The organism is Bifidobacterium sp. B4079 (assembly GCF_026537385.1).
GTDB classification, from domain to species: domain Bacteria; phylum Actinomycetota; class Actinomycetes; order Actinomycetales; family Bifidobacteriaceae; genus Bombiscardovia; species Bombiscardovia asteroides_I.
This window is the reverse complement of record NZ_JAFNMH010000006.1, coordinates 1-57,671: the sequence shown is the minus strand read 5'-3', so window position 1 is coordinate 57,671 and position 57,671 is coordinate 1. Positions and strand designations below refer to the sequence as shown.

Annotated in this window: 39 protein-coding genes, 1 tRNA gene and 1 pseudogene (1 of these 41 running past the window's edge); 26 read left to right on the top strand and 15 right to left on the bottom strand. The window is 58.9% G+C overall.

Features of this window, described 5'->3' with window-relative positions; all coding sequences use genetic code 11:
* The 8 genes from J3T95_RS09015 to J3T95_RS08975 all read left to right on the top strand — a co-directional run.
* A protein-coding gene (locus tag J3T95_RS09015; protein WP_267451173.1) for a serine/threonine-protein kinase crosses the window boundary here: on the top strand, nt 1-714 show its 3' portion. The gene continues 1,284 nt to the left of window position 1, outside the view; the window shows 714 of its 1,998 coding nt (coding positions 1,285-1,998); its start codon lies off the left edge, out of view; it ends in the stop codon at nt 712-714.
* Between the two features lie 61 nt (nt 715-775).
* Nucleotides 776-1,699, top strand: coding sequence for a DsbA family protein (locus tag J3T95_RS09010; protein WP_267451172.1), 924 nt, complete (start codon nt 776-778; stop codon nt 1,697-1,699).
* Nucleotides 1,700-1,809: 110 nt separating this feature from the next.
* A tRNA-Thr gene (locus J3T95_RS09005) sits at nt 1,810-1,883 on the top strand.
* 398 nt (nt 1,884-2,281) lie between these two features.
* Nucleotides 2,282-3,685, top strand: a complete 1,404-nt coding sequence (locus J3T95_RS09000; protein ID WP_267451171.1) for a G5 domain-containing protein — start codon at nt 2,282-2,284, stop codon at nt 3,683-3,685.
* A 34-nt stretch (nt 3,686-3,719) separates the two neighbouring features.
* A complete protein-coding gene (gene rsmA / locus J3T95_RS08995) occupies nt 3,720-4,601 on the top strand; it encodes a 16S rRNA (adenine(1518)-N(6)/adenine(1519)-N(6))-dimethyltransferase RsmA (RefSeq protein ID WP_267451170.1) in 882 nt (293 codons plus the stop codon).
* Entirely contained in the window at nt 4,598-5,518 is a 921-nt protein-coding gene (locus J3T95_RS08990; RefSeq protein WP_267451169.1) for a 4-(cytidine 5'-diphospho)-2-C-methyl-D-erythritol kinase, read from the top strand. Before rsmA ends, J3T95_RS08990 begins: the two co-directional genes overlap by 4 nt.
* A gap of 10 nt (nt 5,519-5,528) precedes the next feature.
* Entirely contained in the window at nt 5,529-6,140 is a 612-nt protein-coding gene (locus J3T95_RS08985; protein WP_045935951.1) for a LytR C-terminal domain-containing protein, read from the top strand.
* A 469-nt stretch (nt 6,141-6,609) separates the two neighbouring features.
* Nucleotides 6,610-7,503 (top strand): InlB B-repeat-containing protein, encoded by an 894-nt coding sequence (locus J3T95_RS08975; RefSeq protein WP_416378760.1) that lies wholly within the window; start codon nt 6,610-6,612, stop codon nt 7,501-7,503.
* A gap of 273 nt (nt 7,504-7,776) precedes the next feature.
* On the opposite strand, the gene J3T95_RS08970 is transcribed toward J3T95_RS08975, so the two are convergent.
* Complete coding sequence (locus J3T95_RS08970) at nt 7,777-9,195, bottom strand: CCA tRNA nucleotidyltransferase (RefSeq protein WP_220236551.1); 1,419 nt, start codon at nt 9,193-9,195, stop codon at nt 7,777-7,779.
* A gap of 108 nt (nt 9,196-9,303) precedes the next feature.
* Here J3T95_RS08970 and J3T95_RS08965 point away from each other — a divergent pair, with 108 nt between their 5' ends.
* The 5 genes from J3T95_RS08965 (at nt 9,304) to J3T95_RS08945 (ending at nt 19,102) form a co-directional block, all read left to right on the top strand.
* On the top strand, nt 9,304-9,945 hold the full coding sequence (locus J3T95_RS08965; RefSeq protein ID WP_416378758.1) for an NUDIX hydrolase: 642 nt from the start codon (nt 9,304-9,306) through the stop codon (nt 9,943-9,945).
* Nucleotides 9,942-12,164 (top strand): DUF6049 family protein, encoded by a 2,223-nt coding sequence (locus tag J3T95_RS08960; protein WP_267451166.1) that lies wholly within the window; start codon nt 9,942-9,944, stop codon nt 12,162-12,164. The genes J3T95_RS08965 and J3T95_RS08960 overlap by 4 nt, the downstream gene beginning before the upstream one ends.
* Entirely contained in the window at nt 12,161-16,372 is a 4,212-nt protein-coding gene (locus J3T95_RS08955; RefSeq protein WP_267451165.1) for a murein biosynthesis integral membrane protein MurJ, read from the top strand. Before J3T95_RS08960 ends, J3T95_RS08955 begins: the two co-directional genes overlap by 4 nt.
* Nucleotides 16,373-16,612: 240 nt before the next feature.
* Entirely contained in the window at nt 16,613-17,896 is a 1,284-nt protein-coding gene (locus tag J3T95_RS08950; protein ID WP_267451164.1) for an aminotransferase-like domain-containing protein, read from the top strand.
* A gap of 3 nt (nt 17,897-17,899) precedes the next feature.
* Nucleotides 17,900-19,102 (top strand): D-alanine--D-alanine ligase family protein, encoded by a 1,203-nt coding sequence (locus J3T95_RS08945; RefSeq protein ID WP_267451163.1) that lies wholly within the window; start codon nt 17,900-17,902, stop codon nt 19,100-19,102.
* Nucleotides 19,103-20,328: 1,226 nt separating this feature from the next.
* Here the strand turns inward: J3T95_RS08945 and J3T95_RS08940 are convergent.
* Nucleotides 20,329-20,688, bottom strand: a complete 360-nt coding sequence (locus J3T95_RS08940) for a hypothetical protein (protein WP_220236557.1) — start codon at nt 20,686-20,688, stop codon at nt 20,329-20,331.
* 109 nt (nt 20,689-20,797) lie between these two features.
* Here J3T95_RS08940 and trxB point away from each other — a divergent pair, with 109 nt between their 5' ends.
* Nucleotides 20,798-21,742, top strand: coding sequence for a thioredoxin-disulfide reductase (trxB, locus tag J3T95_RS08935; protein ID WP_267451162.1), 945 nt, complete (start codon nt 20,798-20,800; stop codon nt 21,740-21,742).
* 805 nt (nt 21,743-22,547) lie between these two features.
* Here the strand turns inward: trxB and J3T95_RS08930 are convergent.
* The 8 genes and pseudogenes from J3T95_RS08930 to rpmH all read right to left on the bottom strand — a co-directional run bounded on the left by J3T95_RS08930 (nt 22,548) and on the right by rpmH (nt 31,270).
* Entirely contained in the window at nt 22,548-24,140 is a 1,593-nt protein-coding gene (locus tag J3T95_RS08930) for a ParB/RepB/Spo0J family partition protein (RefSeq protein ID WP_267451161.1), read from the bottom strand.
* 4 nt (nt 24,141-24,144) lie between these two features.
* Nucleotides 24,145-25,092, bottom strand: a complete 948-nt coding sequence (locus J3T95_RS08925; RefSeq protein WP_220237490.1) for a ParA family protein — start codon at nt 25,090-25,092, stop codon at nt 24,145-24,147.
* A 2,045-nt stretch (nt 25,093-27,137) separates the two neighbouring features.
* Nucleotides 27,138-28,025 carry a 16S rRNA (guanine(527)-N(7))-methyltransferase RsmG gene (locus J3T95_RS08920; protein WP_267451160.1) on the bottom strand — a complete coding sequence of 296 codons (888 nt, stop codon included), beginning with the start codon at nt 28,023-28,025 and terminating at the stop codon, nt 27,138-27,140.
* 429 nt (nt 28,026-28,454) lie between these two features.
* On the bottom strand, nt 28,455-29,096 hold the full coding sequence (locus J3T95_RS08915; RefSeq protein ID WP_267451159.1) for a Jag family protein: 642 nt from the start codon (nt 29,094-29,096) through the stop codon (nt 28,455-28,457).
* Nucleotides 29,097-29,273: 177 nt separating this feature from the next.
* Nucleotides 29,274-30,296 (bottom strand): membrane protein insertase YidC, encoded by a 1,023-nt coding sequence (gene yidC, locus J3T95_RS08910; protein WP_220236562.1) that lies wholly within the window; start codon nt 30,294-30,296, stop codon nt 29,274-29,276.
* A 2-nt stretch (nt 30,297-30,298) separates the two neighbouring features.
* Nucleotides 30,299-30,610: a membrane protein insertion efficiency factor YidD gene (gene yidD / locus J3T95_RS08905; protein WP_267400899.1), complete on the bottom strand. Its 312-nt coding sequence runs from the start codon at nt 30,608-30,610 to the stop codon at nt 30,299-30,301.
* Nucleotides 30,611-30,717: 107 nt separating this feature from the next.
* Nucleotides 30,718-31,110 (bottom strand): annotated as a pseudogene (gene rnpA / locus J3T95_RS08900) (ribonuclease P protein component); the annotation flags it as partial.
* A gap of 25 nt (nt 31,111-31,135) precedes the next feature.
* Entirely contained in the window at nt 31,136-31,270 is a 135-nt protein-coding gene (gene rpmH, locus J3T95_RS08895) for a 50S ribosomal protein L34 (protein ID WP_015022700.1), read from the bottom strand.
* Nucleotides 31,271-31,601: 331 nt separating this feature from the next.
* On the opposite strand from rpmH, the gene dnaA reads away from it, so the two are divergent.
* The 8 genes from dnaA to J3T95_RS08855 all read left to right on the top strand — a co-directional run bounded on the left by dnaA (nt 31,602) and on the right by J3T95_RS08855 (nt 43,662).
* Nucleotides 31,602-33,344: a chromosomal replication initiator protein DnaA gene (gene dnaA / locus J3T95_RS08890; protein WP_220236565.1), complete on the top strand. Its 1,743-nt coding sequence runs from the start codon at nt 31,602-31,604 to the stop codon at nt 33,342-33,344.
* Between the two features lie 413 nt (nt 33,345-33,757).
* Nucleotides 33,758-34,882 (top strand): DNA polymerase III subunit beta, encoded by a 1,125-nt coding sequence (dnaN, locus tag J3T95_RS08885; RefSeq protein WP_267451158.1) that lies wholly within the window; start codon nt 33,758-33,760, stop codon nt 34,880-34,882.
* Nucleotides 34,883-34,911: 29 nt separating this feature from the next.
* Nucleotides 34,912-36,174, top strand: coding sequence for a DNA replication/repair protein RecF (gene recF, locus J3T95_RS08880; RefSeq protein ID WP_267451157.1), 1,263 nt, complete (start codon nt 34,912-34,914; stop codon nt 36,172-36,174).
* Entirely contained in the window at nt 36,171-36,668 is a 498-nt protein-coding gene (locus tag J3T95_RS08875; protein ID WP_267451156.1) for a DUF721 domain-containing protein, read from the top strand. The genes recF and J3T95_RS08875 overlap by 4 nt, the downstream gene beginning before the upstream one ends.
* 292 nt (nt 36,669-36,960) lie before the next feature.
* Complete coding sequence (gene gyrB / locus J3T95_RS08870; RefSeq protein ID WP_220237319.1) at nt 36,961-39,000, top strand: DNA topoisomerase (ATP-hydrolyzing) subunit B; 2,040 nt, start codon at nt 36,961-36,963, stop codon at nt 38,998-39,000.
* Between the two features lie 134 nt (nt 39,001-39,134).
* Nucleotides 39,135-41,762, top strand: a complete 2,628-nt coding sequence (gyrA, locus tag J3T95_RS08865) for a DNA gyrase subunit A (RefSeq protein ID WP_267451178.1) — start codon at nt 39,135-39,137, stop codon at nt 41,760-41,762.
* 105 nt (nt 41,763-41,867) lie between these two features.
* Nucleotides 41,868-42,488 carry a DUF3566 domain-containing protein gene (locus tag J3T95_RS08860; protein WP_267451155.1) on the top strand — a complete coding sequence of 207 codons (621 nt, stop codon included), beginning with the start codon at nt 41,868-41,870 and terminating at the stop codon, nt 42,486-42,488.
* Between the two features lie 58 nt (nt 42,489-42,546).
* Nucleotides 42,547-43,662, top strand: a complete 1,116-nt coding sequence (locus J3T95_RS08855; RefSeq protein ID WP_220236571.1) for a VanZ family protein — start codon at nt 42,547-42,549, stop codon at nt 43,660-43,662.
* Here J3T95_RS08855 and J3T95_RS08850 read toward each other — a convergent pair.
* Nucleotides 43,608-44,561, bottom strand: a complete 954-nt coding sequence (locus J3T95_RS08850; protein ID WP_267451154.1) for a DMT family transporter — start codon at nt 44,559-44,561, stop codon at nt 43,608-43,610. The two genes, J3T95_RS08855 and J3T95_RS08850, sit on opposite strands and share 55 nt — an antisense overlap.
* Nucleotides 44,562-44,776: 215 nt before the next feature.
* Between J3T95_RS08850 and J3T95_RS08845 the strand changes: the two genes are divergently transcribed.
* The 3 genes from J3T95_RS08845 to J3T95_RS08835 all read left to right on the top strand — a co-directional run bounded on the left by J3T95_RS08845 (nt 44,777) and on the right by J3T95_RS08835 (nt 48,352).
* Nucleotides 44,777-46,135, top strand: coding sequence for an MFS transporter (locus J3T95_RS08845; RefSeq protein ID WP_267451153.1), 1,359 nt, complete (start codon nt 44,777-44,779; stop codon nt 46,133-46,135).
* 142 nt (nt 46,136-46,277) lie between these two features.
* Entirely contained in the window at nt 46,278-46,988 is a 711-nt protein-coding gene (locus J3T95_RS08840; RefSeq protein WP_267451152.1) for a LytR/AlgR family response regulator transcription factor, read from the top strand.
* Complete coding sequence (locus J3T95_RS08835) at nt 46,985-48,352, top strand: sensor histidine kinase (protein ID WP_267451151.1); 1,368 nt, start codon at nt 46,985-46,987, stop codon at nt 48,350-48,352. Before J3T95_RS08840 ends, J3T95_RS08835 begins: the two co-directional genes overlap by 4 nt.
* Here J3T95_RS08835 and J3T95_RS08830 read toward each other — a convergent pair.
* From J3T95_RS08830 to J3T95_RS08815, 4 genes are all read right to left on the bottom strand, one after another.
* Nucleotides 48,316-49,365, bottom strand: coding sequence for a glycosyltransferase family 2 protein (locus J3T95_RS08830; RefSeq protein ID WP_267451150.1), 1,050 nt, complete (start codon nt 49,363-49,365; stop codon nt 48,316-48,318). The two genes, J3T95_RS08835 and J3T95_RS08830, sit on opposite strands and share 37 nt — an antisense overlap.
* A gap of 175 nt (nt 49,366-49,540) precedes the next feature.
* Nucleotides 49,541-50,212 carry a hypothetical protein gene (locus J3T95_RS08825; RefSeq protein WP_220236577.1) on the bottom strand — a complete coding sequence of 224 codons (672 nt, stop codon included), beginning with the start codon at nt 50,210-50,212 and terminating at the stop codon, nt 49,541-49,543.
* On the bottom strand, nt 50,205-52,634 hold the full coding sequence (locus J3T95_RS08820; RefSeq protein WP_267451149.1) for a glycoside hydrolase family 3 C-terminal domain-containing protein: 2,430 nt from the start codon (nt 52,632-52,634) through the stop codon (nt 50,205-50,207). Before J3T95_RS08820 ends, J3T95_RS08825 begins: the two co-directional genes overlap by 8 nt.
* A 244-nt stretch (nt 52,635-52,878) precedes the next feature.
* Nucleotides 52,879-55,866, bottom strand: a complete 2,988-nt coding sequence (locus J3T95_RS08815) for a glycoside hydrolase family 3 C-terminal domain-containing protein (RefSeq protein WP_220236579.1) — start codon at nt 55,864-55,866, stop codon at nt 52,879-52,881.
* 563 nt (nt 55,867-56,429) lie between these two features.
* Between J3T95_RS08815 and J3T95_RS08810 the strand changes: the two genes are divergently transcribed.
* Nucleotides 56,430-57,266 (top strand): alpha/beta fold hydrolase, encoded by an 837-nt coding sequence (locus J3T95_RS08810; protein ID WP_267451148.1) that lies wholly within the window; start codon nt 56,430-56,432, stop codon nt 57,264-57,266.
* Nucleotides 57,267-57,671: the final 405 nt, after the last annotated feature.

Genomic DNA, 57,671 nt, shown 5'->3' with positions numbered 1-57,671 from the left:
TTGGGAGACCAGCCCCCCGCCCAGATGCGACGTCTGCGCTACTTGAAGGCCGGAACCCCCTGTCTGGTCATGCTGGGAATCCTCCCCGCACTGCTGACAGCTCTGGCCCCGGTCTCCGCACTGGTCGCCGCCGGAATCCTCCTCTGGGCCCTGAGCACCGCAGGATGGAGCATAAAAGCCCAAATCGAACGGGAACTGCGTCGCGACGGCCCAAGGCGGGGCACCGATCGTCTGCTGAACGCAGCCGCCCTCCCCTGGCACCTGCTCAAGGGCCTGGCGGCCGCCCTGCTCCGCCTGCCGGGCATGATCCTCGTCCAAGCCCTGGTCGCCCTGCCACTGACCTGGGCGGGCGCCCTCACCACCGTTCGCGCAGGCCTGACCCTGGGCGAGCACCTACTGACCTTCCCCCTGCCAGCGACCAAACCACTGTCCGTGGGCGGACTGGCCATGACCCTGGCGACGCTGGTCGGTTGGTTGTTGACAACCCTGCCTACGCAGGACCGTTCAGCCCCCAAGGCCAACAGCGGCAACGTGGTCCTGCGTCTGGCGGCGGGCCGAATCCCCATGGGCCGTCAAGATTCCGAGACGCCGGGCAGCCCCCGCCGCAGGTGGATTCTGCTCCTGATCTGGCTGCTGATTGTGGCCGTCCTCCTGGCCGGGTTGATTGCCCAGCCCTCCATGGATTGGGCCCCCATCCACCTCCTGCGTGCCTAAGGTCGTGCTCCACCCCTGGCGGCTACACTATGCTCAGTACGCCAAGGAAAGGATCCAGGTCATGTCCAAGGGCAAGCAGAACCGCAAGGCCGCGCTCAAGGCCCAGGAAGAGGCACGGCGGCTCCAGGAGGCCAAGGAGCGCCGCCAGCAGACCATGATCGGCGTCATCGTCACCGTGGTGCTCATCGCTCTGATCGCTCTGGGCGGATTCCTGTACTGGCGCAGCCATCGCCCGGTCAAGACCCAGGACCTGGAGCAGGCCCGTCAGGCCGTCGCCAAGGTCAAGGAAAAGCCTTCGGCGGCCAACGACCAGGGCGGCTTCCTGATCAGTTCCCAGGGACTGGGCAAGCCGGTAGCCAAGGCCCCGACCGTGGAGATCTACATGGACTTCATGTGCCCAGGCTGCGGCGCTTTGCATCGCGGGCTGGACTCCACCCTGACCGGTCTGGTGGATGCCGGGCAGATCAACCTGGTCATCTACCCCATGAGCTTCATGGACCGGCTCTCCACCGACAATTACTCGAGCAGGACGGGCACGGCCACCATCTATGTGGCCCAGCACGACCCCGACCACCTGCTGCCTTTCATCGCCAATCTCTACGCCAAGGACTTCCAACCGGATGAGTCCGACTATCACCCCATCAGCAACCACAAGATCCGCCAGCAGGCCATCAAGGCCGGGGTTGATCCCAAGATCGCCGACCAGGCGGTCAAGGGCCACTACCGGGCCTGGATCAAGGCCATGGACACCTACACCCCCCTGCGCAAGGAGCTTTGGAATCCCAGCGGGTCCAACAAGGGGCAGATGACCACGCCCACGGTTCGCATCAACGGCAATTACTGGGAACTGGGCAACCTGTCCCAGGCGGGCTTGGACTATCGTTCGGGCCTGCTCAAGACTCTGGGCCTGGACCAGTCCAAGGTGGGCGTCAAGGGTGCCATGCCGGCCATCGGCGCCTCCGGCCAACCGCGCTCGCTGAACTGAACCGGACAGGTCGAGAAGAATTTCGCGCCCAGCGTCCCCTTGGGGACACGGTGATGGTAGGATATCATTCCGTACCGCGGCCTGGAATGCTGTCATGGACCACCGGGACCGCCTCCTTAGCTCAGTTGGCCAGAGCAGCCGCCTTGTAAGCGGCAGGTCGTCAGTTCGACTCTGACAGGAGGCTCTACGCCAGGAACGAACCATTCAATCCGACTAATGAGCTTTGTCTCCGGGCAGGCTATAATAATGGACATTACCTGGATAATTGCAAATACTTCCCTCGAGTAAGTCATTTCGGAGGCTCGTCCTTCGAAATGCGGACGGAGTTTTTCCCCAACCATCTCCGTCCGTGTTTGAGGACGGGATTATTCCCCTTCATTCCCGTCCTCCTGCCGTCAACCCGTCGGCCTAAGGCCCGGGTTTGAAAAGCCGACCGACCGATCATGGTCTGGTCGGCTTTTTCATAGCCCTCCATAGGAAATGTGGATGTTTGCCCGACCTTGCCGGATGCGCAGCTCCGTTCTACGTTCACGCCGCTAGAATTGCCTGGTACAGACAGGGCAAGAACGGGGAGGCGAGCACATGGCCAGACGCTGGACACCGCGGCATTTCGTCGTGCTCAGAAGAATCCGCGTGGCCTCCTGCGCCCTTCTGGTCGTTCTGGCCACGGTCCTGACCTTCGGCGTTGCCGCGCGCAAGAGCGTGGCGTTGAGCGTCAACGGGCAGACCAAAATGGTGACCACCTACGCCTACAGCGTGGATGGTCTGCTGCGCGAGCAGGGGATCAAGGTCAAGACCCACGACCTGGTCGATTCCACATCCGGCGGCCAGCTGCGCAACCATGCGGCCGTCACTGTGCGCTCCGCCTATCAGACCACTATCGTCATCCAGGGCCAACGGGTGCCTTTCTGGACTACAGCCACCAGCATGGACCAGTTGCTGGGGTTCTTTGAGGAGAACCGCAAACAGGCCATGAAGGTCACCGTGGATGTGGGCAACGTCTATAACCAGCTGACCGGCGGCCTGGTCATCAACCAGGCGGGGCCTGTCACAGTCATGGCCGACGGGAAGACCTCGGTGGCCCCTGACGGCAAGCTCCCAGCCGCCTCCATCCTGGATTCCAAGGGCATCGTGCTGGGCAAGGAGGACCGGGTCAGCGTAGAGCATGACCAGGACGCCACCGTGCTACGGGTCCAACGGGTCACCCACGGAAACACTCAAAGAACAATCCCCATACCCTTCGCTACCAGGACCGTGGTCGATCCGAGCCTGGCGCCCGGTCAGACCCAGGTGCGGCAGGCGGGCGTAGCCGGCCAACGCCTGCAGACCATCCAGGTCACCTACGTGGACGGACAGGCCGAATCAGAGCAGGTGGTCAAGGAGGAGACCGTAGCCATTCCACTGGATCAGGTGGTGGCCGTCGGTCCCGACAAGCCGAAGGAGGGACAGAACAGCGGGCAGCAGTCCAAGGACGCAGGCAAGGATTCCCAACAGGTGCAGAAGACCCCCTCTCCGAGCCCCTCGGCCAGCCAGGATTCGCAGTCGGCAACGACACCAGCCCCTACACCAACACAGACCAAGCCGCCGCAGACCACTCAGCCGAAGCCGCCAAGCACACCTGAGAACCAACCAACCCCGGCACCAGCACCAAGTCCATCTCCTGGCGGTCTTTGGCACGCGAAACCCGATGTAGCCCAGGCCTATGCCGGGGGCGCCGCCGCCCAGCGCGGGTGGACAGGTTCGCAATTCAATGACCTGGTGACACTCTGGAACAAGGAGTCAGAATGGTGGTGGTATAAGAAGAATCCCAACTCCGACGCCTACGGCATCCCACAATCTCTGCCGGGCTCTAGGATGGCAAAGTTTGGAGACAACTGGCGTGACGATGCCGCTGTCCAGATTGATTGGGGCCTCTGGTATATCGGCCAACAGTACGGGAATCCCAGCACGGCCTGGCACCATTGGCAGCAATATAACTGGTACTGATCCTCCCACCACACCCGCCGAGCAGCAAACCGACATGAACACTAAAACTGAGAGCGACCGCCTCCTGGGAGCAGCCGACATCCGACGCATCGCCGACCAGATCGACATCCACCCCACCAAACGACTGGGGCAGAACTTCGTCATCGATCCGGGAACCGTCCGCAGGATCGTCCGTCTGGCCGGGGTGGAATCTGGACAGACCGTTCTGGAGGTGGGCCCTGGTCTGGGATCCCTGACTCTCGGCTTGTTGGAGGTGGGCTGTCTGGTAACCACCGACGAGATTGATCCCGTCCTGGCCCGGCAGCTGCCGCAGACCGTCCGCGAGCGCATGCCGGAGAGCCTGGACCGGCTGACCGTAATCAACCGGGATGCTTTGACACTGACCCCTCAACTGGCAGGTGACGCGGGCGTTGCCGCCAACCTGGCCATGGTGGCCAATCTGCCCTACAACGTAGCCACTCCGATCATTCTGACCCTCCTGGCTCGATTCGCCAATCTGAGCCGATTTCTGGTCATGGTCCAGAAGGAGGTGGCGGACCGACTGACGGCCGCCCCCGGATCCAAGGTCTACGGCGCTCCCAGTCTGAAGCTGGCCTGGTACGGGCATGCCGCCCAGGCTGGCAGAATCGGGCGCCATGTCTTCTGGCCAGCCCCCAACGTGGACTCGGCCCTGGTCTCCTTCACGCGGGACAAGGATGGACACGGGCGCGGGGACGAGGGCACGAGGACCGAGGTCTTCGCCCTGATCGATGCCGCCTTTGGACAGCGCCGCAAGACCCTGCACGCCGCCCTGAAGGGCCTGGTGAGCGCCGAAGCCTTCCAGGCTGCAGGCATTGACCCTGCACGCCGGGGGGAAACCATGACCATCGAGGAGTTCGTCACCCTGGAGCAGGCCCGCCGCGAGGTGACCGCGTGAGCCCGGCAACCGGGAGGGACGGCGTTGCCCTTTACTGTCCCGCCAAGATCAATCTGAGGCTCCGCGTCGGCCCGACACGAGCCGACCTTGGAGGGCGACACCGCCTGGACACCATTTACAGCGCCGTGGGAGTCTGGGACAAAGTCGAACTGCGCCAGAGAGAACCTGGCAGCGGATTCCGCCTGAGCCTGGAGGGCGAGCACCTGGGCGATCTGAACCGCCGGGATGCCGATCCGCGCGCCAACCTGGCCGTCAAAGCCCTCCTGGCCATGGCTCAGGCCGCCGGGCACCAGCCTGATGTGGCCATCCACATCGTCAAACGGATACCGGTGGGCGCCGGACTGGCCGGCGGATCCGCGGATGCCGCCGGAACAATGCTGGGCCTGAACCGGCTCTGGAATCTAGGGATGCCTGCCACCGAGCTGGATCGCATCGCCGCCCAGCTGGGCGCGGATCTACCCTTCTGCCTGCATGGAGGCCTAAGCAGGGGCACAGGTTTCGGCCAGATTCTGCAGCCCTTGGATCTGGACGGTCCACAGGCCCAGCGGCTGTCCCGGGCCGGGCTGACCGGACACCTCCTGATCGGGGCCTATGAAGACCAGCTGAGCACAGCCCAGGTCTACAAGGCCTTCGATCTGATCGGACCCGGCCCCAACGACCTGAACGACCTGCAGGAGACCGCCTGCACCCTGCACCCGCGTTCGCGCCAGGCCCTGGACCTCGCCCGGCGGGCAGGCATCGGACCGGCCTTCGTCTCTGGATCGGGCCCCTCGGTGGTGGTCATGGCCCCTCGACCCGAACAGGCAGTCACACTGATAAGGCTCTGGCGGGAGCAGAATGCCGTGGACAGAATCATCGAGGCTGACTCGCCAGTCCTGCCCAGGATGGTCCCACTGCGAGTCACCCATGGACAGTAGAGTAGGCAACATGACGAATCCCGAACCACTCGACGAACGCGAGGCCCGCAGGCAGTTCGTGCGACGGCGGCAGAAGATGGTCTTCACCATAGTCGTCAGCGCACTAGTGGCCATCCTGATCATCTGCGGACTGATCATCTTCGGGTCCATCGGGCATACCGCCGAACACGCCACCATCGCCAAGCCCAACTACGGGGTCGCTGTGCCCTGTCCGCCCGACAACGCCAAGCTGGTCAACCATCCGGACATCCGCGTACGGGTGCTCAACGGAACCAACAAGTCCGGTCTGGCCACTGCACTGGCCTCTGCCCTGCGCAATCGGGGATTCAACATGCAGGATGTGGCGGACTATCCGGGCAAGACCGAGACCGCCCGCACCCAGATACGCTTCGGAGCCTCAGCCATTGACCGCGGCTACACAGTGGGATCCCAATTCAACGATGCGGTTCTGATCATGGACGACCGCAACGATGATCTGGTCGACGTGGTCATCGGGGCCACCTTTACCGATTTGGACGACGAGGACAGCAACTCTGTCGTAGGCCGCAAGATCGAAGCCATCAAGGGTTGCCAGGCCGACCCCTCCTCCATGAAGAACCTGCCCAAGGCTCCCAAGGCCTGACGCCACAGCAATGTTGCTGGTCTGGCATCCCACCCAGGAGCGAGGGCCCGGCTGTTGCAGAACCCTCAACCGGAAACGTCTGCGCGCGTAGTACGACGACAGGCGCAACGGGCGGGCGGGGTGACACACGGCGGCGCGGAGGGACGTTCGCGCGAGTGATATGGTAGCGGGTGCAACACCTGAGGATCGTGGGTGTTCGCGCGCTTGGTACAGTTTTGAGTGAGGTGTCCGGGGGGATGCTGTAGCAGGCTCCGCGAGGAAGGGGGTCAACTCATCATGCGTCAGCGTTCGGGCATAGCAGCCGCCGCCCTGGCCATTCTCCTCGCCCTGTCCTGCACACCCGCTTTGGCCGGGAGCCCCGGCAACCCAGACGGCGCGGCCACGCCCACTACCCTGGACAAACAGCAGGTGGAGATGGGTCTGAAAACCCCTACAGGGATGATAGCCCGCAGCCCCGTCATCATCCCCGCTGGCCACGTCCTCGCCCCTGAGCCACACGACCCTGACGCCTGCATCACCCACGCGCGGCACTTCCGGCGATGCTGCCACAGCCCAGGCCCGGTCCCCCGCAGCCTGGACGGTCAGCTTCGACACGGCAGGCGGCGGCAGCGTCGACCAGCAGACCATCCCCGACGGGGGCCAGGCCAGCCGGCCCAGCCCCGACCCGTCCAGGGGCGGATACCTGTTCGACGGCTGGTTCCAAGGCGACATCGCCTACGACTTCACCCAGCCCGTCACCAGCAGCATCACCCTCACCGCCCGATGGACCAAGGCAGACACCCAGCACTGGGCCATCAGCCCCACCCAAGGGCCCGCAGCCGGAGGCGCCAAGTTCACCCTCACCCCGCCCGCACAGCGCGGCATCAAATTCAGCCAGGCCAGCCTAGGCTACATGCATTCCGCGGCCATCGGCTCCGACGGCAACCTCTACACCTGGGGATACAACGGCGAAGGCCAACTGGGGCGCGAACCCGCTGAAGCCTGGCCGGCCAGCCGGCCAGGACCGGTCGGCTTCCCCGGAAAACCACAAGCCACCAGCATCTGCTTTGACCAAACCCGGTGGCGAGGCGTCTGCTCCGCCGCCGGCAAAAACCTGGCGCCCAACCCTGACGGCACCTGGAACGCCACCACGCCCGCCTACACGCCAGGCCCCGTCCCCGCAGCCATCGACTGGACCCAGGACGGCAGACAGCAGCAAACCGACACAAGCAACACCTACCGGTACCTGTCCATCGCCAGCCTGCCCCTGACCGGAGGAAACGGCATGCTCCTCCTGCTCGCCACAGGACTGCTCGCCGCAGGAGCCGCCGCAGCCGCCAAAAACCGACGACAACAAACCCAAACAAACACTTCACACGAGTAAGCAGCCCGGGCCACACCCCCAACAGGACCCAGGCCAACAGGCGGCCCCGCCACCCCCAACACGACGGGACCGCCACCACACCCAACAACCCTACAAACCACAACCAAACCCCAGTCGGACCAACCACACGCCACCAACAAACAACCACACAACAAACACAGCCAATACCACCCTGGCACCTGACGACCATGCAAGCATCTTCCATATATAAGACGGCGGCATCGGAACCCGCGGAATGCAGACCAGGAATGCTCAGCCAGAGACAGGGCCAGGTCAGGCCTGGCCCTGTCTCTGCCACCAATCCCGCAGTTCCCGTTCAGCTGTCCCCCGGTCGACCGGACCCTGGTCCAGGCGGTAGTCCAGCATGTGCCGGTAGGCGCGCCCCACCTGTGGGCCGGGCTTCAGGCCCAGGATCTGCATGATCTGTCGTCCATCCAAGTCGGGCCGGATAGCATCCAGGTCCTCCTGCCGGCGCAGCTGAGCCACCCTGTCCTCCAGTTCGTCCATGGCGGAGGAGAAGACCTGGGCCTTGCGCTTGTTGCGGGTGGTGGCATCAGCCCGGGTCAGACGGTTGAGCCGCTCGTAAAGGGGCCCGGTCTCCCGGGCATAGCGGCGTACGGCCGCATCGGTCCACCGCTCGTCCACATAGCCGTGGAAACGCAGGTGCATGGAGATCAGGTCGCAGACGTCAGCAATCAGGTGGTGGTCGAAGCGCAAGGCCTTGAGCCGCTTGCGGGCCAGCCTGGCTCCGACTGCATCATGGTGATGGAAGCTGACCTTGCCGCCGGGCTCAAAGCGCCTGGTAGCGGGTTTGCCGATGTCGTGCAGCAGGGCAGCCAGGCGCAGGGTCAGATCCGGGGCGGGCACAGGTCCGTCAGGTCCGGTCTCCAGGGCGATGGCCCGGTCCAGCACCATCAGGGTGTGTTCGAAGACGTCCTTGTGCCGGTGATGCTCGTCTATCTCCAGCTGCAGGGCCGGGACTTCGGGCAGCACGATGTCGGCCAAGCCGGACTGCACCAGAGCCTCGATGCCCTGGACGGGATGATCGGCCAGCATGAGCTTGGTCAGCTCGTCACGAATCCGCTCGGCCGAGACGATGCTGATTCGATCGGTCATGCGGGTGATGGCCTCTGCGGTCTCCGGAGCGATGGTGAAACCCAGCTGGGCCACGAACCGCACGGCCCGCATCATCCGCAGGGGGTCGTCGTCGAAGGATTGGCGGGGATCCACCGGGGTCCGCAGCACCTGCTTGGCCAGGTCGTTGGCCCCCCTGTAGGGGTCCACGAAGACCAGATCGGGCACCCGCAGGGCCATGGCGTTGACGGTGAAGTCACGCCGGGAGAGGTCGCCCTCAAGACTGTCCCCGTAGTCCACCTCGGGCTTGCGGGAGTTGGGATCATAGGTGTCTCGCCGGTAGGTGGTCACCTCCACCTTGACCTCAGTGCCGTCGGAACGCCGCCGAAGCGCGCCCAAGGTGCCGAATTTGCGCCCCATGTCCCAGAATCCCGACCCCCAGTGACGCAGGATGGGCTCGAACTGCTCGGGCCTGGCCGAAGTGCAGAAATCCAGGTCGTGGGAGGGCCGGCGCAGGAGCAGATCGCGTACAGGACCCCCTACCAACGCCAGTTCAAATCCCTGCTCGGCGAAAAGGCGCCCGAGCTCAATGGCCTCCGGCCAAACTTGGAAATCCACGCTCACCCTTTCCTACGGAGTTGATGCGCCTACTAGCATACCGTTACCCCACCTGCACATTACCTTACGTAGAGTTGGAGTATGATTACGCCCGCGGACATGGCGCGCATGCTTGCACATAGCGCCGACTCTGCGGACATCCATGCCCGCGGCCAGCAGAGTCGGGACCATCTTGTGGAAACCGTAAGCGAACGTCTGGATCCGCAGGTCCGCGAGCGCATACAGGTCGAGGATGACGCTCCCACGCCTGCCCTCATGCCCCGGCACAAACACGATTCCGGCCCTTCCACTTTTGCCTCCCTTGATGCCCAGGAGCTGCCGGTGGTGCGCGAATATTCGGCGGGTGGGCTGATTTTCGATCGGCATGACCGAGTGGCCATCATCGCCCGGCACTCCCGCTCGGGCCACCTGGAATGGTGCCTGCCCAAGGGGCATATCGAGAGGGGGGAAACACCCGAGCAGACAGCGGTGCGCGAGGTCCATGAGGAGACGGGAATACTGGGTAAGGTGACCGATTCCATCGCCACCATTGATTACTGGTTCACCGGAACTGACCAGCGGATCCATAAGCTGGTTCATCATTTCGTCCTGCGGATGATCGGCGGATCCCTGAGCGTGGAGGGCGACCCCGATCATGAGGCCGAAGATGCCATCTGGGTGGACTTCTCCGACCTGACCTCGGTGCTCAGTTACCCCAATGAGCGTAAAATAGCCTGGCTCTACGCGAGGAAGTACAAAAAACAGCTATGATCCAGACCCCCTTGCGCCCGAGCGGGCGCACCAGCCAGCGCACTCATGCCTTCAATCGATGGACCCGATGGGGCCAGTGGGCTCGAATCCTGCTGGCGACCGTCCTTCTGCTGGCACTGGTGATGACTCCCTGGCATCCGACACCAGCCCTGGCTGCCAGCAATCGTCAGAGCTCAGCCGAGGTGTCCCTGCGCTGGTCGACGCCAGTGGTGACTGACCAGTCAGGCTACGCCCTGCGCGCTGCAGTGACCAACACCGCGAACCAGCCCATGGAAAATGCCCATCTGAGCGTGTCCACCAGCGCCCTTTACTCTTTCAGCTCCCGGGCCGACATGCAAACCTGGTCCGAAGGCCACGCCCGCATTCCCACCCCGGACGTGCTGGGCACGCAGACCGTACCGACAATCCCGGCCGGACAGAGCATCGAGGTTGCAGTCAACGTGCCGGCTGATCAAGACGCGATCAAGAAGATGACCAGCTGGGGGCCCAAACCCGTCCGGCTCTCCCTGAGCGACGATCAGGGCCGGATACTGGGCGACGTGTTCACTTTTCTGACGCGGACCTGGGATGGCCTGCCCACCGCAGGCACCCCCGCCTTGTCCCTGACCATGGTCCTGCCACTGACCTCCTCGGACTGGAATATTGACGACAAAGCCATGACAGCGTTGATGACCCGGTCCAGTGCCGAATCCGAGCCAGGCTCGGGCAACGATAAAAACCGAAGCGTGACACTGACCCGTCAGGGGACCCGCCGCCAGGAGGACCAGAGTCAGCTGCTGTCCAAACACGGGTCCCTGCAGGCACTGGGCGACCCGGTCTACCTGTCTGCCTTTGCCAACCGTCCCCAGATTCAAGGGCTGATTCAGCCAGCCGACTTCGATATCACCGGGTATGCGCCTCAGAATCAGGACCGCTATGGCCGGGCTGGAGTCACTCCCGAGTCCTGGAATGCCCAGACTGCGGCAAAGCTTTATGCTGACGCAGCGCCTGGCATATACGCCTGGCAGGGCCGACAGGAGTGGACCATAGAGTCCATCACTGCCGCCCGCCGTGCCGGCTATCAGACGGTCATCGCCCCCCAGGGCTTTGAAGTCGGCGCCGGCACCTCTGCCCACACCGGCAAGTACACCATCGAGACCAAGGCCGGAAAGGTAACCGTCCTGTCGGCCCAGCGCGAGCTCAGCAACCTGGCCAGGGGCCATCCCAGCTCCACACGTGCCACCGGTGAGCAGACTCAGGCAGGGCAGACGGCCCGCTTCATAGCCCAGAGCGCCTTCTATCAGATGGAACAGCCCTACGCCGAACGCTCCCTCCTGGTCTGCTTCGACGCCGATCAGGACACCCAGCTGGCAGACCGGATCATGACCGAGCTAGAGCATGCCCCATGGATCAACCTGGTCTCCATGGACAACCTGATGCAGGCGCCCGACTTCACCGGTGGGTCTTCTGGTCTGCTCAAGGCCTTGGAGCTCAGCAGCGCCAAGAGTGGCGGCAAACACGGCGATGGCTCCACAGGCACCCTAGATTCCCTGATCGCCAGCCGGGCTGACATCGACCGATTCGCCACCTCCATCCTGGCTGACGACAAGCAGGATTCCCAACCCACCGCCAGCGCTACGGCAGGCAAGACCGACAGCCAGGCCCTGGCCCGCCAGGATGCGGACACCACCGCCCGCCAGCCCAAGGATCCGCATCAGTGGCTGAACCAGCTGACCGCAGCCCACGACGACTTGGCTCTGAAGTCCTTGGGCGGAACCGCAGCCGCCTTTGGACTGGCCGATCAGGCCGAGGCCATATCCCACCGGCTCCTGGATGGCATCAGCATCACGCCCAGCGAGTCCCTTAACGTCGTCAGCGAGACGGCCTCCATGCCAGTGACCGTCAGCAACAGCCACCCCTACCCCGTCCACGCCCGCATCAGCGCCCGAACCGACTCCATGGAGATCGTCACCTCGCGTATGGCGGAGGCGGTCATTCCCGCCCGCTCCGAAGCGCAGGTTACCTTCAAGGTCAGGGTGGCGGCAGCCGGCAGAGCCAATGTGGATATCGGCCTGCTGGACAGCCAGGGCCGTCCCTTCGGCCAGGTGCGTCGAGCTCAGATCACCAGCAATCTGCGACTGAGCGACATGAGCGGCCTGATCATCATTGTCATCGCCGTGCTCCTGGGACTCCTGGGGCTCTGGCGACAGTTCCACCGTACGAAGGACCCGGACGAATGAGTTCCGTAGGGCGCAATTCCGCCATCATGGCCACGGGCACCGCGGCCTCCCGCGTGACCGGACAGATCCGCACCATCCTGCTCGCAGCAGCCATAGGCACCACCGGAATCGCGGCCGATGCCTACCAGACCGGCGCCATGATTCCTCAGGTCATGTTCACCCTGATCTCAGGCGGCATTTTCAACGCCGTCCTGGTTCCGCAGATTGTGCGCACCCTCAAGGAACGGGACGCAGCAGACCGGCTGAACAAGCTGATCACGGTCGCCATGGTCCTTCTGACCCTGCTGACCCTGCTGCTGATGCTGGGCACTCCGGTGCTGACCACCATCTATCTGAACTCCAAGTGGAACCCGGCACAGCGGGCCCTAGCCAATTCCTTCACGCTCTGGTGCATGCCCCAGGTCTTCTTCTACGGGCTCTACACGGTCCTGGGTCAGATCCTGGCGGCCAAGGGCAGGTTCACCGCATACGCCTGGAGCTCGGTGGGCGCCAACGTTATCAGCTGCCTGGGCTTCCTGGGCTTCATCTTCCTATTCGGCAACGCCCGCAATCAGCCGGTCGGCTTCTGGGACAACGGCAAGGTGGCTCTGACCGCCGGGGCCTGGACCCTGGGAGTAGCCTTCCAGGCGCTGGTCCTCTTCATTCCCCTGATCATGAGCGGCTTCCGCTATCGTCCTCGCTGGGGCCTGCGCGGAATCGGCCTGCGATCCATGGGCTCGGTGGCGGCATGGAGCATGTGCGTAGTCATCATCAACCAGCTGGCCAACGTGGTCAATGCCCGCATCAACAACGGCGCCCCCCTGGAGGGCAACCCGTTCGACATCGCCGGCAACGGCTCCTATCAGAACGCCTACACCATCTTCATCCTGCCCTACTCGCTGGTAGCCGTCTCGGTCAGCACGGCCCTCTTCCCCAAGCTATCCAAGGCGGTTTCTGACGGCCGTATCGGGGATGCCCGCAATGACCTGAGCCAGGCCCTGCGCAATGTGGGACTGGTCATGTTCTTCTTCGCCGCAGTCCTGCTGGCCATCCCAGTGCCCATCACCCGAGCCCTGCTGCCCTCAGTAAGCGTCCACGAGTCTGTCCTTATCTCAGGACCGCTGATAACCCTGTCCCTCGGGCTGGTTCCCACGAGCGCCTTCCTGCTCATTCAGCGCACCTTCTACGCCTTCGAGGACGGCCGGCATCCTTTCATCTTCGCGGCCGTCTCCAACGCCATCCAGGTAGCACTGGTTTTGGTATCCATACGCTTGTTGCCACCCCGTTACTGGGCGGCGATGGTAGGGCTGAGCCTGTCCCTGAGCAGCCTCCTCAGCTTCCCTGTCCTGGCTCACATGCTGCGCAGCCCCTTCCAGGGGAATCTGGACGAGCGGAGGATTCTTATCACCTACGCCAAGGCTTTTCTGGCTGCTGGATTGGCTCTGGCAGCCGCCCTGACGGTCAAGACCCCGGTCACTCATCTGGTCGGCGCCTGGATTCAGGGCCGGCAGGGTCACATGAGCTGGGTGCAGGCGCTCTTCATCTGTGTGGTCATCACCCTGCTGACGGCGGTCATCTATGTCGTGACCCTGGTAGCCCTGCGCACTGAGGAATTCATCCAGCTCTTGGTCGATCTGGCCCGTCGGCTGGGCAGGACAGCCCGGCACCCAGTCCGCAGCCTGGACGCGCTGCAGGAGCGGCCCTCCCGGCTGGCCGACCGCTCGGTCAGGGTGGTGCACTCCTCCTCTCCTGATTCCGCTCTGCCCGGCATGGATGCAGCACTGGAGAACTTCGAGGAGGCCCGTGAGCCCGACGCTGATGGAGAATCCGCGATGGCTGGACCTCCACCGGCTCCCCCGACTCCGCAACCCGTTAGGATTGTACCTAGGAACAGCAAGGTCCACCACGGTGTCGCCGACTACAGGCGGCGCCCCACTTCTGATGAGAGCTCGGCAGCCATGAACGCGCATATCGGAGACACCATCCTCGGCAGATATACCCTGGTCACCCTGCTCCGCCGCGCGAACGGTCTGAGCGCCTGGCGGGCCAAGGACAGGGTCCTGGACAGGGACTGCCAGCTCTTCATCGCCGGGGATTCCACCTGCATGGACCGAATCAACGTCAACGCCTCCAGCCTGGCGCTGAGCAAGGATCGCCGCTTCACCCCGGTCTACCAGCTGCACACTCGTGACAAGGTCTCCCTGATCGTCACCGCCCCCGATGCCGGCATGTCCCTGAGGGATTACATGCATGGACCCGCCGGGGGAACGCTCAGCGACCGGGCCATCGGCACCATCATGGGAGAGGCCACCGAGGCCATGCGTACTCTGCATGCCGCCGGCATGGTCGACTATGCGGTCTCCACGAGCACCATCAGGCTGGCACCCGCCTCGATCACCCTGGCAGATGCACCTATATCGCCCATGCTCGAGCACCGGTCAGTCTCGACTGAGACGGGATTGACAGACGAGGAGTATGCCATACGAGAGCTGGCAGGCGTGCTCTATGCCATACTGACGCGCCGACCCGACCAGGACGGACGGCAGCCCAGTCTGCAGGAGCTGCCCAAACAGACCCCGGAAGAGTTCAAAATCATCTGTATGCGTGGACTGGGCCTGGCGAACGAGCAGGGAGCCGTGCCGGTTCCACTGGTCACCCTGGCGGAGCTCTCGGCCCTGCTCAGCCCCTGGGTTCCGCCTGAGGAGCTGACCGACAGCGATCTGATCTGGCCCGAGCTGGACGGCCGTGCCTCCATCGAGTCCGTCGCCCTGCGCCCCGTGGACCCCAAGAACGTACTCCCGCTTCCCGAGGGGCTGACCTCTTCGGCCCTGCCTGCCGTGCAGACCGTATCCCACCATGAGCCGCACTGGAAGACCAACCAACTGCTCTTCCCCGGCCGCAGCGAGATCGAAATGCTCAATCCGGAAGATACGGATACCGACCTTTTCTCGCTCTTTGACGAGCGCCAGCGACTGCGTTCGCTGAACAGCTCCTCCCGCAAGACCGCGGCCATGGATGTGAGCGCACTCAGGGCGACAGCGGCCAAGCCCGCAACCATGATCGAGGAAGAGTCCAAAGCTGTGACCGGACGGATGCCGACCGTCAAAGACAGTCAGCGTAAACCGTCCGAGGCTCTCAGCGGCAACGGCGTGACTGCCAACAATCCCGTGGAGCGAGGCTTCTCCCAGTGGGACTTCCACAAGTCCGGCGGTGGGGAGGAGGATGCGGCGGACAGCAGCAGTCAGGCCACCAAGGCAACCTCCAACCCGACCACTCCACATGGTGACGTCGATCCGCATGCGCGCCGTACAGGAGCTGCGGCCGCTGAACCTCTTGTCACAGGAGAATCTGCAGCCCGGAATGAACACCCCTCTTCCCCAGCTGCTTCTCACAAGACCAAGGCACCTGGCCAAGCGAACCGGTCCCTAAAGAACCATGATTCCCATCAGGAGGAGCAGGAAACTACAGTCATGGAGCCGCTGCCCCCCAGCTTCACACCTGAAATCCACTCCATGCCCGTGCCGGTGGCTTACTCGGTACTTCCCGACGATGAACAGGATAAGGATCTGGGCGATGAGGCCGATATGGCTGACACCCATCTGTTCGGCCGCTTCACAACTCGCTCAGTGGTCATCGCCATAGCGGTTGTAATCGTTGTGGTGGCCCTGGTCTGGGCCCTCTCGACCATTACCGGATCCCGATCCAGGGTCGGCAAAAGTGAGGGCGGCTGGCCGGTCATGTCCAACGTGCCCTTCCCAGGCAAGACCAATGAGGACGAGGAAGCAACTCCCTCAAACAATGGCAACGGTCAGGCTCAGGCCGATGCCGATGCCGGCAAGGTCAGCCACGCTGACAAGGAGGCCGGTAAGGTCCCCGATCCGCCCAAGCCCAAGAACACCACGGCCTATCAGACCAGTCGCCAGCTCTTCCTTAACAAGCCTGCCGGCCTGCAGGGCTATGGATGGTATATGCACCTGACCCAGCCGGAAGAGGTCTCTCGCCTGACTATCGTCGCGCCTCAGAGCGGTGGCCATGCCCAGGTCTATGCGAATTCCACGGCGGCTCAGCCCAACCAGGGACAGCCGCTAGCCGACTTCAGCTTCGATGCCTCGGGAACCACCCAGGTCTCCTTGCGCGAGCCGGTGACGACTCAGGACCTGGTTGTCTGGGTACCCATGGACGGTATGCCGGGAGGCAGGCTGCGCTTCACTTCTGTTCAGGCCTTCTGAGCATGACTGTGGGTCGACAGCAACAAAACCGAACCATCCCGACGTCGCCCACACCAGCTGTCGAACGCAATTGCCCGCAAGCCCCATGGCCCCCATCAGCCATGTACGACTGCCCACCCATTTGCATGCCGATACTATGGGTGTACCGAAATGGTAATGTGTTGATTTTTTCGTCCAGCATAGCGCCCGCAGGTAATACAGTTTCCTTAGACAACGGCGGCAGGAAGGCGGAAGTCAGTTATGGCGGATGATCCCAATATCGCATCCAAGGTCATCAAGAACGATCCTTGGTACAGCTCCTATGCAACACGAGCCGAGCAGATGCGCGCATCCGAGATTCGTGCCCTCTTCGCCGTGGCCAATCGGCCCGAGGTGGTCTCCCTGGCCGGAGGCATGCCCTACCTGGGCCGGATGCCCTTCGATAAGTTGGCTGACCAGCTTAGCGATATGCTGCGGAGCAAGGGCCAGGTGGCCTGGCAGTACGGGTCGGCACAGGGCGATCCCCACCTGCGTGAAGACGTGCTGCCCATCATGGAGCTGGAAGGCATCAAGGACGTCCAGCCGGATGATGTGGTCATCGTCAACGGTTCCCAGTCGGGACTGGACCTGATTACCAGGATCATGTGCGACCCCGGCGATGTGGTGCTTGCCGAAGCCCCCAACTATGTGGGTGCTCTGGGCGTCTTCCAATCCTTCCAGGTCGATGTGGTCAACGTAGCCATGGACGGAGACGGACTGATCCCCGAAGCTCTGGAGGAGACCATCCTGGAGCAGCGCCGCCAGGGCAAATCGGTCAAGTTCCTCTACACTGTGCCCAACTTCCACAATCCTGCCGGCGCCACCATGAGCGTGGAGCGGCGGCCACGTGTCATTGAGATCGCCAGAAAATACCATGTGCTTATCGTCGAGGACAATCCTTATGGATTGCTGGCCTTCGACGGACAGACCTATCCGGCCCTGCGTTCTTACGACTCCAGCGGCATTGTCTACCTGAGCAGCTTCTCCAAAATCATCGCCCCGGGCATGCGCGTGGCCTGGATGGTTGCGCCTCCCGGCATCCGGCAGAAGCTGGTTCTGGCCAACGAGTCAGCCATTCTTTGTCCTTCCAACATGAGCCAGATGACCATCACCACCTACCTGGATAACTTCGACTGGAAATCGCAGATCAACGATTACCGGGGAATGTACAAGGAACGCTGCGATGCCATGGACGAGGCCTTGAAGGAATATCTGCCCTACTGTTCGTGGCTGAAGCCCAAGGGCGGCTTCTACATCTGGCTGCAGATACCTCAGGGGCTCAACGCCAAGGAAATGCTGCCCAGGGCGATCACCGCCAAGGTGGCTTACGTGTCAGGCACAGCCTTCTACAATAACGGGGAGGGTGCGAATCATATGCGCCTGTCCTTCTGCTACCCCACTCCCGATCGGATTCGAGAGGGAATACGAAGATTGTCCACGGTCATCGAGAACGAACTCGCCACCGTCCGGCTGTTCGAGCCTGACAGCAGCAAGGAAAGGGGCTGAATCATGGCAGCCAAGCACAGCAAGAAGCCTCGGCAGCAGGCCAGCAGCAAAACACTGGCAACCGGCAAGGCCAAGCAAACCGCGAGCACGACGAGGACCACGGTCGTCAGCCCGGACATCACCGCGGCCACGGCTGCCGACGAAGTGGCCAAAGGAGCCAGGCGGACCTCGCATCGCTCCACCCATGAGGCCACGCCGTTCACCATGGACGATGTCCTCTCCCTAGCGAGCAAGGCCACCAAGCGTGCCGATAAGTCCCTTTTGATTATCTGCGGCGGCCTCAGCCATGAGCGCGATGTCTCCATCAGCTCGGGGCATCGAGTCCAAGGATTCCTGGAGGAGGCCGGATGGACGGTCCATGTCCACGACATGGATGGCTCGCTTCTGCCCTACCTGACTGACGAGAAGACTCGCCCTGATCTGGTCTGGCCCCTGCTGCACGGCGCCAACGGCGAAGATGGTTCGATTCGTGATGTCTTGGAGATGGCTGGATTGCCTTACATTGGATCCCGGGCCAAGGCCTCCCGGACCGCCTGGAGCAAGCCCATCGCCAAGAACGTTGCCCGCATGGCCGGATTGTGCACTCCGCATTCCGTGACCTTGCCCGAGTCCATGTTCCGCGAGCTGGGAGTCGAACCCGTTATCGACATGCTTCTAGGTTCGCTGGGACTCCCACTCTTCATCAAACCCACCATGGGCGGCTCAGCCATGGGTTGCACCATGGTGACCGAACAGAACCAGCTCACTCAGGCGTTGATCAACTGCTTCGCCTACGGTGATGTGGCCCTGATCGAACAGGCCGTCACAGGCACCGAAGTCTCCGTGTCCATCCTCGAATTTGACGGACACCCCCTGATTCTGCCACCGCTCGAAATCTGGACTCCCTCAGGCACTTACGACTTCGAGGCTCGTTCCACACCTGGCCCGACGGAGTTCTATGCTCCAGCCCGACTGGATGCTAAGACCACACAGGCTGTAAGCGATGCCGCGCTGACCGCCCACCGGGCTTTGGGGCTCCGTGATATCTCACGCACCGACTTCATTGTTGATGCCCAAGGACAGCCGCAATTCCTGGAGTCCAACGTGGCGCCCGGCATGACGGACACCTCGCTTCTGCCGCAATCAGCCTTGGCTGCCGGCTACAACCTGCCAGAGCTATACACAGCATTGGTTCAATCAGTTTTGAATCAAAAGCGGACCGACTGAAACAACAAAACTATCCCGTTCTGCCCAGTGTTCAGTTATCCTAAGCAAGGTCTGCGTGATGTATATGTGCTATTCGCACAATATGCGTCATGCGGACTTGAAATGTACGTAGATTGCAAATACGAACAGAACAGATGGTACGCAAGACAGGTGCTTTACACACATACGCACTAGCAGCTTGGCACAGTATGGACCAACAGTTTGTAACCGTTTGACACAATGCCCTGTTCTGTGCTCATTATTCTCATCATCATTCTTCTCTGGCATAAAATGTCAGTTGTTCATCATCCACTACACATCGTCGGTTATTTCCCTCCCTCCATGCGTAAGCTCGACTCCCCGCTTCCTCTTTACGCTCCACTCCACCTTTACTTCCCACTTCGCCTACGCTGCTCAGCCAAAGCCAGGATTGATTCAATGATATGTTCAATCAAGCCCCGGTTTTATATTGTCGACAAGGCTAACTTGCAGAGGCATTGCAATCTGATAAATTGCCAATGCCGGAGGCTGGTCACTCTCCAGGACTCAACTCACAATAGGCTGCCGTATCGCTCCATACCCAGGCACGCAATCGTGGTCGATATCAAATGTTTCACGTGAAGCATTCTGGGGTGATCAACTTACTTCATCGACTCCAACGAGGGTCCCACACGGTACAGCGCCTATGATTGACAGCGATTCCTGCTCATGAAAATGAATACAACCTTCAAAAATGAATACAACCTTCATAGAATCGTAAGCACCATGAGTTCTGCATCAATCAGCGCAGGATGCTTTACCTAGGTATTTGTCAAGCGGACGTGACTACATATATAGGTATATGGGAATCGCCGCTTTTGTGCCTTCAAAAATTGGACCCTCTCTACTTAGCCATCGGGAACTTCGAGCGAGAGCTGAGTCCACACTAGTAGATTGCCTTTCTGTCACCGACATTGCTGCATCAGTTCATTCGTCCCAATTCGTTCATCCTCATCCTTGAGAGCACGATCTTCCTATCAGGATTAAACCATCTGGTCGTATTGCTCAGGCGGTTTTGATCCCAAGCGCCCGCTGCAAAGCCCAAAAATAAAAGCCCTTAGATAAGGACACTAAATCCCCGCAAATCAGAAGACACACACATACACATATCTGAGCGCATCTGTCCTTATTGAAAGGCCATACTTTCGTAAGACCGAACCAGCAATTGAAACCGCGCCCCATCATGACTGAACTGTCTGAGTCTTGGCTCAATATGCTTTACTTGTCTCTGATGCTTCCTCGCCCTTGTCTGACGCATGCGAAGAACTTTCATCAGCCCCCTCCTGAGTTGGGGGCGCATGCCGGTCGATAGTCTTAGCAGCCATATCTTCATTAGCCTCAAGGCTTTTGTCTGTTATCGGAGAATCGGCGTCCAACTCACCTTTATTGTCATTAGAGCTGGGAGGATTCCAAAAACGCCAGCTATGCCAGCTATCATCCTCACTCTTATCATCTGTTTGCTGGCTGGGATGCCTCCGCAACAACCGATCGACACGGAGCATAAACCAGATGAGCACCAGAATCGTCCCAAGATTGGTTACGATGGCTACTATCACGGTTTTCTCCATGGTTTAAGAATAGCCTGCCTCTGCCAGAACTGAGCTGACTGTGAGATAAGAAGCTCCCTTTTCGCCCAACGCGTGCGATCCGGTCATCCTGAATAGATACAGTAGCGTTATGAAGCAAACTGTTCATGATGCCGTTGTTATAGGGTCCGGACCCGCAGGTTACACCGCCGCCATTTATCTTGGCAGAGCTGGATACGCTCCACTCGTTATTGCAGGAGCCCTGACGCCCGGCGGTCAGCTTATGAACACGACGGAAGTAGAGAACTTCCCAGGATTCCCTAAAGCAGTACTCGGTCCCGATCTTATGGATCAGATGCGCGATCAGGCCGAACATTTCGGTGCTCAGATCGAATACGATGATGTCGTCTCAGTTGACTTAAACGGAGACGTCAAGCGGATCACCACCGATAGCGGCCAGGAATACCAAGCTCGAGCCGTCGTCATCACTACTGGTTCGCAATATCGTAAATTGGATGTTCCTGGAGAGCGCGAGTTCTCAGGACGAGGGGTATCCTACTGCGCCACATGCGACGGGTTCTTCTTCAAAGACAAGCCGATTGTAGTCGTTGGAGGAGGCGACTCCGCCATGGGCGACGCGGACTTCCTGACCCGTTTCGGCTCTTCTGTCACACTGATCCATCGCCGCCAAGGCTTCCGCGCTTCAAAAATCATGGTGGACCGTGCCAAGGCCAATGACAAAATCAGCTTCCTTCTCGATTCGGTCGTCACGCGGATCAACGGCAACGATAGCGGCGTAACCTCTTTGGACGTCCGCAATACAGCCACAGGCAGGCAGTCCACTATTCCGGCTAATGGAGTCTTCGTCGCCATAGGATTCACTCCTCAGACCGCTTTTCTTAATGGCCAAGTTGACCTGGATCAGGACGGCTATATCCTGGTCGAGGGTGGATCAACGAAGACTTCTGTACCTGGAGTCTTTGCCGCTGGTGATGTCACCGACAAGATTTATCGTCAGGCCATCTCCGCTGCTGGCATGGGCTGCCGTGCTGCTTTAGATGCTCAGGAGTATCTTACGAGTTTGGATAACCAATAAGGCTTGATGCCCCCCTTCATCCCCCCCGCAAACAAGAATTTACGTGCCTGGCAGTTTACGATTGCTAGGCACTTCGTTTATCGATTATGCGCAGCTGTTCACTTAGTCTCCTTTAGCTCTCCATCGACCGCGACCGGACACTATTTTCAACAGGAAAACGACAAATTCTAATGCTGCTCTAATCGGTCCTCGCCAACATAAAAGACGCTCTCCGTTGAGGCGATATCCCACAACCGCCCCCCCCTTCCTCATTGCCACATTGGGAACCCTACAAACCTCGCCTGCTGAGGGTTGTCCGCTCCTTGTTGGACAAGAACCATCCTCCCTCACAAGCCGCATATAAGCTAGAAGGACTCAACTAACCAACTCACACATACCTAAGCAACGATCCGATAATGCCCAACCAGCTAATCAGTCAACGATTCACTGCATATCTCACCATTGAACATATTCATCCGTTTATTGACAGCTAGGCATTTGAGATACCAAGCATTTGAGATACCGATCCACCCAGAAGTAGTTACCTGGCACAATAATCAGGCCAATCCTTCAGCAGGTTGTCGCACTCCATAGCCTGCCAGCAATATGTAGATTTCACACAATCTTTCAGCACAGGCATCTGAGTTCTTTGGACGGTAAATGCTCATAACTGCCGAATCGTTCCAAGACCAAGGCAAAAACAGCGATTGCTTATCAGCCCAGACAAAACAAGACTGAGCTTGAAGCAATCGCTTACTTTAACGAAGGTGTTTAGTTGAGCAACGCTTACAATCGCATTTTCAAGAATGGGGTCCAATGTATGGGATCAAACCCAGCCTTCGTCGCCCGAATGACTGTCATTACTTGCAGATTGATTCTTCTCCAAGAGAATAGCCACGATGCGGTCCATGTCTTCAGGCGAAGAAAATACGATTTCTATTTTTCCATGCTTTTTAGTGCCCTTAATAGCCACCTTGGTGTCAAAGTGACTTTCCAGATCCTGGCGGACAGGACTATCCGCCCAAGCATTTACCCTAGGCCTTTTTGCTTTCTTCTTCCCTTGCCCAGTTTGCAACGCGACGAGTTCCTCGGTAGATCTTACCGACAAACCTTCAGCAATAATCTTGTCTGCCAAGGCAGCCATGGACTTTTCATCCGGCAAAGTGAGCAAGGCGCGGGCATGCCCAGCTGACAATACACCTGAGCTAACCTTTTTCTGTACACTTGGGGGCAACTTCAACAATCGAAGCGTGTTGGTTATTTGAGGTCTCGACTTAGAGATTGACTTAGACAAACCATCCTGAGTCAAACCAAACTCATCTATCATTTGCTGGTAAGCGGCTGCTTCCTCCAAAGGATTAAGAGCCACTCTATGCAGATTCTCGAGCAAGGCATCTCGCAACATGGTGTCATCGCTCGTTGTCTTCACAATTGCTGGTATGGTGTCAAGGCCAGCCAACCGAGAAGCTCGCCAACGGCGCTCACCCATTATGATTTCATAATGGGTTGTTTGCCTCAGGTTAGCCACTCTCTGGTTTAAAAGCTGGCTCGATTGTTCTTCACCGGTCCTAGCGCCAAATACCTTGAATTTGTTTTCCGCGCTGTCAACTGAGGATGTTTTATCCTCGATTGTTCTTGGACTGTCTGCAAGTGTTGATCTTCGCACCACTATGGGCTGCAATACACCAACTTCCTTGATGGAACGGGACAGTTCCAACAATTCGTCTTCATCGAAGATTTGCCTTGGTTGCTGAGCGTTGGGCCTAATATCGTCCACACGCACCTCGGCCAAGTACCCACCTTGGACGGGTTTTAACTGTTCTTGGCTATTGCCCTCCGTCTTACTAAGCCCGCTACCACTGCCAACAGCACCTGCGCGGCTAGTGCTTTGCCGAGTCTTATTTGTCCGATTGTCGACAGCCTCACTCGATTTTGTTATGGGCGATGTTTCACGTGAAACATTTGTCGTCGTAGGTCCAAAGAATAGATCACTTGGGTGTTCCAGGCTGCTGATGGGCGGAACAGAACGACGCTTAGCAGTCCTCTTCGAAGTGAATGTTTCACGTGAAACATTCTCGTTGGGAGATTCAGAAATGCTGACACGCTTTTGTCCCGCCTTGGAGCGTTTACGACCGCTCTTATAAGAATTTGTCGAAGCCGCTTGTTGAGAACTCACACGACCCGAATCCGTAGTATTGCGTTCTTTCTTGGCTCTGTCTTTTTCCGAGGCGTTGGTCTCTAAGTGTTGTTGTTCGTCCGATCCAGTAAGCGAGCCTTGAAGAGTAGACTGCTTGTTGCCTGAATCCAGTACTCTGTTATCTTGTTGCCCATTTTTGTCAACGCTGGTTTCGTCATCTTCGCCTGGCAGGGCGGGGAATAGAGCCCCCAAGCCCTTGCCCAACCGTGAATGGCTTGTCATGTCCTCACTCCCCCTGTCTTCTATTGGCAATATGTCCCAGAACCTGCTCGGACCTCTGGGCGATTTCTAACGCTGCCTCTTCATAAGCGATAGCGCCTGCTCCTTTAGGGTCGTAGGTGACAACGCTTTGCCGGAAGCTGGGGGCTTCAGAGATTTTGACTGAACGCGGGATAGTCGTATTTAACACTATTTCTGGATAGTGCTCCTTGACCTGATCGAATACTTCTTTGCTGAGAAGTGTCCGCCTGTCGTACATAGTCAACAACATGGTCGAGATTACGAGATAAGGATTATAGCTTTGCTGAACGAGTCCTATGGTATGCAGCAATTGTTGCAGTCCTTCAAGAGCATAGTATTCAGCTTGCACTGGAATCAATACCTCATTGACAGAACACATGGCATTCAGGACCAGCAGCCCCAGACTAGGTGGGCAATCAACGAGAACATAGTCATAATGCTGACGGCAGACTTTAAGATAGTCGGCAACTGCCTTTTTCATTAGCTGATTGCGGTTGGGCATATCCGCGACTTCCAGCTCAGCGCCGCTTAGATCAATAGAGGAAGGCACAACCTCTAAATTGGGGAATTCCGGCGAAACCACCTTAACGTCGTCGATTCCAAGACGCCCCTCAAGCACATCATATGTTGACGGCGTCCCTGACTCATGAGTCACACCCAAGGCAGTAGATGCGTTGCCTTGTGGATCCATATCGATAACCAGCACACGTTGGTCAAATTCAGCAAATGCACATGACAAATTGACAGTGGTAGTGGTTTTCCCTACCCCGCCTTTTTGATTCGCTACAGCAATGAAGCGAGTTTTTGACGGGTGAGGGAATTGAGCCTGGCGTAAGGCCTGATAGCGTGCGGATAAATCTGCCATCTCCGCTCCGGACACCGAACCGGTCCCGTCGGCGAATATTCGATTCAGAATATCCGTCGCCGTCTCCATACCTGAAGTGTTCGGCGTGGGTTGCTCACCGACTTCCAGGGTATTTCTCGAAACGGGTTTCACCTTCTTCGATGTGGTCACGAACCTTCCTCCTTTTGATAACCATTCAATTTTCCCGTCCTCGTTGGACATGTCAGAACGGCCGCCAGTTATACACAGCTACTGTTCATAACTGTGGATAAGTGTGGATAGCTTTATCTCCATTTATGTGTTTGACCACCGCCTTATTTTATTTGTTTGGCCTTGTAATCATTGACAATTCTGTCGCTTTTCATTTCATGCCATCGTCTACAAATGATAATGTGGATAAGTCAATCATTAGACTCAAATTGTGCATAACCCACAAGGAGCAAATCCGTAAATCAACTACGCAACTCAATTAAGCGGTACTATTCATGGCAATAATCAATGATCTCTCACTTATTGGATGGCCATCATAAATACCACTGAAGCCCTTCAATTAAGCCTACGAATGACAAGCCATATACAACAAACAGCAGAAGAATGTTTCACGTGAAACATCTATATTGCTCGGAAACAATAGAAGCCCTGCCGATTGTGGCTTACACAGTAATGTAAGATAGCTTTCCTGTTATTTTTTTCAAAGCCACGCCTGCGAGCATTAACCACTGCCGGATCCAGTAGTAAGTAGCAAATGTGTAATTTTATGTATACTTTTTTGTTTTCGTCAGGCAATATGTACCTGCTTATCGATCAATATTATATTTTGCTTCGGATGATTATGTTTGAAGGATCTATATTTAATAAAGAGGGCATGTTTTTTATAAAGATATAAAATGTATTGCGATACTCTTTCACTATATTCTAAACTCTAATAACCTAGATCTATATTGTCGCAATGTGAGTTGATTGTTTCACGTGAAACATCACAACAAATCTCCCCCTAACAATCACCCATTTGCAGTGGCACTACTGTATACATTGATGCGCTGAGACGCTACAAAATCTAGTAGGCGCGAATGAGCATTCTCGGAAAACACAATCACTCTCGTATAGTTACCTTCAATTGTCCTCCAAGTCATTTGGATCAACCACGCTAGTAGTTGATAGAGGATTGTTTATCGGAAGTATTGCAGAACAGATGTTAATTGTATATTGTTTCACGTGAAACATACCTTAGAGGGCACATCTGTCACCGGTGATAGGTCTCGTGTTGCTCAATTTGATCGTCCTCAAACCATGACATCATAGGAATATTCGACGTCGATGACCAATTCGGAGACCTCTTCTGAACCGACGAATCGGGGGCCTTGCAATCCTCGTACGTATGCATGTGCAGACATAACACTCTATGAAGATTAGGGAGGGACCGCAAAGATCACCACAGGTATGGAGACACAATAGACTCCCCTAATGTAAAAGAAACAAGGATATGGGTTGGTTACAAAAAGATGAGCATGACCACAGCTGTTTAGTCCACTGAACAGGTAAATTTATAAAATCACTGAACAATGAAAGAATGATATTCCGAGAGAGTCTTGATAAGGCATCAAAAAGACAACGGTATGTCGATTTCCGGGATTGACCTTCATACAATCTAATCAACAATGATTAGAGTATAAGACCAGGATGGAATAATACCTGCTGCCGAACTAAAAGGGACACTATGATATGCAGGATATTCAAGAAATAGAACATCTATATTTCAAATATATATATATAACTAAATAGATGTTGTACTACCTATTGTGCGTAACATCGTTTCAAACCAGGAGGTCAAAACTTCGAATAATTCGGTCTGAAAACACATTCAAAGCAGGCAATATATTTCCACCAGCGTGCTGACTTCACTCTTAAACAAGCTCTCTCGTTCATTGTGATTAAACATCAGCCAAGCTGCTGTCTGGAGACCAGACTAAATCTACTATGACTATGACATAGTCGGTCAATTTCCAATCCGTCATTCCACAAGGCTCTATGTTAGAGAAGAATAATCTATTATTCGATCGAGTTCATTCTTACCTCACTTCTAAACCAGTCCTCGGACACAAAATCATTCATAAATTTCATTCTGATATCGTACTTCAGTGTTTGTCCACAAGAATCACATGGGTATCTTCAAGGCCGGGCGCAACCAAAGCTTGACAAACCCGTGGATTCTGTCCATAATATTTTTTTATCGCTTTAGCAGCCTTATCAAGCTCGCCCTGTGCCGAACGACCCTTAAGTGCAATAAGCTGACCTCCCGATTTCAAAAGAGGCAGGGTCCAACCAGCGAGCTTAGTCATGGGGGCTACAGCTCGGCATGTCACAACATCGAAGGCCTGTGGAACTGAAGGATTAGAGTCGATGTATGCTAGACCTGCTCCACCCGTCACAAGCGGGGAGTCATGGCTATTTACATCTAGATCTTGTTGATTGTCATCATTTCTGGCAGCAGCAAAAGTTGAAGAACCGTGGCCGGAAGCAGAAACAGACTGTTCTGCATTTCGGCGACCAACGCGACGCCGGCCCTGTGAACTTTTTTTGTTATGCCGCGTTGACGCATGGAGTGATTTCGGGACCAGGTTCTCTGCACGCTTGCGAAGCACAACCGCATTAGCCAGGTGCAGCTCATCAACAACTTCCTGCAGCCAGATTACACGCCGCTCCATTGGCTCGACTAGAACAACCTTGCACTGCGGAAGGCAAGCTGCCAGTACAATACCAGGAAAGCCTCCGCCGGAGCCTATATCCGCCACCGTTGCCGTGGGACTGTCAGTGGTCAATCGGTCTCGAACAAAAGGCACAATAGCAGCTGAATTGAGAATGTGCCGCTCCCAAATAATGTCTTCATCGCGAGGGCCAATGATCCCCCTCTCCACGCCCTCGCGTAAGAGCTTGTCATGAAAACGCTGCATGGGTACCAGAGCATCACCAAGCACCTGGCTCAATATGGGACTATCGTTCAGCTCATCATCCACAACAGCCATTTCGACTCCTCACATTCATATTCGATGCCCAGTCAATTACAGCCACAGACCGCGACAGCGTCATACTGTCTCGTACAGCTAGATTTCACTCTGCCAGAACCGAAAAACCATTAGATTCCTAGGACTGCTATCAAAGTATTGTTCTCAACCGCAAAAGGACATTGAGAGTCATATATATCAGTATCCTATCGAAACAGCATAGGTGCAGTCTCTAATAGAGGGTCACCAACAAGGGCATTCCGATTAAGCATCGAGGCAGACTAGCCGCCATCATGAGCCAGACAGCACTACGTACCTGCCAAATAGCACAACCCTGGCAGATAGCGCACAAGAGACTTAGGCAGTACGACCGCGCCAAGCAGTGAACCAATCTAAAAGGACGACGTCATACAATGCTTCATTGGCCCGTGGCCCCACATGGCTCTGCGATCACTCCCTGTGGGCACCATCAGGATCGTCATCAGCCGCGTAGTCAGCCGAATCAACGACCTGATCAGTTTCATCTGCATCCAGCGGGGCATCATACCCGACTGGCTCACCCTCAATATCGTCAGACAGGTCCTCGTCTTCGCTCTTGACCCTCAGGTAGACGGTGACATAACGATGGGGTTCCTCGCCGTGGGAACGTGACTTCAGCCCCTCCTCACGAACCATGTCATGGACGATCTTGCGCTCGAAAGAGTTCATAGGCTTCATATTCACGGGATCGCCAGTCTCACGGACCTCGTCAATCACATCCAGAGCCTGCTCGCGAAGATGTTCGCGCTTGCGCCTTAGGAAGCCGTCCACATCCACAATCAGATGGGAGCGCTCCCCTATCTTCTGCTGCACGGCCAGCCGTGTCAGCTGTTGAAGAGCATCAACCACCTCGCCATCCTTGCCGATCAGATGTTTGATGTCCGTATCGTCGTCAGCCACAATCTGCACGGTCGGACGGTGGTTGCGCACCCCCATCTCAATATCGCCCTCATAATCGACGATGTCCAGCAACCCCTCCAGATAGTCGGCGGCGACATCCGCTTCCTCATTGAGTTGCTCAATGGTCTTTCCCTGGTCCAGAGACTGAGACATCTATGCTCTCCTTACACGCGTTTACATCCGATTCATAACCTCAGACCCACTGGATTCCTGGTCACCAATCGAGTGTCCAGTATTGAGGATACACGGACGTGATGATTGCAGACTACTCCAGTATCCGCCCGACCGAAAGCTGGGTCACCGCGCCGGCCATTACTGCCAATAGCCGGATCAACGACCGCGACGCTTGCGGTGGGGCTGAGAACGCTGGTGGGAGACGTTCTTGTTGTTGCGGGCTTCCTCCTCCAGCCGCTTGGCCTCCATCAGTTGCTCCTCCTCCAAAGAGGGCAGCCCCTGGCGCTTGCGACGAGCGTTCTCATGGCGGTGATCCCGCTCCTCCTTGCTCTCTGCAGCCGGCGAGCCGGGAGTGGGCATATGGTGGACCTGGAAGAGGGTTCGGCCCAGATTCCAAAGGTTGTTGGTCAACCAGTAAATCAGCACGGCGAAGGGGAAGTAAATACCCGAGAAAATATACATGACCGGGAAAATGAAGGCCATCATCTGCTGCATCTTGTACTGCTGTCCCTGCATGGCCGACCTGGGCATGTTCCGTCGGACGTTGTGGAACTGCGAGTAGAACATGGCCAGGCACATAAGCACGATGAAAACCACAATGACTATGCGGCCCGCGCCATGGGCGGACATGAAGTTGTCCGAAATCCGCAGCCCGAAGAAGGTGGTCTCCTCGAATTCTCGCGCCACCTGTCGATTGAAGGCCCCCAGGGGTGCCCGCTTGCCCCGGGCGATGAAGGGCACGGCCGAAAGCACATAGAACATTGTCATGAAGACCGGGCCTTGGACCAGTGCGGGCAGACAGGACCCCATGGGATTAGCATGGTTATCCTGATAGACCTTCATGGTCTCCCGGCTCATGGCCTCTCGGCTCGCCGGATCCTTCTTGTTGCGGTACTTGTTCTGGATCTTCATCAGCTTGGGCTGCAGGGCCTGCATCTTTTGCATGGATCGCAACTGCTTGATGAAGAGCGGCAGCACGCACAGGTTGACGACCAGCACCAGCATCACTACCGAAAGCGCCCAAGCCACGCCGGGACCCTTGTGGAACCCGATCAGGGTCAGGAACTTGTGACAGTAGGTCATGATGTAGGTCATGAGCCACTCGATGGGATACAGGATCTTGTAGAAGAAGCCGTATATGCCCGTATCGAAAGTGAAGGTGTCGTTGTTCTGGAACATTATCAGGCCGTCTCCTTGTCTGGGGCCATGGGGGTCAGCCGGGCCTCCTCATGGGCCGTGGACCACGAGAACCGATAGAAGATGGAAAATCTTTGGGGCACGTCATCGATTCCGCCGTTGTTGAATGGCGTGCAACGCAATAGCCGCAGAACGGCCAGGATAGTTCCACGCAAGGCCCCGAACCGCTTCAGAGCGGTCAAAGCATACTGGGAGCAGGTCGGGTAGTAACGACAGCTCGGCGGCGAAAGGGGTGAGATGTGGCGCTGATACCAGCGGACTGCACCCTGCAGAGCCCGGGAGGCCAGGCCACTCATGCCCTGCACCCTTCACTGGCTTCCACATGTTGAACGGGTTGACGCTTGGACCCGGCAAGCTGCAGCTCTGACTGTCCCTGTGCATCGAGGCCGCCGGCAGTCTTCCCGGTCTTGCGCATGAGGTCACGGAAAAGCCTGTCGACTTGTTCCTCCAGCTGCTTGTATGTGGCTGTGGCAGCGCTGGGTTTGGCGCGCATGACCAGATCACAGGAGGATGGCAGCAGGTCCTCCTTAGATCCGGCAAGTTGCCTGAATCTGCGTTTGACCTTATTCCTAGTCACGGCCTTGCCCACATTTTTGGATACAGCGAGCCCCATGCGGCGTCTGCCTGCAGGCAGGATGTCATGCCGCCCTTCGCGCTCAGCCGATGTCACCGGCAGCAAGGTCGCTGTTCGGTCAGATCCAGGTATCGAATAATGTATGACCAGATCCCTGCTGCTGACCCGATGGCGTCGCCTGAGCACCGCCGTGAACTCCCGGTGGCTTCTCAGCCGTTCCACCTTCTGAAAAGGGATTGGATCCGACTCAGGCAGAGAGGGTCCGACGGCCCTTGGCCCGGCGCCGGTTGATCAGGGCACGACCGGAGCGGGTGCGCATACGAGCGCGGAATCCGTGCTTCATGTGACGACGGCGATTGTTGGGCTGGAATGTCCTCTTCATAATTCGTTGCTCCCGTGTGTAGACATACTCGAGTACGGCTCGTTATGAGTCAAGCTATATCACGGTACACATGAGCCGAGACGGAGTCAAACAGGCTTCCGGCATCCAGCTGGTGAGGACCGCTCCATACCCTGTGCAAACCCTGTCATAGCAGGAGAATAGGCCTCCTTACTTATCCACAAATTACATCACTGTTATTCACATTCATCGTAGATACAACACGCTATCCTGTGGATAACCGCGCAAAGTCGGTGTAACAATGAGCTACTGTCTACTCTGAGAGAAGCAGGAAGACCGGGAAATTCGTCGTCGAGAAGAGAGGAGCACACTGATGGCGCAGGATCCGCTGGATGCCGCTGCCCAGGCCAAGAGAATCTGGGATTCGGTCCTGCAGGTGCTCCGCTACAGCAGCTCATTGACCTCCAGAGACAAGGGCTGGCTGGAGGACATCACCCCCGAGGCGGTTTTCGGCACCACCATCGTTCTCAGGGTCTCCTCCAAGGCCACTCAGGAGGCTGTGCAGGGACCGCTCAGCCAGCCGCTCCTCAATGCATTGCAGCTGGTCACCAACCAGGAAATGTTCCCGGCCATCAAAATCGTCTACCCAGAGCAAATGGCCAAGCAGAAAGCTGCCGATCAACAGAATGACCAACGCGCGTCCGCCATGGCTGGCTCTGTCCCGGGCAGCGGCGAGTTCCGTCAGGTTCCCGGTCCTGCTCAGGATCCCTATAGCGACTACCAGCGTCAGGCCGGCATCGACCGATCGCCCGGCTCAGAGACCCACTCGGACTGGCGGACCGAGAACGCTGGAACCTCCAAGTCCCCGATTGTTTCCGTCAATGACTTCCACGAGGGCACCTATGTGCCTATGACCCTGGATATGCAGGCCGAACTGTCCGAGCCCTCCCCCGCTGTGAGGTCAACGGCAGGCGCTGATGCCGACCAGCAGAGCGAGGCAGAGAGGACCGCATCCCGACCCGCCTTCACCGTGCCCCGCTTCCCCATGAGCCAGAACCGAGTGGAGCGCGACCCGCAGACCCACCTGAACAAGAATGCCACCTTTGATACCTTCGTCCCAGGCGACTCCAACCGCTTTGCGCGAACCGTAGCCTTGGCCGTGGCCGAAGGGTCAGGCCAGGATTTCAATCCTTTATGTATCTACGGCAGCTCAGGCCTGGGCAAGACCCACCTGCTCAACGCCATTGGCAACTATGCCCTGGTCAAGGATCCTTCGCTCAAGGTCCGATACGTCAACTCGGAGGAATTCACCAATGAATTCATCGACGCCTTGCAAAACTCCACCCAAGGGTCGGGCCAGATCGCGGAATTCAACCGCCGCTATCGGCAGGTGGATGTGCTTCTTATCGATGATATCCAGTTTCTGGGGGGCAAGGAAGCCACCCTGGACCAGTTCTTCCACACCTTTAATGCCTTACATGACGCCAACAAGCGCATCGTCATCGCCTCGGACGTGGCCCCCAAGAATCTGAAAGGCTTCGAATCACGACTGATCTCGCGTTTCGATTCGGGTCTGACTGTGGATGTCAAACCTCCGGACCGGGAGACCCGGGTGGCCATCCTCAGAATGATGGCCTCCATGAACGGGGTCAGCATTCCCAACGAGGTTCTGGATCTGATCGCGGAACGCTTCACCGAGAACATCCGAGAGCTTGAGGGGGCCCTGACCCGTGTCACCGCCGTGGCCAGCCTTAACAATCAGCCGGTCACCACAGCCCTGGCCGAACAGACTCTGCAAGACTTCTTCTCTACGGATGTGGAGATCAAGCCCACTGACATCATCTCCCAGGTGGCCAAATACTTCCATCTGACCTTTGACGATATTGTCGGCCGCACGCGCACCAAGAACATCGCCCTAGCCCGACAGATAGCCATGTATCTGGCGCGGGAGATGACCAGCATGTCCTTGGTAGATATCGGCGAGGTCTTCGGCGGCCGCGACCACACCACAGTCATGCACGCCTATACACGTATCTCCAATGAGATGCAGGAAAAACGAGAGATTTACAACTACGTCATGGAGCTGACCGTCCGGCTCAAACAGCCTCAGGAATGATACGACACGCAGACACCACTGTGGATCGACAGAAAAAGATATCCACCTACTTATCCCCGGATGTGGGCAAACCTTGGGAACAACCCACTGATTTTCCGGGGATAAATGGTGCATCTTCCGCGAACAAATCACATGTTTTTGTGGACAACTAAGCAGAACTCCAGACTTGTGGATAACTTGGCTTTTTAATCACACCAATTACACTACTTATCCACATCACTTAAGTGATGGCTATCCACTGCATTGCAAGGATCTGAGAACTTATCCACACCATCCACCAAGCTTATTACGATGACTCAATGTATATTTATGCAATAGTCACCTTCATACTCAAGCACACCTCTCACTCCAACCACATCACCCGACCTATTCGATAGAATGAATCCAGTTCATTCATCGACAAGAAGGCTCCCATGAAAGTAGAAGTGAATTCATCCGCACTCTCGGATGCAGTGGCATGGACCACCCGCATCATCCCCTCCCGGCCGGCTTCGCCGATCCTGGCAGGCATCAGGATGGAAGCCTCTGACGGAACATTGAAGCTCTCTGTTTTCGATTACGAGGTTTCAGCGAGGAACCACATCGAGGCAGGCATCGACGAATCCGGAACAGCCTTGGTACTGGGTAAACTGCTGGCTGACATCACAAAATCCCTGCCATCAGAGAAGACCTACCTGTCAACCGAGGGATCCAAGATGACCATTACCTCGGGCAAATCCACTTTTTCTCTGCAACTGATGCCTGACAGCGAATACCCCGACCTCCCTGCCGTTCCTGAGCCCATGGGCCAGGTGGATGCTGAGACCTTCATTCAGTCCATCTCCCAGTCCATCGTCGCTGTTTCCCGGGAAGAGAGCCGTCCGGTGCTGACCAGCGTCAAAACCGAGATCACTGGGGACAAGGTGGTCATGACCGCCACCGACCGTTTCAGGCTCTCCCGTTCGAGCTTCACTTGGACTCCTCGCGATGCCAACTTCTCCACCTCCATGCTTATCCGCGGCTCTTTGCTGCGGGACATCGCCCGTTCCCTGGACGAGCACCAGAACGTGACCATGGATTATGAAGCCGACAACCCCACCATCATGGGCGTGGAAAACGCTGGCAAAATATCCACTACCCAGCTGATCGACGGGGAATTCCCTGCAGTAGATCGTCTCTTTTCAGACGAGTACCCCATCCAAGCTGTCATCGCCCGGCAGGATCTGATCGACGCCATCAAGCGTGTGGCCCTAGTAGCCGAGCGCAATGCCCCAATCCGTATGGTTTTCTCCGGCAACGAGGTGACCCTGAGCGCAGGCACGGCTGACGAAGCGCAGGCCCATGAAGTTCTGCAGGCGGATCTGGACGGTGAGGACATCACAGTGGCTTTCAATCCCAACTACCTGATCGACGGGTTGGGCGCCATTGCTGAGCCTTTTGTCCGCATCAAGATGACCTCGGCAGTCAAGGCTGTAGAGTTCAACGGCCAGCAGGAGCAGGATTCCGAAGAGTCCATGGACTACCGTTACCTGCTTGTGCCCATGCGCTTCAACAACTGACACCTGGGCAGGTTCGAGGAACAATCGCCATGCACATCTCCCGTCTGGTTCTGGATCACTTCCGTTCCTGGGAGCATTGCGTCCTCGATTTGGAGCCCGGGGTGACCATTCTCGAAGGACGGAACGGCCTGGGCAAGACCAACCTGGTCGAGGCCATCGAGGTCCTGTCCGCCGGCGGCAGCCATAGGACTTCATCTTCCCTGCCCCTGGTAGAGCGTGGACAGTCCAAGGCCACCATCAGGGCCAGGGTGAAGCAGGACGGTACCGCCACCGACTATGAGCTGACCATTGCCGCCAAGGGATCCAACCGTGGAAGAATCAACGGTGGGCCGTCCCTCTATCAGCGTGACCTGGTAGGCCGGGTGCCCTGCGTGACTTTCAACCCCGAGGACCAGCTGATGGTCTCAGGAGAGCCGGCAGCCAGGCGGGCCGTGCTGGACCAGGCCGGCAGCCAGCTTGATACCGACTACTTCCAAGTTCGGCAGGATTTTCGCCATGTGGCCAGGCAGCGCGCTGCACTGCTCAAGCAGCTCTCCCAGGCGGGCCATGACGCCTCAGGTGATGGGCGCGATGCCGCTCTGTCCGGCCTTGAGATCTGGACTGGGCAGTTTATTCGCATCGGGCTGGATCTGAGCCGGCGACGAGCGGCTCTGGTAGAGGCCCTGGACCAGCCCTTCACCGATTTGTATGGTCGGCTGGCAGGACCTGGTCAGGACGCTCGATTGACCTACCGCCCTTCTCTGGAGGAGATCGGACCCGACAGGCAGACCGGTCCCGAGGCCGCCGAGGCCGTTAGTCGTCACTTTCAGCGGATATACCCGGGAGAAGTGGCCCGGGGCACCAATCTGATCGGTCCCCAGCGCGACGATCTGGCTTTTACCCTCAACGGCATGCCTGCCAGGGAGTTCGCCTCCAACGGTGAGATGTGGACCCTGGCCCTGGCTCTGAGGCTGGCTCTGCTGCAGGTGGTCAAGGACCGTCGCTCTCTGGAGCCCATCGTCATTCTGGATGATGTCTTCGCCCAGTTGGATCGAGGACGCAGGGATCAGATTCTGGACTTTGCCCGTCAGCAGGACCAGGTGCTGATCACTGTGGCCGCCGACAGTGACATCCCATCCTTGCAGGGCGCCAGGCTGGTGGATGTGTCCCGGCTGAGGCCCGTGCAGCCATCCGATCCGGCTGCCCAGGATCCGGCCATCGCCAGTGCCATGCAGGATCTGCGTCGAACCAGGGGGACAGCTCAAGACGACTCGGATATATCGGATGGGCCGGAGGGGAACGACCTGTCATGAAGGCGCCCATAATTGAAACCCTGCACTTGGACCAGCGTCGACTGCCGGCCCTGGTCTTCGAGGGCTGCACCCGACGGGCGGCCACTCGTCAGCAGCGGGAGAACAGTTCCCGTAAGGCGTGGTATGCATTCGGCAAGCCCGGCCGCGACCCAGCCAAACTGGGAGGCGTGGTTACCAGTCTGGCTGCCGGAAGCGGGTGGACCAGCCATCTGAAGGTGGCCCGGCTGCGCAACCAGTGGGACAGTGTGGTGGGACCCGGTATCGCCGCCCATTCGAGAGTGGTCTCCTACCGGGATGGCGTGCTGATCATTCAGGCGCAGACAACGGTCTGGGCCACCCAGCTGACCTACCTGGTCCCCCAGCTCCAAGCGACTATTGTCAAGCGGCTGGGCATGCCGGTAAAGCAGATCCGGGTGACCGGCCCCCACAACTACAGTTTCCGCCGTTCGCGGTTCGATCCACCTGGCCGAGGCGTGCGCGACACCTATGGATGAACCCATAAACTGCGAATACCGTCTTCCCAGCTTTCTGTAAGCCTAAAGTCCCCTAGAGCTGGTAATCTATAGGTTATAGGGTCAAACGCTTCCAAGGCCCCTTTATGGACGATTTGGAACCTGGTGACCATGACTCGATCCCCTGCTCGACCACGAACGGAAGCTGCTTTGTTGTCAGTGGCCGACGATGGGGGTGCAGAAAGGACTATCCGTGGCAGATCTCAACACTGACCCGTCCCGGACCCCGCAAGAGGGCCGGGAGCATGAGGAGGACAAGCCTCGGGATGATGGCATGACGGGCCAGGATCAGCTGGACGACGCGCAGCTGGATGACTCGCTCTCCCCCGAGCATTATGATGCCAGCGATCTGAAGGTGCTGGAGGGGCTAGAGGCGGTCCGCGTCCGTCCCGGCATGTACATCGGCTCGACGGGCTCCAGGGGCCTGCATCACCTGGTCTACGAGATCGTCGACAACTCGGTCGATGAGGCTCTGGCTGGGTACGCTGACCATATTGAAGTCACCATCCTGCCCGACAACGGCATCCGTGTGGATGACAATGGCCGTGGCATTCCTGTGGACGAGGTGCCAGGCGAGGGCAAGAGCGGCGTCGAGGTGGTCATGACCAAGCTGCATGCCGGCGGCAAGTTCGGTGGTGGCGGTTACGCGGTCTCGGGCGGTCTGCACGGCGTGGGCATCTCCGTGGTCAACGCCCTGTCCACCCGGATCGACGTCCAGGTGCGCCGGCAGGGCTACCACTGGCATCAGAACTTCCGCAACCAAAAGCCCACCGCTCCCCTATCCAAGGACCAGGCCATGGGGCCGGACGAGAGCACCGGCACCTCGGTGACTTTCTGGGCCGACCCCAAAATCTTCGAGACCACGGTCTACGACTTCGAGACCTTGCGCAGCCGCTTCCAGCAGATGGCCTTCCTCAACAAGGGCCTGAGGATCACCTTGACCGACCTGCGCCCCAATGACCAGGCCGGCGACGAGGTGGCGGGCGAGGAGCAGACCCCGGAGCAGAAGGGCCAGTCCGTCAGCTACCAGTACGCCAACGGCATCAAGGACTATGTGGACTACCTGGTCAAGGTCAGGAAGGCCACGCCTGTGGAGGCCGAGGTCATCGACTTCGAAGCCGAGGATCTGAAGCTGGGCATCTCCGCCGAGGTGGCCATGCAGTGGACTACCGCCTACTCGGAGTCCGTCCACACCTTCGCCAACACCATCGCGACCACCGAGGGCGGCACCCACGAAGAGGGGTTCCGTGCTGCCCTGACCAGCATGATCAACCGCTATGCCAGGGATAAGAACATTCTCAAGGACAAGGATGACAACCTCTCGGGCGACGACGTACGCGAGGGGCTGACCGCCGTGGTCTCCGTCAAGCTGACCAATCCACAGTTCGAGGGTCAGACCAAGACCAAGCTGGGCAACTCCGAGGCCAAAACCTTCGTCCAGAGGGTCATGACCGAGAGACTGAGCGACTGGTTCGACGCCCACCCAGGCGAGGCCAAGGCCATCATCCAGAAGGCCATGGAGGCCTCCCGGGCCCGGATCGCGGCCAAGAAGGCACGCGAGAACACCCGTCGCAAGTCCATCTTCGAGACTGCCGGCATGCCTGACAAGCTCAAGGACTGCCAGTCAAGCAACCCCCAGGAGTGCGAGCTGTTCATCGTGGAGGGTGACTCTGCAGGCGGCTCGGCCATCCAGGGGCGCAACCCCATGACCCAGGCCATCCTGCCCCTGCGCGGCAAGATCCTCAACACGGAGCGGGCCAGCTTGGACCGCATGATGAAGTCCGACACCATCGAATCCCTGATCACGGCCGTGGGCGGCGGATACGGCGAGGACTTCAACATCGATAAGGTGCGCTACCACAAGGTTATCATCATGGCCGACGCCGATGTGGATGGCGCCCATATTGCCACCCTGAATCTGACCCTCTTCTTCCGCTACATGCGGCCCATGATCGAGGCCGGCTACGTCTATGTGGCCATGCCTCCGCTCTACCGGCTCAAGTGGACCAAGGGGCCCCACAGCTTCGTTTACACCGATGCCGAGCGTGACAGGGTTCTGGCCGAGGGCAAGGCCTCCGGCCGGCAGCTGCCCAAGGGTGAAGGGATCCAGCGCTACAAGGGTCTGGGCGAGATGAGCTATCAGGAACTCTGGGAGACCACCATGGACCCGGATCACCGCATCCTCAAGAAGATCCGCATTGATGACGCCGAGCAGGCCGATGAAACCTTCACCATGCTCATGGGCGACGAGGTTGAACCCAGGCGTCTGTTCATCCAGCGCAATGCCCACGACGCCCGCTTCATCGACGCCTGAGACGGACGTCCTTCCCTTTTCACCATTTGAGCTAAGGATCGATTTTGGCAGACGATAACAACAACGACAACAGCCCGGACCAGGACGGCCTCAACCTGCCCGACGGGTCTCGTGAGCCGCTCAGCCCCCAGGAGATGGACAACACCGATTACGGCCTCCTTAAGGGTGAGCGGATTCAACCCATTGACCTCCAGCAGGAGATGCGGGAATCCTACCTGTCCTACGCCCTGTCCGTGATCGTGGAGCGGGCCCTGCCTGATGTCCGTGACGGCATGAAGCCGGTCCACCGCAGGGTCATCTACGCTATGTATGACGGCGGATACCGGCCCGACCGCGGCTACAACAAGTGTTCGCGTGTGGTGGGCGACGTCATGGGCAAGTACCATCCCCACGGCGATTCGGCCATCTATGACACCATCGTGCGTCTGGCCCAGTCCTGGTCCATGCGCTATCCGCTGGTGGACGGCCAGGGCAACTTCGGTTCCCCCGGCGACGATCCGGCTGCCGCCATGAGGTACACCGAGTGCCGCATGGCCCCCTTGGCCATGGAGATGGTGCGCGACATCGACAAGGACACGGTTGACTTCATCCCCAACTACGACGGCAAGACCCAGGAGCCCACGGTTCTGCCTTCCCGCTTCCCCAACCTGCTGGTCAACGGATCAGCCGGCATCGCTGTGGGCATGGCTACCAACATTCCTCCGCACAACCTGCGTGAGGTGGCCAAGGGCGTTCACTGGGCCCTGGAGCATCCCGAGGCCTCCAAGGAGGAGCTGCTCAACGCCCTGATCGCCATCATCAAGGGGCCTGACTTCCCCACTGGCGCCACCATTCTGGGCCACAAGGGCATCGAGCAGGCCTACCGGACCGGGCGCGGCCTGATTACCATGCGGGCGGTGGTCAACACCGAGGAGATCCGTGGAAGGATGTGCCTGGTGGTCACCGAGCTGCCCTACCAGGTCAACCCCGACCGGCTGGCCTCCTCTATCCGCGAGGCCGTGCGCGACGGCAAGATCCAAGGCATCGCCGACATGCGCGACGAGACCTCAGGCCGCACAGGCCAGCGTCTGGTCCTGGTGCTCAAGCGCGATGCCGTTCCCAAGGTGGTCCTCAACAACCTCTACAAACACACCCAGCTTCAGCAGACCTTCGGAGCCAACATGCTGGCTCTGGTGGACGGGGTCCCCAGGACCCTGAGCCTGGATGCCTTCATCCGCCACTGGGTGGACCACCAGCTGGACGTGGTCGAGCGGCGCACTCGTTATCTGAAGCGTGAGGCCGAGGAACGCGACCACATTCTGCAGGGGTATCTGAAGGCCTTGGACATGATCGACCAGGTTATCGCCCTGATCCGCGCCTCCAAGGATGTAGAGACGGCCCGCACCGGCCTGATGGAGCTGCTGGACGTGGACGAGGTCCAGGCCGATGCCATCCTGGCCATGCAGCTGCGCCGTCTGGCCGCCTTGGAACGGCAGAAGATCCTGGACGAGCATGAGGAGCTCATGCGCAAGATCGCCGACTACAACGACATCCTGGCCCACCCCGAACGCCAACGCACCATCGTGGGAGACGAGCTGGATGAGATCGTCGACAAGTACGGCGACGAACGGCGCACCCGGATCGTCCCCTACTCGGGTGAGATGAACGTGGAGGATCTGATTGCTGACGAACAGGTGGTGGTCACTGTCACCCACTCAGGTTTCGTCAAGCGGACCAAAGCCGACGAGTACCGGGCCCAGCACCGCGGCGGCAAGGGCATCCGCGGGGCCAGGCTGCGCGAGGACGACGTGGTGGACCACTTCTTCCTGACCAGCACCCACAACTGGCTGCTCTTCTTCACCAACAAGGGCCGGGTGTACCGGCTCAAGGCCTACGAACTGCCTGAGGGCTCCCGCGACTCCAAGGGGCAGCATGTAGCCAACCTGCTCCAGCTGGGCCCGGGCGAGCGGATCGAACAGGTCCTTTCCCTGCACGGCTACGACGATGCCGACTATCTGGTTCTGGCCACCCGGACCGGACGGGTCAAGAAGACCCGCCTGGCTGAATATGATTCGCCTCGCCAGGGTGGCCTGATCGCCGTGCGGCTTATGGAACTGGGCACCGTCACCGACGAGGAGGGCCAAGAGGCGCCTAAGAGCGATGAGCTGGTGGGTGCCGCCCTCTGCAATGCCGACGATGAAATCATCCTGGTCTCCCGCAAGGGCATGAGCGTGCGCTTCCCGGCTGACGACTCCACCCTAAGGCCCATGGGACGGCAGACCGCAGGCGTCCAGGGTATGCGGTTCCGCCCCGGCGACGAGTTGCTGAGCATGGACGTGATCGCCAGTGAGTCCGGCGATGACCTGCTAGTGGTCACCGACGAGGGCTTCGCCAAGCGGACTGCTCTGAGCGAGTACCGCCTGCAGGGCCGCAACGGTTACGGAGTCAAGGCCATCGCCATGGTCGAGGGCCGTGGTTCCCTGGTCGGCGCCCTGGTGGTGAACGAGGACGACCAGATCATGGCCATCATGAAGTCCGGCAAGGTCATCCGCTCCGATGTGGCTGAGGTCAAGCGAACTGGACGCAACACTCAAGGGGTAACCCTAGCCAAGCCTGACAAGGGTGACGAAATTCTCTCCATCGCCCGCAATGCCGAACGCGACGACCAGGAAGAGGATGCCAGCCAGACCGACCTGGCTCCCGCCGCTCCCCTGGCAGCCAAGGATCAGCCCATAGCCACCACCGGAACCGGAGATGGCCGGAGCCTGACTCAAGGGGACTGAGCGGGGTCCGCTACCAGTCTGACAAGACTGGTAGCCTCGTAAGAAGTCATGCAGGTCCGGCGACGTTATGGGCGGGCCATTGAACGCAAGGATCAAGGAGTGCCGATGAGCCAGGATGATCAGGAGCAGGTCAAGGCCGGCAAGCAGGGTGCTGGTAAGCCTCAAAAGGGGAAGACCAAGGCTGATGAATCCTCACAGGGCGAGTCCCGTCGATCATCATCGGCCACTCCTCCGGCTCCTGCAGCTGGCAGAACAGCATCGGGACATTCCGCAAGAACCACAGCTTCTGCTGCCGGTCCGGTTAAGGTATCCTCATCCCGTCCTGTTCGGCCCGCGGTTTCGGCGGCGCGTCCTCATGTGCCTCGGGCCCGGCGCATGCAGCTGTCCCTGACCCGGTTGGAACCCTGGTCGGTGGCCAAGGTTACCTTCCTGCTGGCCATCGCCGGGGGCATCATTCAGGTGGTGGCCGCTGCCCTGCTCTGGTTCCTGCTTAACGCCATGGGGCTCTTTGACAACCTGACCCAGGTCATCTCCAAGACGGGCCTGGACGCGGGCGGCTTCGACCTGGGCCAGGTGCTGAGCCTGGGGACGGTCCTGAGTTCGGTGACCATCTTCTCCATTTTCGAGATTGTCATAGTAGTGGTTCTGGTCACTATTTTCGCCTTCCTGTACAACCTGGTCAGTTCCCTGGTGGGCGGCATCCACGTGACCCTGGGCGACGACTGAGCCCCTGGTCGGCGCAGTCAATCGGCCGATAGACCCGAGAGCGATTTAGACTGGAATTATGCTCTCGACGTACTTGGACTATTTCAGCGGCTCCTTCGGCATATCTCTGGTCTTTTGGCCATTAGCCTCGCTGATTCTGACCCTGCCCATTCTTGCACTGATTTACAACCGCTACCATCGGCTGCGGCTGACAGCAGCTATGGCGGCCTATCTGACCGTCTTATATCTGCTGGCCTTGGTCTTCTTTACCCTCTGGCCCATGCCGGACGACCGGGCCGCCTTCTGCGCCACCCATCATCTGAGCCCTCAGCTCAACCCTCTGCAGTTCTTGACCGACCTAAGCACAGGCGGGCGGATGGCTATGCTGCAGATTCTGCTCAATGTGGCCTTCTTCCTGCCATTGGGCTTTATTATGGGGCGGGTCTTCCGCTGGCGATTCATCCTGGCCCTGCCGGTCGCCCTTCTGGTCTCCCTCTTCATCGAGACGGCCCAGCTGACCGGAGTCTTCGGCATCGTGGGCTGCGCCTATCGTCTCTTCGACGTGGACGACCTGATTTGGAATACCTCAGGCGCCATAATCGGCTACCTGGTGGCCCTGGCGGCCAACAAGCTCGTTCCCACCCGTCAGGCTGACGCCGCCCGGCTGGTCACCAACCCCGGGTTCATGCATCGTGCCGTCTCCCTGGCTCTGGATTTGCTCCTAGCCACCATCCTGTCCATGTCTTTGGGGATGGGCGTGACCTATGCAGTCCATCGCCTGGGCACCTATCAGCTGGATGGCCACTACCGCTTTGGCGGGCTGCTGATTGCCCCATCCGCCTTGGATATGTTCGGGACCATAGTTGATCTGGCCATGCTGCTGATCTTTGAACTGCTCATCCCCCTGCCCCGCCGGGGACGGACGCTGGGCGCCACCTTCACCCATATGACCGTCGAGACCAAGCAGCGGCATGGCTGGTCCCGTTTCCTCTTCTATCTGTTCCGGACTGCAGTCATCCTGGCTGTCTTCGGACCTTGGACCGGCAACGTTCAGATTGCAACGCGCATCCTGGCCCTGCTCTTGCTGGTCTTCTATCTGATTAAGCGGCAGATGCCCTACGACCTCTTGCCTGGGACAGCCTACCGGGAGGAGGACACAGGTGCAGAGGAATCCGCCGACGACCGGCGGGGGTGAATCCTGACCTCGGACAGAATGATGGCGGCGAAGATGATGGCGAAGCCCAGCAGGTGGGTGGCCGTCAGCTCCTCGTGCATGACCAGGACCGAGACCAGCATGCCGAACAGGCTCTCCGAGCATAGGATCAGCGAACCCTGGGCAGCGGGGACCCTGGAGAAGGCAATGTTCTGGAAGTTCTGGGCCATCAGGGTCGAGATCAGCGTCAGATAAATCATGGAACCCAGGGTCGGAGGTGTGAAGTCGGCAACAGTGGGCAAGGGATCGAAGATCAGTGCGAAGACCAGGAAGAGAATGCCGCCGAAGAGCAGCTCCAGGTAGGTCAGCGTGGGGGCGTCGAACTTCTTGGTCAGGAAACCGGTGACCACCAGGTTGACCCCGTAGAGCAAGGCGCCGGCCAGGGACAGCAGGTCGCCGGTGCTCAAAGACAGCCCTTGCCCCCCGCCGTGGGCCGGCAGGGAGATCAGGGCCACGCCCAGGATGCAGATGGCAGCCGCGACGAAGTGGCGCAGGGCCGGCCGCCGACGGGTCATGATCCAGACCAGGAAGGGCACGAAGATGCAGTAAGTGGCTGTCAGGAAGGAATTGCGGCCTGGGGCGATGGTGGTCAGTCCCATCATCTGCAGGCTGAAGGCCGCCCAGTAGCTGACCCCCAGGATCAGCCCGGGTACCAGGGTGTGTATAGCTCCGGTTCTGCGCAGCCGGGGCAGTAGGAAGGGGGTCATGATGACGATGGCGCACAGAATGCGAATGCCCATCAACCAGCGTACAGTCAGGGTTTCCAAGGCCACCTTCTCAAAGGTGTATCCGGCTCCCCAGGCGGCGGCGGCCATCAGCAGCATCAGGCGGGCGAGCCAGGTGGGGGGTTTCCAGGATGAAGAAGGCGCAAAGGTAGACATGTCTCGACTCTAATCTTGCCTGTCCACAAACGGCCATCGATTCGCAGGACGCTTCATGAGTCGTTCGGCCATTGGACCCCGCGGCGACTCGCTCTGCCATGGTGCGTCTATACTACGAACATGGCGCCCGAACTGAGACAGTTCCAGCGTCCAGTCTGTGCACGCAGTCGTGCAGACCGACCGATTGCAAAAGGAAAGAGAGAGTAGTTCAAACCATGTTTGCTTTTCTCAAGCCAGCCCCTCCTGCCAAGGTGAAGGTTCCTGAGAAGAAGATTCCTGCGACATATCGTTCCTATCGCATCCGAGTGTTCTTCAGCATCTATCTGGGATACGCCGGGTATTACATCATCCGCTCCAACTTTTCCGTGGCTTCCCCCTATCTGAAGCGCAACTATGGTTTCACCACGGCGGATATAGGGCTGATCACGCTCTGCCTGGCCGTCTCCTACGGCATCAGCAAGTTCGTCATGGGCATGCTCTCCGACAAATCCAATCCCCGTTACTACATCGCCACCGGACTGGTCCTGTCCGCCCTGCTCAACCTGATCTTCGGGGCTACGGCCAGCAAGGGCGTCATGATGGTGCTCATGGTCCTGCTGGGCATTTTCCAGGGCATGGGGGCGCCTGCGGCCCACAAGTCGCTGTCCAACTGGTGGGCTGAAAAAGAGCGAGGCTCCTTCGTGTCCATGTGGAACACCTCCCATAATCTAGGCTCGGGCACCGTAGCGCCTATTGTGGGCGTGGCCCTGGCCGCCTTCGGACCTCACATGTGGAAGAGCATCTTTTTCGTCCCCTCGGTCATCTCGCTGATCATGGCCCTGCTGGTAGTGCTGCTGGGCGCAGATACCCCTGAATCGGTAGGTCTGCCACCCATCCAGGAGTACAAGGCCGAGGAATACCAGGGCGAGAAAATTGACGCCGCCAAGATGCAGTCCCACTCCGACCTGTCCATTGTGCAGATTTTCCTGCGGTATGTGGCTTCCAACCCCTATATTTGGGTGCTGGCCTTGTCCAACGCTTTCGTCTACATCCTGCGCTACGGGGTGCTTAACTGGATCCCCATCTATCTGAACGAAGCCAAAGGATTCTCCCTCGCACAGGCGCGCTCCAGCTTTGCTCTCTTCGAGTATGCGGCCATCCCGGGGACCATCCTGATTGGCTGGATGAGTGATCACTTCTTCCACGGCAAGCGGGCTGGCATGGCAGCAGGCCTGATGGCTCTATTGGGGGTGGTCTTCCTCGGTTATTGGGCCTCAAGCGACCTTTGGGCTATTGACGTGGAAATAGCTCTGATGGGCATCTTCGTCTACGGGCCGCAGATGTTGATCGCCGCCCTGACCATTGATCTGGCGCCGCGCTTTGCCATCGGCAGCACTACCGGTTTCGTGGGCCTGTTCGGCTACATATTCGGAGAAGCTACTGCCTCCTACGGAATCGGCTCACTCGTGGGCAAGTCCGGCTGGAACGTAGGCTTCGCAATCATAGCCGTATCCGCCCTGCTGGGCATAATCTGCTTCCTGATTCTGACCAGGGCCGAGCGCTATAAGACCGTACGGGTGGTCGACGGCCGCTGAGCCCGGGCAGTGTATCCCCGCTTGCCCGAGTTCGGCTTCGGGCAAGCGGGGTTTGCCGTGCGGCCGACTCCGATATCATGGAAGGATGGTGATAACGTCGGCTATGGGTCCCTGGCTGACGGGGTAAGGAGCGTGCGCCAGGATGATAAGAATCGCAGTGGTGGATGATGATTCCATCAGCTGTCGATCCATGGTCAACTATTTGAACCGTTACCGCAAGGAACGCCAGGAAGAGCTGGCAGTCAGCGTCTTCACCGACGGCAAGGCTTTTGCAGATGGTTACCGGCCCGTATATGACATCCTTCTTCTGGACATTCAGATGACCCCTATGGACGGGATCGAAGTGGCCCGCAAGGTGCGTGCCCACGACGAGTCGGTGGTCATCGTCTTCATCACTTCTGCTCCCCAATACGCCATCAACGGCTATGAGGTAGGCGCTCTCTCCTACCTGCTCAAGCCCCTGCCTTGGTTCGCCTTCTCCCAGGAGCTGGACCGGTCCATCGCCAGGGTGCGTGGCAGCGTGGACCTGTCCATTCTGATCACCGATGGTGCCCGATCCACCCGGATCCCCCTCAAGGACATCGTCTTCATCGAATCTGTCCATCACAGCAGCGTCATCCACACCTTGGATGCTTCATTGACTACGAACAGCACTCTGAAGAGTCTGGAGGGCCAGCTGGGCCAGCGGGGATTCTTCCGCTCCAATTCCTGCTACCTGGTCAATCTGGCCCATGTGACGGGCATTGAGAACCAGGACTGCATCATGTCGACCGGTCAGCGGCTGCGGGTCAGTCGACCACGCAAGAAGTCTTTTATGACGGCTCTTACCGCTTACGTGGCGGGTCGGCCATGACCAACACCCACATCCTCAACGCTCTGCCTGACATCCCCAGACTCTATACGGCCATCAGCGAATGGCTGGGTTGTCTGGTTTATCTGTTGGCCATCGGGGTAAGAACCTCACGTCTAAGAATGGTGGCTGTGCTTCTGCCCGGTCTGGCTGCGCTCATCGGGGTCCAGTACTGGGCCGGCACCCTGCCTATCGCCTTCTGGATCATCAGCATGTGCTTGGCCGTGGCCTGCATGTACGCCATCATCATGCTGGCTTCAAGATTGAGTGCGCTGGATGGGGCTTATCTGTTGGCCCGTGCCTTCGTCCTGGCTGAGCTGGTCGCCTCCCTGCACTGGCAGCTGGACTCCTTCATGCGGCCCTCGAACCACAGTCTGTACGACCCGGCCTCCCTGATCCTGCTAGTGCTTATCTACGGCGGCGTAGGATTGCTGGCCTGGGTGGCGGAAAGGCGCAACTTCGCCGATGCCCAGCTTTCCGTGCCTGGACGCAGCGTCTTCATAGCAGCGGTCATCGCTGTAGTCACCTTCGCCATGTCCAATCTGAGCTTCGTCTCCACCAACACCCCCTTCTCCGGTCGGGTCGGCCTGGAGGTCTTCTACATCCGCACCCTGGTGGATCTGTGCGGATTCGCCATGCTCTACGCCCAGCAGGAGCAGCTGCGGGAGAGTTATACCAGCGCCGAGCTGGCCTCCATCAATGCCCGGGCTTACAGCCAACACCGGGAGTATGTGCGTTCCAAGGAGAATTTGGAGGCCATGGGAAGGCTTGCCCACGACCTCAAGCATCAGATCGCCGCCCTGCGCTCGCAGATGGACCCTGAGCGCAAGTCCCAGGACTTCGAGGAGCTGGAGGCTGCGGTAGGAAGGTATGGGTCGCAGCAGCACACCGGCAACCCCATTCTGGACGTGGTCATGTCGACCAAGGAACGCATCTGCTCCCAAGAGGGGATTACTCTGACCATGGTGGCTGACGGCTCGCTCCTGGAGGGGATGTCGCCCATGGACGTCTCCACCCTCTTCGGCAACGCCTTGGACAATGCCATTGAGGCTTTAAGGAAGGTCAAGGAACCCGACCGCCGCCTGATCAAGGTGGCCCTTTACGCCCGAGAACAATTCGTGGTGATCCGCATCGAAAACTATTTCACCTCGCCCCTGAACTGGAAGGGCAATGGCGAACTGGCCACCACCAAGACCAGGACCGATGATGGCCTGCATGGATACGGGGTCAAGTCCATTCGGCATATAGCCCACCGCTATCAGGGCGAAATGACCCTGCGTGCCGAGCATCACTGGTTCAGCCTCTGCGTGCTCCTGCCGAGGGAGGGTAATCAGTTGAAGCCCATAGCGGCCTCGGCGGCCTTATAGCCCAGGCGGATGGCCAAGCGGCCCGGCCGGCCCGGCATGTTGACCATCCGACAGAGCAGAGTGGAGCGCACGTCGGAGGCGATGACCGGGGAGCGGTGTTCCAGCCTGTTCCAGAGCATGGCCTTGTTCCGATAGTTGCTGGGCTTGCGAGAGAGAATCAGGAAGACCGAGGTCACCACGCAGTTGATGGACAGATAGTGAATCATATAACGATAGAGCCCACGGGGAACCGTCCCCGGATCAGGAGTCGCTTCAGCCATGAGCCCGTTGACCAGCAGCAGTTGGGAAACCCGGGCGATCATGATCGAGGTCTGTACTGACTGGCCCTCCCGGCCGGTGTGATAGTGATAGAAATTCGTGTCCAGGTAGAGCAGGGTGTGCACCCAGGGCAAGGGCTGATAGGAGTAGATGAAGTCCACGTAGTAGGTATGCTCAGGCAGGCGGGTGTGTGCCTGGCGGAGCACCTCGGTGCGCAGGATCAGGGCATGCATGATCATGTACTGGGCCAGCCCGAACCGCCGTAGATGGTTCCAGTCCAGCACCCGCCCTGGTTCCATGACGCTGCGGAAGTTGATGACCCGCTTATGCTTGCGGCCTTCCTTCTCGTAAACGTAGTTGGTGACCACCATGTCCACCGGATTTGTACGTCGCGACTGGTCGCGCAGCTGGTCCAGGACCAGGCTCAGCGAGGTCGGGTCCACCCAGTCATCGGCATCGACCACCTTGACGTAGCGACCTCGGGCGGCTGCCAGGCCGGTGTTGACCGCGCCGCCGTGGCCCTTGTTGGTCTGGTCGATCAGATGGACAGTGCGCGGATGGCGTGCCTCATATGACTGCACTACCTGCGCTGAGGCATCGGTGGACCCATCATTGACCACGATGACCTCCAGATCGTCCTCCTCCCGGCTCAGGAGCGAATCCAGACAGGTCGGCAGATGCCGGGCCATGTTATAGGCGGGGACGATGAAGGTGAGAACGGGCAGGTTCGTGGAGGCCTTGCGGTCAGCTGTCATGAACGATCACTTCGCAAAAGAATGGGTCGGCGGGTATGTCGACGGGGTCGCCGCAATCCCGCCGGCGGCCGTTGTATGCGACCACTGTACATGATGGGTATGAGGAAAAGACCCCGCCCCTCTGGCCGCCGATGCATGCCGGTTCATTGTCGGCCGGGGGAGCGGGGCCGGAATTTTACTGGGCGCTCGCCTTGGATTCAGTGGGCTCCTGACGGAAGATGACCTTGAAGATGGGGAAGAAGACCCAGAAGGAGATGGCCGAGTTGATGATCATGGTGACCAGGTCAGCAATGGTGGTTCCCAGGCTGCCCCAGTTCAGGGTGTGCTGGAAGAAGCCGTAGATGGGGTCCTTGTACCAGCCCTGCAGCGCCGCCGCGATGATGGTGATGATCACGTAGGCCACCAGGTACCAGAAGGCCGCCTTCCAGACTGAGGAGTTGGACTTGAAGGTGATGTTGCGCTGGAGGAAGAAGTTGATGATCTGGGCGATCAGCAGGGTGATTTCCACCGCGAGGAAGTAGGCCAGGCCGCCCCCGCCGCCGTGGCCGATGGATCCGGCCGCGTAGTCGAACAGGTAATAGGGCTTGCCGCCGACGGTCCCCATGCGCCAGATCTGGAAGTTGGTGCCTACCAGGGAGGTTCCGTTGAAGATGGCCTTGAGCACGGGCATGAGCACCAGTTGCAGTACGGTGACCCCGTTGGACAGGATGAAGAAGACGATGAACTGGGCCAGGGTGGTGTGCCGGTCGCTGAACCGCTGCCACCAGCGGACAATCGCCCACTGCGAGGTCGTCGCCGCCTTCCCCTGGGCTGGCTGTCCGGCCTGCTGGCTGTGCTGATTACTCATGATTGAGCTCCTTTCCGGTCCTGCGGTTGGCGGACATGTTTCTGAAGAATCCGGCGATGAATCCGCCCAACCCCCGCCATAGGTGGCCATTGGGGATGCGCACGATGGCCTCGACCATGGCCGTGTCAATCAGCCCGTTGGTCATCTTGGCCATGGCCCTGGGGGGCATGTTGAGCAAGAAGAGGGTGTTCAGGTCGGGGTTGCCGGTCTTGGCCTCGTGGCGGCTCTCGCTCTTGGCCAGGAAATTGGCCACGAACCTGGCAAGGGCGCTTCTGGAGTCCTTCCAGGATGAGAGAGGATCATTGACGCCGAAGGTTTTGACGGCACCCTGCCGGACCACCGGGTGACCGAAGAGCGCTGTCACAGCGTCGTCGTCGACTTCTTTGACTCGGCCGGTCAGATAGGCGCCCAGGGCTGGGTCTGGACTCTGCGGGTCGACGGTGCCCTGGACTTTCAGGTGTTCGCTCAGCTCCATGCTGCGAGCGTCGGACCCGATCATGATGGTCCAGTCGCCGGACTCGACCTGCCAGGAGTTGCTGGCCGTATCGAAGTGCCGGAAGGTCATCTGGTCGAAGTCGATGCGGACTTGGGTTGATTGGCCGGCCTCCAGCCTGACCTTCTTGAAGCCTTTCAGTTCGCGGACTGGCCTGAGCACGCCACCCTTGGGAGCCTGGACGTAGAGCTGGGGGACCGTGGCCCCCTGCCTGTCCGAGTCGTTGGTCAGGGTGAAAGTGGCTCCCTTGTCGTCCACCGACAGATCAGCGTAGGCGAAGTGTGCATAAGACAGGCCATAGCCGAAGGGGAAACGTTCCTCCACGTCGGCGGTCAGGTAGTAGCGGTAGCCGACGAATGGGCCCTCCCGGTAGATGGATTCGTGCGCAGGGTCGGGGTACCAGTCGGCGCTGGGGCAGTCGGCATAGGATTTGGGCCAGGTTTCCGCCAGGTGGCCAGAGGGGTTGACCCTGCCGGTCAGGATGTTCAGGGTGGCTGAGGCTCCAGCCTGCCCGGACAGTCCTATGTAGAGAACGGCATCGCACTGGTCAATCCAGTCGGTGGTGACGGGGGAGCCCGCCACCAGGACAACCACCAGGGGCTTGTCCGTCGCGCCAAGGGCCTTGATCAGGTCGACCTGGTTGCTGGGAATGTCCATGTGGGAGCGGTCCAGGCCCTCGGATTCGCTGCGTTCATCCAGGCCCACACAGGCGACAATCACGTCAGCCTGGCCAGCCGCAGCCACGGCTTGGTCGATCAAAGACTGGTTTTTCTCGCCATGGCGTTCGTAGCCCTGGCTGTAGGAGGCCAGCTCCAGGCCGTCGCCGTTGCCCTGCCTGAGCAGGTCCAGCATGCTTTCCTGCTTGGCTGCGTTGACCTTAGAGGATCCGGATCCTTGGAACCTGGCGGTTTTGGCCATATCCCCGACCAGGGCGATCCTAGTGCCGGCGGCCAGTGGCAGGCATCCTTCCCGGTTGACCAGGAGGACGGCGGATCCCTCGGCGATTCTCCGTGCCACCTGATGGTGGTCCCGTATCTGATCCGCGGTCAGGTTCCCATCAGGATCCATGTCAGAGTGGTAGGTCAGCTTGGCCAGCCGCGCCACCTCTTCGGCCCGAGCGTTCAGGTCGGCTTCGTCCAGGCGGCCCTCCTGCACGGCCTTGGCGACCTGTCGCACGGAGTCATATCCGGCCTGGGGCATCTCCAGGGAGGAGCCATTGGCGGCTGCGGCGACTGCGCTGTTGGAACCGCCCCAATCCGAGACCACCATTCCGTCGAAGCCCCACTCCTTGCGCAGGATGTCCTTGAGCAGGTGGGGATTCTCGTTGGCATAGGTGCCGTTGACCATGTTGTAAGAGGTCATGATGGCCCAAGGGTGGGCCTGGCGCACAGCAATCTCGAATCCGGTCAGATAGAGCTCGCGCATGGTGCGCTCGTCCACCACGGAATCGGATGCCTGGCGGCGCAGCTCTTGGCTGTTCATGGCGAAGTGCTTGGGGGTGGCGGCCACGCCCTGGGACTGGATGCCTTCAATCAGGCCTGCAGCCATGCGACCGGCCACCTGGGGGTCTTCGGAATAGTATTCAAAGTTTCTGCCGCACAGGGGGTTGCGCTTGATGTTCATGCCCGGACCCAGAACCATGTTGACGCTCAGGCTTCTGGCCTCGCTACCCAGTGCCTGGCCCATGGTCTTAGCCAATTCCGGGTCCCATGAGCAGGCTACGGTGCCCGCTGTAGGGAAGCAGGTGGCGGGCTTGGACTTGCCCATGCCCAGGTTGTCCCCTGATCCAGTCTGGCGGCGCAGGCCGTGCGGCCCGTCGCTCAGGACCATGCTCGGGATGCCCGCCCTCTTCAAGGCACGGGTTGCCCAGGTGGATTTTCCGGAGAGCAGCGATGCCCGTTCCAGAACTGTCAGATCCTTGACTTCCATAGTGTTCTCTCTCTGTGACGGGGGCTGATCCTGTGGCGGGAACCCTCGTTGCTTCCACAATTGGCCTCGGATTGGTGCTGAATTTCATTATTCCCCGACTGCCGAGGCCTGCTGGAGCGGGTTGCATAACCTGTTGTTTTCCTGACATGAATGCTGCCCAGGCGCCAACGGGTGTGTCGATTCGCTCCCCGGCGGACGGACCTATGCACCGTCCGCCGGGGAGCGAATCGACACAGATGGAGGATCAGGCCGTCGGCCCCTGGTTGGAGCTGTCCTCGGACGGCGTGGACTCCATGCTGGCCGGATCCTGGGCGCGGGTCTTCCGGGCATCGTCCGCCAGATCGCTCAGGGTGCCCACGTCGACAGCGCTGCGCCGTGCCTTGAATCTTCTGAAGGCCAGGTACTCCAGGGCCAGGAAGATAAGGGCCAGCACAACCAGCGCCACGTAGAGGGCAATCTGCCAGGCTGGTGTTTGCACCTTGGGGTCGCCGTTGGCGTACTTGTAGCCGTGCACAACCGTATAGAGGATGTTGTGGCTGGCCTGGCGCATGGCCTTGACCGAAGTGGCGCTCTTGTCCTTGACATGGTTGGTTACCTCGGTGGTGGCCAGCATGGCGTCGTTCCCGTTACGGATCAACTGATCGGCGTTCTGGTAACCATAGACGCCGAAGTAGTCGGTCAGCACCATGCCGCGGAAGCCCCACTCGCCGCGCAGCACATCCTGCATCAGCGGCGCGTAAGCGGCCACGTAGGTAGTGCCGATGTAGTTGAAGGAGCTCATGGCAGCCTGGGCGCCGCCCTTGACCACAGCAGCCTGGAATGGCTTCAGGTAGATCTCGCGGATGGTCTGCTCGTTGGCCCAGGTGGCCAGCATGTTGGTGCGGTTGGTCTCCTGGTCGTTCATGGCGAAGTGCTTCATGAAGGCGTAGACGCCCTTGGACCGGGCTGCCGCAACCTCGTTGGATCCCATGACTGCGTTGATTTCGGGGTCCTCGGAGAAGTACTCGAAATTACGTCCGGAGAAGGCGCTGCGGTGGATGTTGAAGGCCGGCGCATACCAGCCGGAGACATCCATATCATGGGCCATGGTGCCGATCATCTCGCCGTAGCGGGTGGCCAGACCGGGGTTCCAGGTGCAGGCCAGGGAGGTGGATGAGGGGAAGCCCAGGGAGCCGACCTTGGTGAAGTTGTTGTTCAGGGCGGCTGGTCCATCAGCGTCGGTGAGCTCGATCTTGCCGATGCCCTTGACGGCTTGCGTACCATAGCCGCTCATGGCGATCAGGCTGTCCATGTCCTTGACGTTGAGCTGGTCCAGCAGCTTGTCCCACATGGGATCGTCGTACTTCTTGTCGCGCAGCTGGTAGAGCCTGACGTTGTTCTTGGCGCCTGTCGTGGGCATCTTGTCGCTGTCGTTGTCGAACTTCTTGGGATCATAGTTGCTGTTGTTGTAGAAGTGGGCCTTGGCCTCCTCAGGCAGTTCGGTGCTCTTGGGTGCCGCTACTGCATCCTGATAGTTGGCGAAGTGGTTGGCCCGGGACAGATAAGTCACCGTACCCTTGGCATCGTCGAACCTGTTGGTGGCCGCGACCTTGTCGACGGAGCGGGGATTGCTCTTGTCATAGGTGACTGTCTGGGCGATGTTGACCGTGTCGGACTGGATCGGACGATGGGAGTCGGAACGGATGGAGATGCCGTAGTCGCCCTGATCCAGCACGTAGGCCTTGGCATGATCGGCATCATAGGAGGCCATGTCCTCGTCCTTGAAGTTCACAGTGATGGTCTGGCTCTTGCCGGGATCCAGGGTCTTGGTCTTCTTGAAGGAGACCAGGTTGGCGCTGGCCTTCTCTATGCCCCCGTTGACATAGGGGGGCTCAAAGTAGGTCTGAACCGTGTCGCGGCCGGCCTTGGCGCCGGTGTTGGTGACGGTCACGTCGAAGGAGATCTTCCCGTCAGCATGATGGATCGGTCCCATCTTCTGGCTGAAGGTGGTGTATGACAGGCCGTATCCGAAGGGGTACTGGACCATCTGGTCGTAGTTGATCAGGCCTTCCTTGGCCGCGGTCTCCCAGAAGCGGTAGCCCACGTAGATGCCCTCGTTGTAGTCCACGAAGGTGGGTGTACTGGTTTCGGGTTTGCCGGTGAATCCGGTGAAGGAGGCCTTGTGGTCGTCCATGTTGGTGTAGGTGAATGAGCCGAAGTTGTTGTAGGTCGGTGTCTTGGTCAGGTCGCGCACGAAGGTGTCGGAGGTCTTGCCCGAAGGGTTGACCTTGCCTTTCAAGACCTCGCCAAGGGCGGTGAAGCCGGCCTGCCCAGGGGGCGGGCACCAGAGGACGGACTTGATCTGCGGATATTGACCCACAAAGTTCAGGTTGAAGGTGTTGGCTCCGTTGTAAACCAGGACCACCTTGTTGAAGGAGCTGGCGACCTTGGCGATCATGTCGCTTTCAGGCTTGGACAACTCGAGGAAGCTCTGGCCCTCCTTGAAGTCCGGGTTGGCCTTGTCGTTGTCGTGATAAGTGATGTCCTTGGCCCTCATGTCCTTCGGCAGGTCGGCGCCCTCGCCGCCGACTCGGCCGATGACCACCACAGCGGTGTCGGAGAACTGCTTGGCATCATCCATGAGCTTGCTGGTGTACTTGTCAGCTGTGGGCTCGGGCAGGGTCCAGTCCTGGGCGAACATCTCGACCTTGGGGCGGTCTGCCCGGTACTTGGTATAGAAATCGCTCAGCTCCTTGTTGGTCTTCAGTCCGGCTGAGGAGATGCCATCGAGCAGGCTGGTGGTGGGATTGTCGGCTGACATGGAGCCGGAACCTGTGCCGCCATAGACTGGGTTGGTCGAGGCCCATCCGAAGACGTTGACCTTGTTGGACTTCAGGGGTAAGGTCCCATCGGAATTCTGCAGCATGGTGACGGATTCGCGCTGGATGTCCTCGGCTAGGTTGCGCGCGGCCGCCACCGTCGCAGGCTGTAGCTCATGTTTGTTGGTGGACTTGGTTATCAGGTTGGACAAGGGCCCCAGGAGCATGGTCGCCAAGGCTGCAACGACAGCCACGAAGGCCACCAGCCAGGACTGGGAGTGAATCATCTTCCGGTTGGCTACGGTTTTGACGGTGTGCTTGTTCACGGCGATCGTGATCAGCAGGGCCAGTACCAGAAAGACGCCGATGACCACCAACTGGGGTATCAGCGACTTGAGTACGGCGACCACATCGCTCAGATTGACACTGAACATGTTCGCTATTTTCCTCTATTCTCTGCCGAAGCTTCACCCGGCCGCGACTATGGGCCGGTCACGAAGAAGACGGAGCGCTTGAACTGTGATCCGCATCCTGGGTGGGCGAGCGATCTTCAGCTGCATCGACACGCCTTTATGCCACAGTTACAGTCAATCATTGATGACGTCTCTTGTGGTGGCATATGCGTGAACTGTCGAATTTGCCGCATAACCTGACTTGTTTTGTGGCGTTTATTTGCGTGTGATCAGGACTGGTCCTCGTCTGGTCTGGCTTGGCAGGGCACATATGGAGCAGCTTCCTTTTGCGGCGAACGGCAAACTGTCGGAACGGAATCGTCCGGGACCGCGATGATGCCGGGCGACCCTTAAAGAAACGGGCTATGTCGCAATTGAATGTTTCTAGTTCCGTGCCTAGAGGGAGGGGGCCAGTGTGCAGCCATAAGGCAAGAGATAGATAAGGGTACAGATAAAATAACTCCATGACTAGTCGTGCCGACGTGGTTCCCAGTTGCTCTCGCCTATATAGGACGCAGATCAATGGCACACGCCTGGTTTTCTCGATGAATCCGGCACCTCGTCCTGCCCCTATCGTCCTTTATCTGCATGGCGGCCCCGGCGATGCCTGCATTCCGTTGACCATGCGCTACAACGCGGCCTTGGAGCGGGATTTCCGCTTCATCAACTTGGATCAGCGGGGCAGCGGGCTGTCCTACCATCCTTTTGCACCCGGCGAGGTGGTGACCATTGATTCGATGGTCGAGGATGTTCACCAGTTTGTGCTTGAGCTTCTTCACGCCTACGGGCATGATTCCCTCATTCTCATCGGCCATTCATGGGGCAGCGTCCTGGGGCTGGAGATGGTGAAGCGGTATCCCTCTCTTATCCGCTGCTACATCGGCCTTGGACAGGTTGTCAGCATGCGCGCCGCTCTTCGCTTAAGACGGCATTGGGGGAAACAGAGTTCGGGTTCCCAGCTCGGTTCGATCGTCAGCAGAGAGAGCGGGGCTGCCGACATGGTGCTGATGATCGATGAGTTGCTGTCTCGTGGCGGGGCTGCCATGCTGTTCGGATCCTTGGAACGGATCATGGCTTATCTGCGCTCGCCCTACTACAACTGGCCGCGTCTGCTCAACCATGCCAAGGGCGTGGCTCAATCCCGGGCACGCTTGAATGCCGAGCTGGAGCGAGTCGATTTCAGCGGGCAAACCTCCTTCGGGGCGCCGGTCTATTTCATCAGCGGCAAATATGACCGTCATCTGCCGGGCAGTCTGGTTGCGCGGTTCGCAGATGGATTGAAAAGCCCGCATCGGTTTATCCGCTTTGGCAGGTCCGGGCACTGCCCGCAGTGGGATGAGCCAGAACGCTTCGCGGCAATGGTTAAAGCCATCTGCCTGTAGCGCATGATTAAGCAGGAATGGTTGCCTCGTCGTTGGGGCTCATCTGCAGGGTGGAAATAGATCCTCCTGGTACTAAATCTACTAATATGAGTCATTGAAGAGATAGGTTTGAGCCTCGCTGAAGAGTGTGCGGGGTTCATGGATAGACGAAGGTCGATGAGACGGGGACTATGTCGATGAAAATCGACACGCCGTAGAATCCCCGGTATCATTGGGATCCCTCGATAATTTTCTATGCCAATTTGCGGGACAACCCAAGTTCGTGTAAGTTTACTTCTTGCTGCCCGGCAGTGTTGAGTTCTCTTTGGAGGGTTTGGTGCTGTTGGTGTGGTGGTGGTTTGAGAACTCAAGAGCGTGTTTGTGCTACTTATAGCTTTTTGATTGCCAGTCCGATGCCCGCCCGGC

Coding starts and splice junctions, on each gene's coding strand:
- J3T95_RS09010 (WP_267451172.1), top strand. CDS start 776: ATGTCCAAGGGCAAGCAGAACCGCAAGGCCGCGCTCAAGGCCCAGGAA.
- J3T95_RS09000 (WP_267451171.1), top strand. CDS start 2,282: ATGGCCAGACGCTGGACACCGCGGCATTTCGTCGTGCTCAGAAGAATC.
- rsmA (WP_267451170.1), top strand. CDS start 3,720: ATGAACACTAAAACTGAGAGCGACCGCCTCCTGGGAGCAGCCGACATC.
- J3T95_RS08985 (WP_045935951.1), top strand. CDS start 5,529: ATGACGAATCCCGAACCACTCGACGAACGCGAGGCCCGCAGGCAGTTC.
- J3T95_RS08965 (WP_416378758.1), top strand. CDS start 9,304: ATGCTTGCACATAGCGCCGACTCTGCGGACATCCATGCCCGCGGCCAG.
- J3T95_RS08960 (WP_267451166.1), top strand. CDS start 9,942: ATGATCCAGACCCCCTTGCGCCCGAGCGGGCGCACCAGCCAGCGCACT.
- J3T95_RS08955 (WP_267451165.1), top strand. CDS start 12,161: ATGAGTTCCGTAGGGCGCAATTCCGCCATCATGGCCACGGGCACCGCG.
- J3T95_RS08950 (WP_267451164.1), top strand. CDS start 16,613: ATGGCGGATGATCCCAATATCGCATCCAAGGTCATCAAGAACGATCCT.
- J3T95_RS08945 (WP_267451163.1), top strand. CDS start 17,900: ATGGCAGCCAAGCACAGCAAGAAGCCTCGGCAGCAGGCCAGCAGCAAA.
- J3T95_RS08940 (WP_220236557.1), bottom strand. CDS start 20,688: ATGGAGAAAACCGTGATAGTAGCCATCGTAACCAATCTTGGGACGATT.
- trxB (WP_267451162.1), top strand. CDS start 20,798: ATGAAGCAAACTGTTCATGATGCCGTTGTTATAGGGTCCGGACCCGCA.
- J3T95_RS08930 (WP_267451161.1), bottom strand. CDS start 24,140: ATGACAAGCCATTCACGGTTGGGCAAGGGCTTGGGGGCTCTATTCCCC.
- J3T95_RS08925 (WP_220237490.1), bottom strand. CDS start 25,092: ATGGAGACGGCGACGGATATTCTGAATCGAATATTCGCCGACGGGACC.
- J3T95_RS08920 (WP_267451160.1), bottom strand. CDS start 28,025: ATGGCTGTTGTGGATGATGAGCTGAACGATAGTCCCATATTGAGCCAG.
- J3T95_RS08915 (WP_267451159.1), bottom strand. CDS start 29,096: ATGTCTCAGTCTCTGGACCAGGGAAAGACCATTGAGCAACTCAATGAG.
- yidC (WP_220236562.1), bottom strand. CDS start 30,296: ATGTTCCAGAACAACGACACCTTCACTTTCGATACGGGCATATACGGC.
- yidD (WP_267400899.1), bottom strand. CDS start 30,610: ATGAGTGGCCTGGCCTCCCGGGCTCTGCAGGGTGCAGTCCGCTGGTAT.
- rpmH (WP_015022700.1), bottom strand. CDS start 31,270: ATGAAGAGGACATTCCAGCCCAACAATCGCCGTCGTCACATGAAGCAC.
- dnaA (WP_220236565.1), top strand. CDS start 31,602: ATGGCGCAGGATCCGCTGGATGCCGCTGCCCAGGCCAAGAGAATCTGG.
- dnaN (WP_267451158.1), top strand. CDS start 33,758: ATGAAAGTAGAAGTGAATTCATCCGCACTCTCGGATGCAGTGGCATGG.
- recF (WP_267451157.1), top strand. CDS start 34,912: ATGCACATCTCCCGTCTGGTTCTGGATCACTTCCGTTCCTGGGAGCAT.
- J3T95_RS08875 (WP_267451156.1), top strand. CDS start 36,171: ATGAAGGCGCCCATAATTGAAACCCTGCACTTGGACCAGCGTCGACTG.
- gyrB (WP_220237319.1), top strand. CDS start 36,961: ATGACGGGCCAGGATCAGCTGGACGACGCGCAGCTGGATGACTCGCTC.
- gyrA (WP_267451178.1), top strand. CDS start 39,135: ATGGACAACACCGATTACGGCCTCCTTAAGGGTGAGCGGATTCAACCC.
- J3T95_RS08860 (WP_267451155.1), top strand. CDS start 41,868: ATGAGCCAGGATGATCAGGAGCAGGTCAAGGCCGGCAAGCAGGGTGCT.
- J3T95_RS08855 (WP_220236571.1), top strand. CDS start 42,547: ATGCTCTCGACGTACTTGGACTATTTCAGCGGCTCCTTCGGCATATCT.
- J3T95_RS08850 (WP_267451154.1), bottom strand. CDS start 44,561: ATGTCTACCTTTGCGCCTTCTTCATCCTGGAAACCCCCCACCTGGCTC.
- J3T95_RS08845 (WP_267451153.1), top strand. CDS start 44,777: ATGTTTGCTTTTCTCAAGCCAGCCCCTCCTGCCAAGGTGAAGGTTCCT.
- J3T95_RS08840 (WP_267451152.1), top strand. CDS start 46,278: ATGATAAGAATCGCAGTGGTGGATGATGATTCCATCAGCTGTCGATCC.
- J3T95_RS08835 (WP_267451151.1), top strand. CDS start 46,985: ATGACCAACACCCACATCCTCAACGCTCTGCCTGACATCCCCAGACTC.
- J3T95_RS08830 (WP_267451150.1), bottom strand. CDS start 49,365: ATGACAGCTGACCGCAAGGCCTCCACGAACCTGCCCGTTCTCACCTTC.
- J3T95_RS08825 (WP_220236577.1), bottom strand. CDS start 50,212: ATGAGTAATCAGCACAGCCAGCAGGCCGGACAGCCAGCCCAGGGGAAG.
- J3T95_RS08820 (WP_267451149.1), bottom strand. CDS start 52,634: ATGGAAGTCAAGGATCTGACAGTTCTGGAACGGGCATCGCTGCTCTCC.
- J3T95_RS08815 (WP_220236579.1), bottom strand. CDS start 55,866: ATGTTCAGTGTCAATCTGAGCGATGTGGTCGCCGTACTCAAGTCGCTG.
- J3T95_RS08810 (WP_267451148.1), top strand. CDS start 56,430: ATGAATCCGGCACCTCGTCCTGCCCCTATCGTCCTTTATCTGCATGGC.